48 protein-coding genes (2 of these 48 cut by a window edge) are annotated in these 57,671 nt (G+C 43.5%); 22 read left to right on the top strand and 26 right to left on the bottom strand.

Features of this window, described 5'->3' with window-relative positions:
• The 5 genes from GO495_RS13930 to GO495_RS13950 all read right to left on the bottom strand — a co-directional run.
• Nucleotides 1–122, bottom strand: partial view of a dihydrofolate reductase family protein gene (locus GO495_RS13930; RefSeq protein ID WP_157300311.1) — the 5' portion only. The gene continues 475 nt to the left of window position 1, outside the view; 122 of the gene's 597 nt are visible here — the first part of the coding sequence; the start codon lies at nt 120–122; the stop codon falls past the left edge of the window.
• A 115-nt stretch (nt 123–237) separates the two neighbouring features.
• The gene (locus tag GO495_RS13935; RefSeq protein ID WP_205691261.1) at nt 238–546 is read right to left on the bottom strand and encodes an alpha/beta fold hydrolase; all 309 of its coding nucleotides are present in this window, start codon (nt 544–546) and stop codon (nt 238–240) included.
• A 391-nt stretch (nt 547–937) separates the two neighbouring features.
• Nucleotides 938–1,369, bottom strand: a complete 432-nt coding sequence (locus GO495_RS13940; protein ID WP_157300312.1) for a hypothetical protein — start codon at nt 1,367–1,369, stop codon at nt 938–940.
• Nucleotides 1,370–1,396: 27 nt separating this feature from the next.
• A complete protein-coding gene (locus GO495_RS13945) occupies nt 1,397–1,846 on the bottom strand; it encodes a helix-turn-helix transcriptional regulator (protein WP_157300313.1) in 450 nt (149 codons plus the stop codon).
• Nucleotides 1,839–2,393, bottom strand: coding sequence for a hypothetical protein (locus tag GO495_RS13950; protein ID WP_157300314.1), 555 nt, complete (start codon nt 2,391–2,393; stop codon nt 1,839–1,841). The genes GO495_RS13945 and GO495_RS13950 overlap by 8 nt, the downstream gene beginning before the upstream one ends.
• Nucleotides 2,394–2,767: 374 nt before the next feature.
• On the opposite strand from GO495_RS13950, the gene GO495_RS13955 reads away from it, so the two are divergent.
• The 3 genes from GO495_RS13955 (at nt 2,768) to GO495_RS13965 (ending at nt 4,387) form a co-directional block, all read left to right on the top strand.
• The gene (locus tag GO495_RS13955) at nt 2,768–2,929 is read left to right on the top strand and encodes a hypothetical protein (protein ID WP_157300315.1); all 162 of its coding nucleotides are present in this window, start codon (nt 2,768–2,770) and stop codon (nt 2,927–2,929) included.
• Nucleotides 2,930–3,369: 440 nt separating this feature from the next.
• A complete protein-coding gene (locus GO495_RS13960) occupies nt 3,370–4,011 on the top strand; it encodes a DUF6266 family protein (RefSeq protein ID WP_157300316.1) in 642 nt (213 codons plus the stop codon).
• A gap of 82 nt (nt 4,012–4,093) precedes the next feature.
• Nucleotides 4,094–4,387, top strand: coding sequence for a hypothetical protein (locus tag GO495_RS13965; protein ID WP_157300317.1), 294 nt, complete (start codon nt 4,094–4,096; stop codon nt 4,385–4,387).
• 119 nt (nt 4,388–4,506) lie between these two features.
• On the opposite strand, the gene GO495_RS13970 is transcribed toward GO495_RS13965, so the two are convergent.
• The 5 genes from GO495_RS13970 to GO495_RS13990 all read right to left on the bottom strand — a co-directional run bounded on the left by GO495_RS13970 (nt 4,507) and on the right by GO495_RS13990 (nt 13,856).
• The gene (locus GO495_RS13970) at nt 4,507–5,571 is read right to left on the bottom strand and encodes an alpha/beta hydrolase (protein ID WP_157300318.1); all 1,065 of its coding nucleotides are present in this window, start codon (nt 5,569–5,571) and stop codon (nt 4,507–4,509) included.
• 178 nt (nt 5,572–5,749) lie between these two features.
• Nucleotides 5,750–6,943 carry an MFS transporter gene (locus tag GO495_RS13975; RefSeq protein WP_157300319.1) on the bottom strand — a complete coding sequence of 398 codons (1,194 nt, stop codon included), beginning with the start codon at nt 6,941–6,943 and terminating at the stop codon, nt 5,750–5,752.
• Nucleotides 6,944–6,952: 9 nt separating this feature from the next.
• Nucleotides 6,953–9,121, bottom strand: a complete 2,169-nt coding sequence (locus GO495_RS13980; RefSeq protein ID WP_157300320.1) for a TonB-dependent receptor — start codon at nt 9,119–9,121, stop codon at nt 6,953–6,955.
• Nucleotides 9,122–9,333: 212 nt separating this feature from the next.
• Complete coding sequence (locus tag GO495_RS13985; protein WP_157300321.1) at nt 9,334–9,633, bottom strand: hypothetical protein; 300 nt, start codon at nt 9,631–9,633, stop codon at nt 9,334–9,336.
• 11 nt (nt 9,634–9,644) lie between these two features.
• Nucleotides 9,645–13,856: a DUF6443 domain-containing protein gene (locus tag GO495_RS13990; protein WP_157300322.1), complete on the bottom strand. Its 4,212-nt coding sequence runs from the start codon at nt 13,854–13,856 to the stop codon at nt 9,645–9,647.
• Between the two features lie 486 nt (nt 13,857–14,342).
• Between GO495_RS13990 and GO495_RS13995 the strand changes: the two genes are divergently transcribed.
• Both GO495_RS13995 and GO495_RS14000 read left to right on the top strand, forming a co-directional pair.
• The gene (locus GO495_RS13995; RefSeq protein WP_157300323.1) at nt 14,343–15,845 is read left to right on the top strand and encodes a S8 family peptidase; all 1,503 of its coding nucleotides are present in this window, start codon (nt 14,343–14,345) and stop codon (nt 15,843–15,845) included.
• Nucleotides 15,846–15,938: 93 nt separating this feature from the next.
• The gene (locus GO495_RS14000) at nt 15,939–16,529 is read left to right on the top strand and encodes an HPP family protein (RefSeq protein WP_157300324.1); all 591 of its coding nucleotides are present in this window, start codon (nt 15,939–15,941) and stop codon (nt 16,527–16,529) included.
• On the opposite strand, the gene GO495_RS14005 is transcribed toward GO495_RS14000, so the two are convergent.
• Both GO495_RS14005 and GO495_RS14010 read right to left on the bottom strand, forming a co-directional pair.
• The gene (locus GO495_RS14005) at nt 16,494–17,021 is read right to left on the bottom strand and encodes a DUF308 domain-containing protein (RefSeq protein WP_170302679.1); all 528 of its coding nucleotides are present in this window, start codon (nt 17,019–17,021) and stop codon (nt 16,494–16,496) included. The genes GO495_RS14000 and GO495_RS14005 overlap by 36 nt on opposite strands.
• Nucleotides 17,022–17,218: 197 nt before the next feature.
• Entirely contained in the window at nt 17,219–17,500 is a 282-nt protein-coding gene (locus GO495_RS14010; protein ID WP_157300325.1) for a hypothetical protein, read from the bottom strand.
• Nucleotides 17,501–17,780: 280 nt separating this feature from the next.
• Here GO495_RS14010 and GO495_RS14015 point away from each other — a divergent pair, with 280 nt between their 5' ends.
• Entirely contained in the window at nt 17,781–18,854 is a 1,074-nt protein-coding gene (locus GO495_RS14015) for an SGNH/GDSL hydrolase family protein (RefSeq protein ID WP_157300326.1), read from the top strand.
• 9 nt (nt 18,855–18,863) lie between these two features.
• Nucleotides 18,864–19,190, top strand: a complete 327-nt coding sequence (locus tag GO495_RS14020; RefSeq protein WP_170302680.1) for a hypothetical protein — start codon at nt 18,864–18,866, stop codon at nt 19,188–19,190.
• Here the strand turns inward: GO495_RS14020 and msrA are convergent, their stop codons facing one another.
• Nucleotides 19,191–19,829 carry a peptide-methionine (S)-S-oxide reductase MsrA gene (msrA, locus tag GO495_RS14025; protein ID WP_157300328.1) on the bottom strand — a complete coding sequence of 213 codons (639 nt, stop codon included), beginning with the start codon at nt 19,827–19,829 and terminating at the stop codon, nt 19,191–19,193.
• 4 nt (nt 19,830–19,833) lie between these two features.
• Nucleotides 19,834–20,358 (bottom strand): peptide-methionine (R)-S-oxide reductase MsrB, encoded by a 525-nt coding sequence (gene msrB, locus GO495_RS14030; RefSeq protein WP_240915220.1) that lies wholly within the window; start codon nt 20,356–20,358, stop codon nt 19,834–19,836.
• A 290-nt stretch (nt 20,359–20,648) separates the two neighbouring features.
• Here msrB and GO495_RS14035 point away from each other — a divergent pair, with 290 nt between their 5' ends.
• A complete protein-coding gene (locus tag GO495_RS14035) occupies nt 20,649–21,854 on the top strand; it encodes a hypothetical protein (protein WP_157300329.1) in 1,206 nt (401 codons plus the stop codon).
• A 393-nt stretch (nt 21,855–22,247) separates the two neighbouring features.
• Here the strand turns inward: GO495_RS14035 and GO495_RS14040 are convergent, their stop codons facing one another.
• Entirely contained in the window at nt 22,248–24,695 is a 2,448-nt protein-coding gene (locus GO495_RS14040; protein WP_157300330.1) for an MG2 domain-containing protein, read from the bottom strand.
• A gap of 183 nt (nt 24,696–24,878) precedes the next feature.
• On the opposite strand from GO495_RS14040, the gene GO495_RS14045 reads away from it, so the two are divergent.
• Nucleotides 24,879–26,111: a BaiN/RdsA family NAD(P)/FAD-dependent oxidoreductase gene (locus GO495_RS14045; RefSeq protein WP_157300542.1), complete on the top strand. Its 1,233-nt coding sequence runs from the start codon at nt 24,879–24,881 to the stop codon at nt 26,109–26,111.
• 67 nt (nt 26,112–26,178) lie between these two features.
• On the opposite strand, the gene GO495_RS14050 is transcribed toward GO495_RS14045, so the two are convergent.
• Both GO495_RS14050 and folK read right to left on the bottom strand, forming a co-directional pair.
• The gene (locus GO495_RS14050; protein WP_157300331.1) at nt 26,179–26,802 is read right to left on the bottom strand and encodes a deoxynucleoside kinase; all 624 of its coding nucleotides are present in this window, start codon (nt 26,800–26,802) and stop codon (nt 26,179–26,181) included.
• 3 nt (nt 26,803–26,805) lie between these two features.
• On the bottom strand, nt 26,806–27,303 hold the full coding sequence (gene folK, locus GO495_RS14055) for a 2-amino-4-hydroxy-6-hydroxymethyldihydropteridine diphosphokinase (RefSeq protein ID WP_157300332.1): 498 nt from the start codon (nt 27,301–27,303) through the stop codon (nt 26,806–26,808).
• Nucleotides 27,304–27,404: 101 nt separating this feature from the next.
• On the opposite strand from folK, the gene sppA reads away from it, so the two are divergent.
• From sppA to GO495_RS14080, 5 genes are all read left to right on the top strand, one after another.
• Complete coding sequence (gene sppA / locus GO495_RS14060) at nt 27,405–29,162, top strand: signal peptide peptidase SppA (protein ID WP_157300333.1); 1,758 nt, start codon at nt 27,405–27,407, stop codon at nt 29,160–29,162.
• A 112-nt stretch (nt 29,163–29,274) separates the two neighbouring features.
• Nucleotides 29,275–30,369: an ABC transporter permease gene (locus GO495_RS14065; RefSeq protein ID WP_157300334.1), complete on the top strand. Its 1,095-nt coding sequence runs from the start codon at nt 29,275–29,277 to the stop codon at nt 30,367–30,369.
• Between the two features lie 25 nt (nt 30,370–30,394).
• Entirely contained in the window at nt 30,395–30,952 is a 558-nt protein-coding gene (locus tag GO495_RS14070; RefSeq protein WP_157300335.1) for an SRPBCC family protein, read from the top strand.
• Nucleotides 30,953–31,035: 83 nt separating this feature from the next.
• A complete protein-coding gene (locus tag GO495_RS14075) occupies nt 31,036–31,578 on the top strand; it encodes an SRPBCC family protein (protein WP_157300336.1) in 543 nt (180 codons plus the stop codon).
• Nucleotides 31,579–31,768: 190 nt separating this feature from the next.
• Nucleotides 31,769–32,266 carry a DUF2911 domain-containing protein gene (locus GO495_RS14080; protein ID WP_157300337.1) on the top strand — a complete coding sequence of 166 codons (498 nt, stop codon included), beginning with the start codon at nt 31,769–31,771 and terminating at the stop codon, nt 32,264–32,266.
• A 65-nt stretch (nt 32,267–32,331) separates the two neighbouring features.
• Here the strand turns inward: GO495_RS14080 and bioA are convergent, their stop codons facing one another.
• From bioA to GO495_RS14120, 8 genes are all read right to left on the bottom strand, one after another.
• Nucleotides 32,332–33,600 (bottom strand): adenosylmethionine--8-amino-7-oxononanoate transaminase, encoded by a 1,269-nt coding sequence (gene bioA / locus GO495_RS14085; protein WP_157300338.1) that lies wholly within the window; start codon nt 33,598–33,600, stop codon nt 32,332–32,334.
• Between the two features lie 30 nt (nt 33,601–33,630).
• Nucleotides 33,631–34,953, bottom strand: a complete 1,323-nt coding sequence (locus tag GO495_RS14090) for an ABC1 kinase family protein (RefSeq protein ID WP_157300339.1) — start codon at nt 34,951–34,953, stop codon at nt 33,631–33,633.
• Between the two features lie 18 nt (nt 34,954–34,971).
• On the bottom strand, nt 34,972–35,598 hold the full coding sequence (locus GO495_RS14095) for a TetR family transcriptional regulator C-terminal domain-containing protein (protein WP_157300340.1): 627 nt from the start codon (nt 35,596–35,598) through the stop codon (nt 34,972–34,974).
• A 95-nt stretch (nt 35,599–35,693) separates the two neighbouring features.
• The gene (locus tag GO495_RS14100) at nt 35,694–38,450 is read right to left on the bottom strand and encodes a hypothetical protein (protein WP_157300341.1); all 2,757 of its coding nucleotides are present in this window, start codon (nt 38,448–38,450) and stop codon (nt 35,694–35,696) included.
• The gene (locus GO495_RS14105; RefSeq protein ID WP_157300342.1) at nt 38,447–40,255 is read right to left on the bottom strand and encodes a hypothetical protein; all 1,809 of its coding nucleotides are present in this window, start codon (nt 40,253–40,255) and stop codon (nt 38,447–38,449) included. Before GO495_RS14105 ends, GO495_RS14100 begins: the two co-directional genes overlap by 4 nt.
• On the bottom strand, nt 40,256–40,972 hold the full coding sequence (locus tag GO495_RS14110) for a hypothetical protein (RefSeq protein WP_157300343.1): 717 nt from the start codon (nt 40,970–40,972) through the stop codon (nt 40,256–40,258). It lies immediately after the preceding gene.
• Entirely contained in the window at nt 40,969–42,117 is a 1,149-nt protein-coding gene (locus tag GO495_RS14115; RefSeq protein ID WP_157300344.1) for an AAA family ATPase, read from the bottom strand. The genes GO495_RS14110 and GO495_RS14115 overlap by 4 nt, the downstream gene beginning before the upstream one ends.
• Before the next feature lie 7 nt (nt 42,118–42,124).
• The gene (locus GO495_RS14120) at nt 42,125–42,751 is read right to left on the bottom strand and encodes a hypothetical protein (protein WP_157300345.1); all 627 of its coding nucleotides are present in this window, start codon (nt 42,749–42,751) and stop codon (nt 42,125–42,127) included.
• 206 nt (nt 42,752–42,957) lie between these two features.
• Here GO495_RS14120 and GO495_RS14125 point away from each other — a divergent pair, with 206 nt between their 5' ends.
• The 8 genes from GO495_RS14125 (at nt 42,958) to GO495_RS14160 (ending at nt 55,961) form a co-directional block, all read left to right on the top strand.
• Nucleotides 42,958–43,725 (top strand): 3-keto-disaccharide hydrolase, encoded by a 768-nt coding sequence (locus GO495_RS14125; RefSeq protein WP_157300346.1) that lies wholly within the window; start codon nt 42,958–42,960, stop codon nt 43,723–43,725.
• Between the two features lie 156 nt (nt 43,726–43,881).
• Nucleotides 43,882–44,874 (top strand): sensor histidine kinase, encoded by a 993-nt coding sequence (locus tag GO495_RS14130; RefSeq protein WP_157300347.1) that lies wholly within the window; start codon nt 43,882–43,884, stop codon nt 44,872–44,874.
• The gene (locus GO495_RS14135) at nt 44,871–45,653 is read left to right on the top strand and encodes a LytR/AlgR family response regulator transcription factor (protein WP_240915221.1); all 783 of its coding nucleotides are present in this window, start codon (nt 44,871–44,873) and stop codon (nt 45,651–45,653) included. The genes GO495_RS14130 and GO495_RS14135 overlap by 4 nt, the downstream gene beginning before the upstream one ends.
• A gap of 133 nt (nt 45,654–45,786) precedes the next feature.
• Nucleotides 45,787–46,548: a hypothetical protein gene (locus GO495_RS14140; RefSeq protein WP_157300348.1), complete on the top strand. Its 762-nt coding sequence runs from the start codon at nt 45,787–45,789 to the stop codon at nt 46,546–46,548.
• 238 nt (nt 46,549–46,786) lie between these two features.
• Nucleotides 46,787–47,584 carry a hypothetical protein gene (locus GO495_RS14145; RefSeq protein ID WP_157300349.1) on the top strand — a complete coding sequence of 266 codons (798 nt, stop codon included), beginning with the start codon at nt 46,787–46,789 and terminating at the stop codon, nt 47,582–47,584.
• 326 nt (nt 47,585–47,910) lie between these two features.
• Complete coding sequence (locus tag GO495_RS14150; RefSeq protein ID WP_157300350.1) at nt 47,911–51,903, top strand: hypothetical protein; 3,993 nt, start codon at nt 47,911–47,913, stop codon at nt 51,901–51,903.
• Nucleotides 51,904–51,915: 12 nt separating this feature from the next.
• The gene (locus GO495_RS14155; protein ID WP_157300351.1) at nt 51,916–53,022 is read left to right on the top strand and encodes a hypothetical protein; all 1,107 of its coding nucleotides are present in this window, start codon (nt 51,916–51,918) and stop codon (nt 53,020–53,022) included.
• Nucleotides 53,019–55,961, top strand: coding sequence for a pentapeptide repeat-containing protein (locus GO495_RS14160; protein WP_157300352.1), 2,943 nt, complete (start codon nt 53,019–53,021; stop codon nt 55,959–55,961). The genes GO495_RS14155 and GO495_RS14160 overlap by 4 nt, the downstream gene beginning before the upstream one ends.
• A 41-nt stretch (nt 55,962–56,002) precedes the next feature.
• Here GO495_RS14160 and GO495_RS14165 read toward each other — a convergent pair whose 3' ends face one another.
• Nucleotides 56,003–57,671 carry the 3' portion of a carboxylesterase family protein gene (locus GO495_RS14165; RefSeq protein ID WP_157300544.1) on the bottom strand. 773 nt of this gene lie beyond the right edge of the window, so 1,669 of the gene's 2,442 nt are visible here — the last part of the coding sequence; its start codon lies off the right edge, out of view; it ends in the stop codon at nt 56,003–56,005.

A 57,671-nucleotide genomic window follows, 5' to 3' on the forward strand; every position in this document is an offset into this window, starting at 1 on the left:
TCACCATAAGGTGCAGTCCAGCCGCCATATTTGAAGCCGCCTGATGTGTCTTCCTGGGGGCCGCCCGGAGCTTGCATTACACCATCTAATGTAATCATTGATAAAACAATTATTCTTCTCATACTATTATAGTTTATTGTAAAAAAATCAAAGAGGTTTTGTTATGATTCGAGGCTCGCATTCAAGATGCCTGGCAACATCTCTTCTAATTAACACAAGAATATGATTATGGTTATTTTAAAAAACTATCGAGATAGCCCAATGTCCATGTCCCCGCAATTCAATGGCAATTACTTTTCTTGTTTTTGACAATTCAGGTATTAATTGCCGCCAGTTCATCTCAATGGTCATAAAAGCACCATGCAGTAAAACGATAGGCTTACCCTCACCATATACTTCGTAATAAACTTTAATGCCATTAACAGGCACGTAGCCACTGTCGGCAGGTTTACTCTGTTGCCCTTTAGACTGAAATACTGTAAAAAAAAGCATAGTAATTATTAATACCGGTTTGAGGACATTAGATCCTTCAAATACTCTTTTCATAAAACGTTATTTAAATTATGTTGAACTTATCGACAATGCAAAGATGACAACCATTTCAGGATTTGACACTGTGTAAAAGCGACATCTTTGGGGGGGGATCCCGACATTGCTATCTTAAGTACCTCATATTTTGCATACTTTTGATACAGCCACTCTTTAAAAACCTACATGATAGAATTGACGTTTTTACGCCATTTTATACTTATATTTTAGATAGTATAAACCATGGTCGCAGATACATTGGTAGCTGTGAGGATGAGATTGCAAAAGCATAATTCAGGTAAGGTACCTCGTCTAAAGCTTATAGTGGAAAAGTTTCCTTTCACCCGGCTGGATCTTGTCCGTATGAACAATAATGTTTAAATAATGAACTTGGAAAATACGAGTATCCTCATTTCGCAAGTACGATAACAACATCCTCTTTAACAATTTCCTCAAACGAAGTTAAAGGCAGGATAACGGCGGAGTGTACCGGCAAACCTTCTGTTTTAGCATGAAGAATACCACGGGTTGTATTCATCGTGAAGGTTGCCAGAAAACAAGCAAAGATTTTGGGTAGCGTTACAGTATTAGAAGAGTTATCATATATTACGTTCCAACTTTCGTCTTCAATTTCAAAAACGCACGCTGCTTTTATTATTAAAAATAATTTGTCATCTTGTAATAGTTCGATTCTGATAGATGCCTTAATCAATGGAACGGCTTCCGCAAAGTTATATCCTAAAGTTGATTTGGTAGAGGATTCAATGCCCTCTTTGTAAACATTGTCGATTATTGCGAATTGTTCTGTTAAAATGTTTACAAGCTTATATTCTAAATTCATACTTAACAAATGAAGTGAAAATAATTCCTAAGCTGAGAATGTCGTAAAACCATTTTTTTGAGGTAGTTCGACAGGTGATTCATTTTGCTTTACTTTAGGAGAAAAAACAGGCATATATAACATTACTTGTGGCTTAATTTTTACAGAAGGTAATTGTATTTTCGTGCCATTCTCTTCTGTTAGTATATTTGAGATTTTTATAATCGTTATGCCTAGTGCTTTTTCCAATTTACTTATAGTCTCAAAGGTCAGGTTTTCCTGACCCTTGACAATTTTAGACACTTGTTGCCTCGATACGCCCATCATACCGGCTAATTCCGTCTGCGAAAGGCTTCTTATTCTGAGTTGAGTCAACACAGTAAGAGCAACAGCTCTGGAATTACTTTTCCAATCTCTTTCACTAATTCGTTTTTGCGCTTTCTCTTTCCATTGAGAAGTTTCTTTACTAATTAGCTTATTTAAATTCGAATTATTCATATTGCAAATCGTTTAGATCTTCAGGAAATTCTATACCATTTTCCTTTAACCAGGTTTTTACCTGTTTAAGTTTTTTTAACTCCAATTGAGTATGTGCCCTATCCTGCATTGTTTGTGTCAATTTGATCGCTCCACCTGTAATAATAAAAACATTTGTTGCTATTCTAATTGCATAAATTCGAATTTTAGGCCTGCTTATCAATCTTGTTTTTACTTTTCCTTTAGATTCTTGAAGTTCAAAAATATAATCTCCATTACGGAGTGGCACGAACAAATTATTTAATTCTCCATTTTCAAATCTGTGATAAAGTTGCTCCTCCATCAAATCAGCTTCTGAAAGTAATTCAGCTGCGGCTTCTTCAATACTTATGTCTCTCAGAAAGGCATCATTTAGGTCTTCCTTATTTAATTCTAAGAAGTTATATAAATATTCCACATCATTCCATTCTTCAAAAAGCCTGTCAAATTCATCACATTCATTTCCATCGTACCGAACAGCCAGGAGTCTATTGCTAGAGTCATTTTCAAAAATAGTGATCAATTCCATGGCGCAACTTATAGGTTAACAAATCTAGGGAAATTATTTCAGAATTAACAAATGCTTTTTTAACTGTCAGGCTAAAATCAAGGTGAATTTTTGTTAATAAATTGATTTTCATTAAGTTAAGGAGCTGCAAGGCTGCGTAGCTCCGGTGTCAGTGATTAGCGGTGAAGGTTAGGGAGCTGATTCAAGGAAGGCGCTTGGGACACCGGTGTTTGCAGCTTTGGAACGAAAGAAACCAGTTTTTGACGATTTTAAAAAAGTAACAATGAAATATCGCAGAGCGGTTAGAATAAAAATGTGTAATCATGTAAATGCGCTATATGGTTACAAACAAGTAGAAATTACGATACCTTCTTTAATTTTAAAAACCATTCAATATGAAAGAATCAAAACCGTATGATGCTGTTGCAGAAGTCAGGAAACACAGGAAAATGGTTGGTATTATTCATTGGAATAATCCTGAGTTATTTAGAGCGAAGTTAAAAGCTGCACGGGAGAAATACCATGAGAGATTATTAGCGTCAAATATTGAATCATAATTCCCCCTGGGGAGGAGGTAGCAGGGTTAGTGGGTACAATACTTTCACTGATTTAATTTCTGTAGAGAGTGTTCGGGAAGAGTTCGGGAAGAGTTAAGGTTTAGATCAGGGTTAGCTCGGGTTTAATGCGCGTTTAAGTCGGGGTTAAGTCGGCTCCATACGATCAAACCCCGGCTTAAACGCGCATTAAACCCGAGCTATCTATAGAGACTTATACAACTCACTACGAACGGTCACTACTCAAACTGAAAAATTCTGTTAAATCTGGGATCAGCAGAGATTGTTTTCATGTATTGGTCTTAATTTCGCAATACGAATTGAAGGAAGGAAAGGACGCTTACCACTTGTTGAAAAACACATCCAATTTGTCGTAATCAGCTACAGTTAACCCTGATTTAACCTGCGTAGCATTATCTAACGACATCATAAAAATAAAATTTATGGGAATACAATTAAAAGGACCGTTCGGTGGCTTTTCAGGCAAAACCGGTGGCCTGATTGGGGCAATTTCAAAAGGTAGAAGTATAATTACCAGTTTGCATACACCCTCAAGCAAAGCACCTACAAAAAAGCAAATTGACCAACGCTTTAAGTTTGGTATGGTTACCACTCTGTTAGCATACATTAGTGACCTGATAGACATAGGCTTCCAGGAGCATAAAGTATCAGAATCTGCTATGAATGCAGCGGTAGCCTATAATCTCAAATATGCAGTGACAGGTGTATCACCTGATTTTAGTATCAATTTGCCTCAGTTATCTTTTAGCCGGGGTAAGTTAATCGGTCCTAAAAGTGTTACTGCTGAAGCGTTAGCAGGCGCTAAAGTTAAATTTTCATGGACGGCAAGTGAAGATGTCCGGAAGTTAACTAATCCTGCAGATTCGCTAATGATCATGGTGTATAATTCAGAAAAAACTGAATTTATAACAAGTATTAACGCAGCATCCCGATCTGCATTGACCTATACGATTCAACTACCGGTAGATTTTACCGGGGATGAAGTGCACACGTATCTGGCTTTTGCGGGCATAGAGGGAAAAGTGAGCGATAGTATTTATGCGGGAGTTGTTAGCATAATATAAACTTATAATGCCCGCTATGTTAAACAGGGTTAACTATATAGCGGGCATTCATTTTCAAATCAGATTTTTAAAATTCATTATAATGGCACGTTTAAAGAATGGCCTATTGGGTGGCATCACAGGCGCAATAGGCGATATTGAAGGGTACATGCTCAATGGCAAATATATTGTCCGTAGCCGTCGCCGTAAGAGTATAAAGCCGCCCACAGAAAAGCAGCTGGCATGCCGGAAAAAAGGGGAATCTGATTCCCGATTTGGCTATTTAAGAATAACAAGTGAGTTACAGTTGACAAATCATCCATTGAGAGGAAGTCTGTTTGAAGCGCTGATTGTTTCAGAATTTGTAAAGAAAAACCAATGCAGGCAAACCTATTAATCTTTACTACCGGAGAGATAAAAGAGGACATGAGATCGATGTTATTATCGATAATGCCGGAGAATTAATACCTGTGAGATAAAATCCGGCAAAACCATTAATAGTGATTTTTCAAAAATTTATTCACAGTAATCTATCCTTGGATTGTTCGAACTGTTACAAGGAAATGTATACTTGTCCTGGGGATATTTCGGTGATGGATTATCTGTTACCTCTAGGGGAGCCATCAACTGTCCGTTGTAACCCGGCATAGTTATCTGTTCTGTGGAACCATTTCCCAGGGCTACTTTTTTTCCCGCAGCACTACCATTAAAGCTATAGTCAATAAGGGCATCCAGCAAACGGTAAACTCCATAATAATCCAGTGCGTCATAGGCACTGCGGCTATTGGGCAGCACATGGTCAGTTACATATTTATATCCTGCAACAGTGGATGATTTGATATAGATATAATCTTTCTCACTTGTCGCAATGTTAATATGGTTGAAGATATCTATTGCCATACGGTGGTCATTGTCGGTGTCTTCATCATATACCTGGGAGATCATTTTTGTATTGGACGGGAAGTTCTGTAACTGTTCCGCTGTAGTCTGACTGCTACCCCATGGGTAGCTGTACCAGGGTGCCATGGTGAACAGGAAGCGCCCGTCCTGGCCCCAACCTTTCTCTGTAAAAGCCCTGTAAGACAAATCTATGGTTGCTCCTCCCCCAAAAGAGTGCCCCATAAAGCCTACTTTCCGGGTATCAATAATATTTGGATAGTCTGCCGCAGCCTTCATAAAACCATTCCATAAAGTAAGATAACGATGGTCAATGCTTATGTCAATGGTACGATAAGGGACAAATACAACGACATAGCCCTTTTTCGCGATAAACTCAAACAGCCCCCGGTTATATTCTTTGTCTTCGCCACCATAAGGATGCGAGTAAAATATAGTCGGCATTGCAGAGGTTATGCCCTGGGGATAGAAGATCGTCACATTGGTGCCAGCATATTCCGGGTTAGGGAAGTCGATCTCCGCAACCTTGTATGAACCATCTGCACCATACCCGGATGAGGGCCGGGAAATAGGCCCCTGCAAATCATCATCAATAGGAGTTGATGAATCACTCTTGTTTTCACCTTTTGAGCATGCTGCCAGTAATACCAATAAAATGCCGATCTTAAATAGGGTAGTTCTCATTCCTGCTATTTTGATAATTAAATGTTGTCTTGTTGTGAATAATGTTTAGGCTGTTCTGAAATGTTATAACTAAAGTAGGTACGGAAATTCAGGATATTTTAAAAAAGAAGGTAAACCCGTAAAACAGGAAGGTGAAGTATCTTAAACGTTCAGTCAGATAACAGCTCAGTGAAGCGAACTAAGGGTTATTGGGCCTTGCATTATCAGATGGTTTTGGAATAACCAGTATAAAGTATAAGAGAACAACCAACGCTATAATTGCGGTAATCCAGAATGCAAGGCCAGCCCCAAACTGGAACCACAACCAACCTGTAATAGAACTTGCCAGCAGGGTGCAAATACTCTGAAACCCGGTATAAGTACCTATCGCAGTGGCGGTATCTGCTTTATCAGTGATGTTGCTGATCCATGCTTTCGAAATCCCTTCTGTTGCAGCAGCGTATAACCCATACAAAAGAAAAAGGATTCCGTAGTAATAGATACTGCCTGTATATGCCATCCCTGCATAAACCAGGGCAAACAGGAACAACCCTGCAATGAATACCCTTTTCAATCCCATTTTGTCGGCTAGTATGCCTAACGGGAAGGCGGCCAACGCATATACCATGTTGTAAAAAATATATACCCCGATAGTAGCTGTATCATTCAGGCTGGCTTGCTTTACTTTTAGCAGCAGAAAAAAATCAGAACTGTTGCATAAAGTAAAAACCAACAACCCGGCTACCACCTTCCGGTAAATAGCAGGACTATATTTCCAATAATGTAGAAAAGAGAAAAAGGGAACCGGTACTTTGTTCTCTTTCTGTTCCCGGTTTTTATCTTTGAGCAGGAAGGACAGTCCTATAGCCAATAATCCCGGAATAAATGCGATAAGGAACATTGCCCGGTATTGCCCCGGATAGAAGTACAGGTAAACCAATGCCATGGAAGGCCCGATAACCGCACCCAATGTATCCATTGAACGGTGGAACCCGAACACACGGCCTTTGGTAGCGGGTGTGGCTTCATCAGACAGCAGGGCATCCCTGGCCCCGGTACGGATGCCTTTACCTAACCGGTCAACTGTTCGCGCGAGGAATATCCAGAACGGGTAAATGAAAGCAGTCATCATGGGTTTGGACAAAGCACTTAGCGTATACCCTAATTTTACAAATGGGGTACGCCTGCCCGTATGATCGGATAGTTTACCAAAATAGCCCTTGCTCAGTCCTGCCGTGGCTTCCGCAATGCCTTCCAATATCCCGATCAGCAATACGGAAAAGCCGATACTCCTTAAATAAATGGGCATGATAGGATACAGCATTTCACTGGCAATATCAGTGAGCAGGCTGATAAAAGACAAGACCCATATTGTGCGTGTTATATATTTCATAGACACGTTTTATAAAGTGACCCTGAACCCTCCGTTAAAGATAAACCCATCTATCGGGGTATAAATCTCCCGGAAATGGGGTTGTTGAACAGAACCAGTATACATAGGCTCCCACCGGGATTGCCGGGTATCCAGCAGGTTCTCAAAATTCACGAACACGCTGAAATGACCAAACCTTCTTTCGCCTGACATGCCCATCACCCAGTAATCACGTACCTGCTCACCATTTGTCAATTGCTGGCGACCTGTATAAAAACACTCATAAGCCAATCGCCATTTTTCTTCCACTTCATACATCAGGTTGAAATTAAGCCGGTGTTTGGCCGTAAGCGGGTTTACTGCACTGGCTGGTTTGAAATCCCGTTCTGCGTCCGTAAAGGTATATCCCAGGTACACTGACCATTCATCATAACCTAATCTGATATTGGTTTCAAAGCCTTTGGAGGTCAGGTAGCCGTTTGCATTGTAAAAAGCATAATTGCCATTGGTAAGCGGTATGGTATCCAGCAGCAGCGGATTTTTAAGGCGTGTGTAGAAAAATAGCTGGTTAACGCTGATGCTAATATCATTTCCTAACCGCCCTTTGTAGTTCACATCAAAATTAATTCCTGCGGAACGTTCCGGTTTTGTTGCTGACAGAACAAGCGGCTGTATATTCCGGAAACTTTTTTCCTCTGCATCTTCTGAAAAGATATTGGGCGCTTTATAACCCAGGCCCCCACCGATGCGGCTGGTGAAATGGGAATTGAATTTATACATCGCTGAAATGCGGGGCAGTACAAATACATCGTGCTGGTTCGTATAATCTGTTCGCAATCCTGTTTCCAGAACAAATTTCTCTACCGGCTTCCAGTTGTTTTGCAGGAAGATACCGCTTGTTACCAAATGATAGTCTAGTGGGTATGGCGTTGTATTGGTTTGTTTGAACTTGTCTGTTACCAAACTAATACCGGCCACCCACTCCGTTTTTTCTTTCGGCAGCAGGTAAGTGGCTTCAGAAAAGCTGGAGTTTTGTCGTCCGGCAAATACATAATCCGGCAGCTCAATCTTCCTGTTAAAATAACCAATGCTGTTTTTCAGGGTAAGTACAGATTTATCAGCAAACCTTTTTTCCAATTTTAGTTGGGTAGCATAGCGGTCAGTTTTATTACGCTCAAAATAACTATGTGCGTTATCGGCCTTGCCTTTGATAACCTGCATATCCCCGCCCAACCGGTTCTCAAAACTGCTGTTGAGCCCTAAACTGAGTGTAGTCGAAGGATTGATATAATAAAACAATTTAGGATTAATTGTATAACGGGTAAAATGGGGGATATCGGAAAAAGCATCATGGTTGTTGTTCCAGGCTGCCTGGGAATTGCGGGTAGTAAATAAGGTAAACCCGACTTTATCAAATTTTTGCCCGTAATAAGCATTCAGGTCCAATGCGCCCGTCTGGTTGGCATTCACCAGAAAAGACAATTCCCGTTTCTCTGCAGGCTCTTTGGTCACAAGATTTACGAGACCGGCAATAGCGCCGCCACCATATAAAGTAGAGGACGAACCTTTAATCACTTCCACTCTTTTCAGATCAAGTGGTGGTATTTGCAGAATGCTTAATCCGCCTGAAAAGCCTGAATATGATGGGAAGCCGTCTTTCAATAATAAAGTATAACGGCCATCTAATCCCTGAATGCGGATGCTGGCACTACCGGATACGGCAGAGGTTTGCTGTGTCTGGATGCCGGTACTTTCTGTGAGTAACATACGGATATTACCCGGTTGCATCACCGCTTTTTCGTGCAGTTCCCCGGCTGTAATAGTTTCAATGCGGGTAGGAATATCGTTGATACTGCGACTACTGCGGGTGGCTGTAACCTGCACTTCTGCCAGGTCATTTTCTGCTGGTTCCAATAACACCTCCATTGCTTTGCCTAACGGAAAATCGAAGGTTTGTTCTTTGGTTTCATGCCCGATATAACTGAAAACAAGGGTTTGCCTGCCTGCCGGAACATGTGTAAGGATTGTAATACCAAGACTATCGGAAACAAATGAAAGTGCTGTGCTTTTCACCTGCACAGTAACCCCCGGCAAGACTTGTTTTGTTTCACTGTCTTTGGTGATAATAGTATTTTGTTGTTGAGCCTGTAGAGAAAAGGTATATAATGTACATATCGTGATAAACGTATAACGTTTCATAATTAATTTGATGAATATAGACAATTAAGGGCAGGGTACAAATATAGCGCTCTGCTGTACAATATGAGATGATCAAATGGTAGATTACATCAAATTAAAAAGAGGTAAACAGGAAAAATTCGCGTATTCCTGCTGGAAATAAGAGATAGTTTTTTTGCGGTAATACTGTCTGTTTTGCAAAAGAGAAACAGCAGTATATGCGGTAATTATTCTTACTTCGATAGATCATTTTTAGATTCTATTTGACTGGTCTTTACCACGTTAACTGTGATAAAGCCTTTTCTTATTGATAAGCAAAAAAACCAAACATTTTTCACCGTTCTAATTACGGTTAGTTCAATATCCTTTAGTTCGCCAAGTAACTCATTTTTACCGCTATTCCCCAAATGCTTAATGTCATTTGTATCTAATTTCTCTCCCCATAATTTTACAGCATCTGATAAACGCTCAGCGTAAATCTGACTAATGTAAGTTCCTCCTCTGAATTCCATAAAGAATGTATATATTTCCATAAGAATTTTGATTAATTACCTTTATGTTTTTGATTGTGATTTTCTCCTGTCTCATCCATATTATTTTTCTCGTGTTTAACGTTTTTTTCCATTTTCTTCAATTCTTTTTTCTCTTCCTTTGTTTTATTAGGTTTGCTTCTCATCTCATCCCGTTCTTTTTTAGCCGCTTCGTATTTCTGCTGGGCAACCTCCCTGGCTTTTTGATTAGCATGTTGAGCGTTCTTTCCTCCGCCATGTTGTTCTGCTTCGCTCTTATTGTCTTTACTCTTAGCTAATAATAAACCGGGTATAGGAAAAGGAAGATCAGTTATACTACCCTGTACTTTTGCAGGAGGCGCACCTTTTACAACCGTAGTATTGTCTTTAGTTACCGGAGTACTCATTCCATTTCCAGGCTGAAACCCGTTAATAGCACTTTCCTGAACTACTGATACTGTGGCAACGGCGGTCTTACCTATTTTATAAGCCGTATATAGATCCAGTCCAATTTCTACAGCTTCAACAACGATTACTACACATAGAGGGCATTTCCCATCAGGATCATTATAACGTACCGGGTTATTATAAGAGAACTGATAAGGAGTTAGCATTTCCTGATTACCAGACTCAATCAAAGGATCAATTTGTATAAATCTTCCTATTTGCTGGTCATAAGTTCGTGCATTAAAGTCATATAATTCCAATCCACTACCGTCACCAAACTCTTTTGACTGTAACTCGTTGCCATTATATCCTTTTTTATTCTCAGGATAATTCAAGCCCTTCAGTGCATGGTTACTAATCCCTGCCATGGCCAACCCAAATGGATAATAGTGGGTTTCTTCCAAAACCGGCCCGCCGTTATGTACTACTACCAGGTTATCAAAGAACACATCGCTTCCACTCTCGTTAGAGCAATAAATATACAAAAATCCGGTCTTTTTGATTACCATGCGAGGTACGGACAAGGGTTGCAACACATTCGGGCTACCCTGTATCTGCCGGATACCGCTATTCTCGTTCACCAGGGCAAAGAGGTCATCGAAGAGGGCGAAGTTAAGGTATGCTTTGGGTTTAGTGGAAAGATTCTGGGATGTATCGATCTGTTTTAAGCTATTGAATACACCAGGAGTAAGACCGGTGCTGATAGCTGATCCAATACCAAAGGCTCCATGAATCCCATCACTAATCCCCGAACCACTAAAGGCATTTAAAATCGCTGATACCATATCAGGCTGGGTAGCAATCGAAGTATTCGCTGCTGTACTGTTATATACACCTGTAGCATTGATCTGGATAGTATCACCCGCCATTACACGTAATACTAATGATGGCCCTATTTTTTGCCCACCACTCGAAGCATTCGTCTTTGCTACATAAGCATTCGGATTGGTCGTATTATCTGTGGGATAAGCCGGTGTTATACCAGATATAGCAGTACGGGTAAGATCGATATTACTAAACAGGGCATTCTCAACTCCACTGGCTGCCGTTTCCATGGTCGCTGTGTAATAAGCCGTATCACTCTTTGTTCCCAGTACCATGCGGACATTGCCTAAATGATCTTTTTCGAAGAAGTCATAGGCATAACTGATTGGTCTGCCGGTTTTGTAAACCGCCCGGATACGGCCTTCTTCATGCCCCAGGAACATTAAGGTATCCTGCTCAAATACAGCAGCTCCTAAATAATCGGTAACAGTGGTTTTAGAAGGACTAACTGTATTATCCACAACCGTTTTACGGAGTTTAGTACCAGCAGCATCATACTGATAGGTGATACTGCCTTTACCAGGGATGGTGATACTTTCCGGAAGATTCAGGTGATTGTAGGTGATCGCTGTAATGCGCTTGTTCAGGTCTTTGGTCAGGTTACCGTTTGAATCATAGGCATAATCGATCGTGTTTACACTGTCTTTAAAATCACCCAGATGATTGTCTACAGTGTTGGCATCAGCGACCTTTTCCAGCTTATTGCTGGTTCCCGTATTCATGTAGGTATAGGTAAGGCTATCAATCGTTGTACTGGTCACCCCTAACTTACCTTTTTGCTTCATGCTCAGGATGTTGCCATTCGCATCATACTGGAGATTACTTACGCTGAAATCAATACCTGCACTGGTGTTCCAGGCACTACCATTCTGCTGGGTGAAGCCACCGGCAAGTAAACGGTTTGCATTATCATAGGTATAATCATACTTCCGTTTAGCGCCATCGCCCACACTACGCCAGATAGTACCGGAGATATTGCCGTTATATTGTGTGTTAGTATAAGAGGCCCCGGAAACAACGGAGGTGGTCTGATCATAACTCAGCTCATAGCCAAAGTAATTGTTACCTGTACCTTTTACATAGTCACGGTTTACACCTGTTAGCCAGCCACGGATATTATAGTCCTGATGCAGGGAATCCAGGTTATTGCCAAGTGTTTTGTTGACGAGCTGTCCTAATGCATTGTAAGTATTCTGAACAATCGTGTTGTTAACCCCGTCATCATTGAGCTGCCGGGTGATTTTAACAACACGATTACCCGCATCGTACTGAGTCATTGTCAGGATCTTCGTTTCAGGAGTAGCCGCACTCTGCGGATTCCGCTGTCGCATGTAGCTACTAAGTAACTTACCCTGAAAATCATACAGGTTAGTGACCACATCTTCACCACCGCAATTATTATCTGCAATCACCTGTATCACATGATTATCGTCATCATAATAAGAAGTAGAAGTAAGCCATTTCTCGGTACCTAGTACCCTGATTTTAGTACCAGTGGTTAAGCCACGCACATGATTACTTTTGGTCACCGTAACCGCATTGAGATTAGCACCAGCCTGTGGCTTGGTAAAATCACCGGTTAATGCAGGTTGCGCGCCATTGAAGGTATAGTCATCGTAAAAAGTATATGTTAAAGGATAAAGGTCTGTAGCTACCAATCCCGGTAAAGGGTTCGCCACACTCACAATCACCACGCCCTGGTTAGCACCGGGAATTACATCTGCCGTGAATGCGCCGTTCGTTCCCGAATCAAAACCATTATCAAAAGCAATACTGTTGGTAGCGAGATATTGAGTACGGCCATCATTTGCCGCCACTGTCAGGTCTGCAACTTCCGGGACGATAAAGCTCAGGTCCTGAGAACTGGCAGTGGCAGCATTCATTCTGGCCTGCAGGCTGTCACGGATCAACGTGCTGTTATAGAAAGCTGTCATTACAGGCCGGTTCTGACCATCGTAGAAGCTTACCTGCCACTTGCCTTGTGCCTGCAAATTACCATCACGCGAAAAGGCCAGGCGATCCCGTACATCATACACTATTTCTGTAGGGTACAAAGTCCCCGGCATTCTTTTAACGATCATTCTGCCACGCTCATCATAAGAGTATTGAAAGCAGAGTTCATTTACTTGTGTAGCCGATAGCACCCAGTTATTATTAAGCAATGCAACAGCCTTCGGCGTAATAACACAACGCAGGTTATTTAAATCATCATACACATAATAAGTACATAACCAGCCGCCGTGTCTCTCATCCGGGATATCAGATAACTGTACTTTTTTGAGCAGTGTTTTACCTTCGCGGTCTTTATACTCTACGACCTGCTTATCCCGTTCATCTTTGGTGATTGACTTAAATAAATCACCGGCGGCATAAGTACTACTGCTGACAGGTATAGCCCCCTGCGTTGCTGCAATAGTCCATTTCCTGACTGAATCAGCAGCAGTATTGATAAGTGCTAATCCTTCAATAGTATGCCCGCCACCAGGCTGCCAGTTGCTACCAGTACTGCCTTTTTCAAGCATACGGTTCAATGGAGAGAATTCGATAAAGGATTGTTCAAAGGGACTGTTATCTTTTGCAATATTAGCAACAGTGCTCCCCGTATTATAGAATGCTGCCTGATTAGCATAGGCCGCTGTTCTTAAACTACCGGTTGCCCCATTATTAATATCCGCGTAAGGAAGAAACTTTTTAATCTCCCTGCCAAAACCATCATACTCAATCGGGATAATAATATCCTTCTGATCAACGGTGATCTGCGTTTGTATAGTTTGCACAGGACGCCCCAGGCCGTCAAAATAGGAAACTGTCTGCTGACGGCCGGTAGGCGTCAACGCATCCACCTGTGCCTGCGTAGTAATCCCACTTGTTTTTACCTCATTTTTAATAATATAATTTCGATCCGTACTAACCTGCCCGAATGCCCATATGGGAACAAGTGATACAGGTAATATATAAAGTAATAACTTTTTCATGTAGAGATTCATTTGGGGATTATAGAACAGGACCGGCACAATGTCGCCGTATGCCTGATCATTATAGCGGATATCATGTGCCTCCAATATGATTATAAGAGATCTGTTTTGTAGGTTACTTTTTAATATTACAGTAATTCATTGAGGTTGATATTTGATCATTCAAAGAAGATATTTATCATGTTGCGAACTTAGATTGGAAATGCGCAGTCTATCTGCGCAAGAAGAAAAATAGCTAAAGGATAGAAAAGAATAATATCATTTTTTCTACAATATTTTATCGTTTTGCATATACCTGCAATGCAAAAATTCGTATTTCCACATTTTTAAAGGCATAGTCCACGGAAGAGAGATTATTCTAAATAATTTAAGTACATTCATTTAGCCCTAATGTAGCATTAGTTTCCACCAGGACTTAGTAGAACAATCAACAATCTAATTTTAGTTAAGCCTCAGTTTTTGTTAATCAATTAAAATTTAATCGCGATGAGTACAAATCGACTATTGCATTGTGCATTACCACTTATGATGTTGTTCATTGTAACCGCATGCCAGAAAGACCAGAAACTTATTAATGTGCGGAATGCCTCCCTGAGCCGTACGCAGCAAGACAGGCAGTTCCTTATTATTGCCAAAGAAGGCGTTAAATTAGACGCCATCTCTGAAAGCCTTACACAATTAGGGGTTAAGAAATTTAAACTGAAAGAAGCTATCCAGGAATTAGGCCTGATCCGTGTGCAGACACCGGACCCTTCTTTCCCTGATAAAGCAAGAAAAATTGCAGATGTAGAGTCTGTTGTAGTAGACGTAGTGATGAACTTCCGCCTGCCTACCAAAACATTCCGCTCAGATCTTACTTATAAAGGTGGCAGTACACAATCTGCCAATGCTAAAGCCAGCGCCGCAGCAGTAAGTAATCCTTACAGCTTCCTGCAATGGGGCCTGCAATCAGTAAAGGCTCCGGAAGCCTGGCAGAAAGGCTACAAAGGTAATGGCGCCAAAGTAGCTGTACTGGATGGCGGCTTCCTGCTGAACGAGCCGGATATCGCTCCTAACATCATTTTAAGCCACAGCTTTGTAGAAGGCGAAGAGGTGCAGTATCACGGAGCAGCAGGTTTCAGTCATGGTTCTCATGTGGCTGGGACCATTGCCGCACTCGATGATGCCTATGGCGTAGTAGGAGTTGCTCCTGCAGCAAAACTGATCCTCGTAAAAGTATTGGGAGATGGAGGAAATGGTTCTTTCGGCAGCATCATCGACGGTATATTCTACGCAGTTAACCATGATGCAAACGTAATTAATATGAGTCTTGGCGGAGAACTGCCACGTAAAACTTACACCGATGATAATGGTACCCCGGACGATCCTTCCGACGATTATGTAGTAGAGTATAACAAAGACGTGAAAGACCTGATAAAAGCTATCAACAGGGCAACATTATGGGCTACGCTCAACGGTACTACTGTAGTAGCTGCTGCTGGTAATGATGCCTATAACTATGATCAGGAAAAGAGATTTATCACTTATCCTGCTGCTGCATTAGGTGTATTGTCTATTTCCTCTAATGGCCCGCTGGGCTGGGGTATCAACCAGGATACTACTTTATATGTGCCTTCTATCTTTACCAACTACGGTAAGGCGTTTATTTCCTATGGCGCTCCGGGTGGTAACTACGCTATTCCTATCAATACGACCGTAGTAAATGTTGGTGGTATTGTTAACTATGAATACGTATTTGATTTCGTATTCAATATCGGGTACTGGGATGAGGCTTCCGATACTTACTATTACGGATGGGCAGCGGGTACCAGTATGGCGGCCCCTCATGCCACTGCTGTCATCGCATTGCTGTATGGTAAATACCCCAAGATAAATCCTTTACTGGTAGACCTTATATTAAGACAATCTTCCAGTGATTATGGCGCTCATGGTAAAGACGCTTATTTCGGAAACGGAGAAGTAAATGCCGGAAAAGCAGTTGGATTTTAATTAAACTATTTCTTAGAAGGGGTTGTCTGTTATAAACAGGCAACCTTTTTTTTATTTCAGACTTCCTATCTTTGCGGACCTAAATACAGCAGGATGGGATTGAAGCGGAGTATGCGCATCTCCAGATATATTATTTACAGAGAAACCCTGGTCGACAATAAAGAGCATCTGTGGTCATTCATAGGGTCGTTCACAGGCATCGGGCTGATAGCCTTTATCCAGAGTCATCTGTTGACGCACAATGATAACCTTTTCCTGATAGGTTCTTTTGGGGCTTCCTGTGTATTGGTATACGGAGCTATTGAAAGCCCGCTGGCACAACCACGCAACCTGCTGGGCGGCCATGTCGTGTCTGCGCTGATTGGCGTTACCGTTTTCAAAATATTCCCTGATATTATCTGGATAACAGCTCCGCTGGCTGTTTCTCTTTCTATCGTAATGATGCAGATCACCAAAACCTTACACCCTCCTGGTGGCGCCACCGCACTGATAGCTGTGATAGGTTCCGCAAAGGTGAAAAGTCTTGGTTATCTCTATGTTTTATCTCCCGTTCTATCCGGTGCAGTTATTCTATTACTGGTAGCACTTGTCTTTAATAATATCACCTCACATAGAAAATATCCTGCAAAAAGGCCCGCCAGGGTAAAATTAGTTAGAAGAAGGTTTAAGGCGAAACGCGGATAACAGGTAATAGAATGCGCCAAATGCTGCATATCCGGCCAGACTGGTAATTCCCATCTTAGGATCATGTGCAAGAATGATAAAGGAACTTCCACCGATAATTGACTGTCCTCCACTGATGATCATAGGCCATTGTCCACCCAGTTCTTTACGGCGTCTCAGCGCTAATATCAACTGAATCAGACCGGTTAGTATCGCCCATATGCCAAATACGATCAGCGCTTCGGGAACACCGTGCTGTAATGCCAATGCTACTGCGATAGTAGTAATTGTACTGATAACAGCGTTGATATACTGAGGCGTTTTTGATGAAGGCCCTTTGTTGGCGCGGATATCCAGAAAAGTGCCGAATACGTCCCAGGCAGGATAGATGATGAGGAGAATGCTGGCCATTGTGAAGTTGGATGCAGCAAAAATGGCTATTAAGATGACCCATATCACAGAAAATGCAGCACGGGTGAAATAGAGTTTGCGTAAAGCAGCAGAAAGAGTCATGGTCTTTAAGTTTTTTGTTAAAACAAAAGTCTGTACAAATAACTACAGAGATTTTAACCCAGGTTAATATTGCAATAAATAATAACCCTGCTTTTTACTACCATTATAAAGACCTGTATGAGATACGTAAAAAGTGTAGATAAGTTCAGGATAATAAGGACAGAGATATAGAGATCCGAACGATCTCTATTATCAGACTATATCTTCTGAAAATCATTAGAAGCTATCAGATACCATTCTCCATCCAGTTCCAGTACATCACCCGGGGCCACAGAGCGGGTACCATTGGCAACAACTGCTTCAGGACGTACTTCGGGGAGTTCTGTCCAGGGAAGATCTGAGTTCTGGCATAGTTCGAAGGCTGCTCTAAGGTCAGCAACTTCCACATCAGCAATGTGCTGAAGGTTCTCCACCTTTATTGTTTCGCTGGTCATGGGAGAGGCCAGTGTATAATCGGGGTTGAAATAGACTCTTACCATGATATTCAGGCAGCAAAAATAAGACCATTGTATTCAATGTCGTTTTAGTTAAGCTCCGTTAGGAGCGACGTGTTTGTAGAAGACAGATAAGATAACAAAACAGAGACTCCGTAGGAGTCCCCTAAGATCAGCCATCAAGGGGACTACGGAGTCTGTTAAAGAGGATATAAATATTGCTACAAACACGGGGCTCCTAACGGAGCCTATCGTGTTTTGTTATATATACAGCGCTTATCTAAACGATATTGTATTGTATTAGTAAATTTTGTAAGTTCGATAGATGCAAAGGATTTTAGTTTTACTGTTTTTCTGCCTGCCATTGGCAGCTGCTGCACAGCAAGCCGTTATTAAAAGTAATGATAGCCATATTCACTATGTGGGAAGGGTGGCGGTAAAAGAGGATGCTGCTGAATTAACATGGACAGGCACCGCTGTGAAGATAAATTTTAACGGCACTGGTGTGAAAGCTATTTTAAAAGATGAAAAGGGAGAGAATACCTTTAACGTGATCGTGGATAATAAAGTAGTAACGGTTATTCATCCCGATAGCAGCAGACAGTCATATACCCTGGTGAGTGGCCTGCCAGCCGGTAAACATAGCCTGGAACTGTTCAAAAGAACAGAGTGGGCGATGGGCAAAACCTGGTTTTACGGGTTCTCCCTGGAGGGAAATACCAGTATACTGGCGGCTCCTGCCATCAAAAAAAGAAAGATCGAGTTTTATGGTAATTCTATTACCTGCGGATATGCGGTAGAGGATACTACAGGTAAGGACAGGGGAACAGCCCCTTACGAAAACGGATATATCAGTTATGCCGCTATTACGGCCAGACACTTTGACGCAGAATATTATGCCATCGTTAAAAGCGGAATAGGTGTACTGGTTAGCTGGTTCCCGTTAATCATGCCGGAAATGTATGATAGACTGGACCCTGACGATGCGAACAGTAAATGGGATTTTTCCAGGTATACCCCGGACCTGGTCGTGATCAACCTTTTCCAGAACGATGCCTGGCTGGTCATGAAGCCCGAACATGAACAGTTTAAAGCCCGTTTCGGAGAGAAAGCTCCTGGTGCAGCGCAGATCATCGTCGCTTACCGTAACCTCGTTAGATCCATCCGGACGAAATATCCAAAGGCAGCTATTATCTGTGCCTTAGGGAGCATGGACGCTGCAAAGAAAGACGCTCCCTGGTACGGCTATATCCAACAGGCAGTAGCCGGATTAAAGGATAAACGCATCTACACACATTCCTTTGGTTTTAAAGGAACTGGCGGGCATCCCAGCGCAGCAGAACAGGTGGCCATGTCAAAAGATCTGATCCGTTTCATCGATCAGAAAATAAAATGGTAGTTTCGCAAGGTGAAAAATGTCTTTTTATTTTTATTGCTGATAACGATGTTTTCCTGTACTGGCGCTACGCCACAGGAAAAGGCGGAGCATAGTGTGGAAATGTATATGCCTTCGTATTTAGACTTTCCTAAAAGCTACGAAGGCATTGAGTTTGAAAAACTGGAGAAAGACAGCCTTACAGGGAATGCCTGGCATATCAGTCATATGTACCGCTCTAAAAATAAGAAAGGGGAGATCGCAGTAGCCCAGCGTGTATTCTTCCTGGATACTTTATTCCAGGTAAAGAAAGTAATGACGCTAAAAGAATACAGCGATCTTATTGCCCCCAAAGAATGATCATTTAAAATTGCCCTTGAACGCCTGTTTGAATTCCAGAAACTCAGGAATAGATACATTACGTACGTAAGAGTTATCCGGATGCAGGGAGATATATTCCTGGTGATATTTCTCTGCCGGATAAAACTTTGTAAAAGGCGTTACTTCCGTTACGATCGGATCATGGTATTTCTTTGCATCCGTTAACCTTTTTATCTCTGCTTCAATCACCTGTTTTTCCCTTTCATTACGGTAGAACGCAATGGAACGGTATTCCGTACCTACATCGTTTCCCTGATGGTTTAGCTGGGTAGGGTCCTGACTGGCAAAAAAGGCTGCCACCAGGGTAGGGTAGGATATCTTGGTAGAATCATAATATACCTGTACAGTTTCAGCATGCCCGGTCCCTCCGCTGGCTACCGTTTCATAATCAGGATCGGTATAATTGCCGCCGGCATAACCCGACACTGCGTCCCGTACCCCGACCAGGCTCTGGAACACCAGTTCCGAATGCCAGAAACAACCCTCTGCAAATGTTGCAACTGCTTCATTTTTAGCATGTTTTACGTTATGATCACCCACCGGTATCTTAAAATTCTGGCTCTGAGAAGGCCCACAGGCACTACACATCGCCACTATCAGCATTAAGTAGATCTTCATATCATTAATTTTTAGCGTTTACAGGAGCTTTGCCTCCTTCCGGAACAAAAATCAACGCACCTGAATTCAGGCAATAGCGTTTTCCGGTAGGGGCCGGTCCGTCATCAAATACATGGCCCAGGTGAGAGCCCGTTTTACTGTCTACCACTTCCCATCTCTCCATCCCGTCGGAGTCATCCAGTACCAGTCGCACTGCATCCGGGTCTATAGGCGCATAAAAGCTGGGCCATCCGGTACCGGAGTTGAATTTGGTGACAGAACTGAATACCGGTTGCAGGGAAGCAGCGGAGTAGTAAGTGCCTTTTTGGTAAAAATGGTCGTATTTCCCTGAAAAGGCCCGTTCAGTGCCCTTTTCCCTTAAAATATAGTACTGGTTCCCCGATAAACGGGCTTTCCACTCTTTCTCCGTGTACCGTACCGGGTAAACCGTTTTGCTGTTCGCCTTTGGCGGATCTGGGTATTTCTCTTTAATCTGAGCATAGCAGCCACTGGAAATCAGTATAGCCATGATCATCAATCCAATTTTCATAATAAATGTTTTAGATGTGATTATTTGCGTAGATCAGGGAGGCTTTAATTCTACGTTAAAGGTCATAACTATGACAGAGAAAGGTATCACGGAAGTATAACAATTGATTTAAAAGGTGTAAGTTTGCAGACTTCCCATTAGATTACTAACATTACTCCCATTAAATAACTTATTGTAAAACAAGCAATTGTATCTGCTATGCGGTCGCGTGCACGGAATTCCACGGATTTCTCTGCCAGCCTCAGCAAACAGGCAGAATGAACTATGTAAGAATTTAATCAGATAAATATATGGATAAGCTTAAACTGAAATTACAGGAATACTATCAGCACTGCCAGCAGCAGGAAACGCGCACTAAAACGGGCAGGAAAGCTGCCGGACGGGTAGCTGCGCCGGAGATGGAGAATGATATTCTGCTACAGTTTGGCTTGCCTACCTCCAAACGGTTTGTGCAGATTTTACATGATTTTGTGAGTCACAGCCAGGTAAATGATCATCTGCTGGATTATGTAAGTAAGAAATTAAAGGAGGCAGCCCGTAAGTACCTGCTGGCCCCGGTGGTGTCTGATATAGATCAGCTGGGACAGGCAAGGGAACAAAAGCGGAGCCCGTACGACCTGTTACCGGAGTTAGGCTACCCGGTGAATGAGTATGCGATTTTCCTGGTAGGGGAGTTGTTATACCGCCGTAATATGCCCGCTGCAGATATACTGGATGAGATGAAAAAGGTACAGCATGCTGATAGCTGGAATGATGTGCTGTTACTGAGTAAGATCATCCATTATACGACACATGAGCTGTATGCTATTGTGAAACAGCAGGACCTGCGTTTTGTAGACGAGTTCGTGCAGTACACCCGCAGACAGGATACTTCCAAAGCGCCTAATAAAAAGGCCACGCCTGCCACTGAAGGATATACGCCAAACTTCCGCTCTGTCACCAAAATAGAGGTAGAGGATATCGTATTTGATGAACAGGATACACCCAGCCTGGTCGGTAAACTGAAAACCGGTTCCCGCTTTAGTAATATAACCGTGATACTGGAGTTTACAGCCTTAACACAGGTGTTGATGAGTGCAGGTGAACTGGGAGCAGAAGTAAACAGTTTTATTAAAAAGAAACTGGCAGATACAGGAAGAGAAAGACCCACGGTAATAGATATACGTGCAGAGTTCGGACAACAACTGATCCTGGACAACTGTTACCTGGAAATTTACAAACCACAGCACAGACACGGACAGAAATGGGTAGAGGATAAAGACAATTTGTTCTTTGTGGAAAAGATCCTTTCTAAAAAGGAATTTGAGAAGAGAAGCAAGGAGGTGGAAGTGAAGCAGAAGATACAGGAATGCCTGGAACTGATAGGTAGCTCTTACGGCTCTTACCAGCGGCTGCGCCGCCTGGGCATTACAGATGAAGAAGCCAAGCTGCGTGCAGGTTTACAGGATGAATTGCTATTTAAGTTATCTACGTATCTACATAAGCTGAAAGATTAAAAAAACAAATGAAAAGTAAAAAGGGTTCCGGTAATACCGGAGCCCTTTTTTAGTTGGTTCTTGATTGTTTAGCAGTAGATGAGTGTACTTGTCCCCTTGAAATATTTTTATTCAATCGGTAAGGAGTGATAAACCCTGACCCCCAAGCTCTCACAGCTTACGTACGAAGTGAGAGGCCTGGAAGTTAAGGACAACGTGCTTTGCTTTTATCAGTACAAACTTAGTTTTTAAAACGCTTTTTATTGTTAATTCGATGTTAAAGAATTCATTTTTATTAGGTTAGAAAATCCAGCCTGCGTATGGCTGGTCCCGTTATAATTATTATAACAGAAAAAGGCCATAGTTCGGAAGAACCATGGCCTTTTTCTGTATACTATATTTGTCGGTATGTTATTAGTAAAGCTGCTCTATATGTCCCAGCGTGCCATCTTCGCCCATTCCTTCAACTACCACACGGAAGCGTCTTGTGAAGTCATTGTTGAAGAAGGAGATTTTAGCAGTATGTGTTAAAGTATCAGCCACCAGGTTTGGATTCCAGTAAAGAGTGAGCCTCTTATCCTGTAAGATGTGAATGTCTTTACGCACGGTATAATCAGGTGCATAGAATTCTTTCACGATGTTGTATCCTCCTTTCCTGTATTTATCAAAGCCACGGGTATCGATATCAGCCCTGCTATCGCCACCACGTCTTAAGTAAACCGCAATTGCACCGCTGCTTCCTCCGAAACCACCTACGAATGTAGGACGGAGCACCTTGATGTAAGCCACATCACTGATGCTGATGTTATTCAGCATATTGATATCTGTAGGCATTTCATTCAGGAACAGTACGGGAGCACCACCACGCCATGTAAGAGCAGGTTTGGTAACATCGGTTGTGTTGATAACAAGACCGGATACTTTTGACTGCAGGTACTGGAAGATAGTGAATGCACTTGGTTCATCCTTGGTAAGGTCAAAACCCTGACCATCACCCGCAGAGAACATACCTGTTGTGTAACGGTCTCCTGTGCTTTGTGCCCTTCTCAGGCGTTTTTCACGAACGTTCACCTCTTGCAGGAAGATTGGTTTCTGCTGGATAGATTTGTTTACTGCATTGCTTTCAGACACGGTAGCCAGGAAGGTGCGCAGTACGGTATTGTCGATTACGGCCGGCTCTCTGAAAGGATAAGGCATTGTAACCGGGGTGTTCTTATCAAAGAAATGCGGTTCGAACTTCACGTCCACGTCTTTCCATGTTTTGTTCGGATCGTTTGCACGGTAGAATACGTTGATAGTATCCACAAATTGCAGACGGTCTACAGCAAACTCACCTTTATCATTGGTAGTTACAGAAGAGAAACCGGTAGAAGTATCGATTGGCTGTTTCAGTACGAAGTCTATTCTGCCGTTTGCCAGTGGTACAGTGCCTTTATTGGTAGTAGCAATACCTTTCAGCAACAGACCCTGTTCGTAAGGGTATTTTATATCCGGTAAGTAGTTATGCAGGATCTTCTCCCAGCTAAACCTTCTCCAGCCGTTTGTCATCATGATCAGGTCCAGGTTACTAAGTGTAGCCGGGTCCATGTCTTTGAAATATTGTGAGGGATTCGCAATGTAACCTTTAATGTCGGAAGTCAGTAACAGATTGGATAGGATATTATTCTCGTCTTCATCTTTTACTACCTGGTCAGCGTCGGTGATAGAAACGGACAGGCTAGTCAGCAAAGTATCAGGTACTTTCAGCTCCAGTACATTCTTTTGTCTTGGTTGCGTGTTGATCGTAGTGTTCTGGATGGCAATAGGCAGCGCATCAGCTTTTCTTACGAATGCCAGCCTTTCAGCCAGCGGTAATCCTTCACTGTTGAAGATAGTGAACTGCAGGATACCGGAAGGAAGGTCTTTCGTTGGTACGAAACCGCTTATCTGTCCTTCAGCAGCATTCAGTTTAGCCTTGTATACCACGTGCTGCTGCATCTGTGCAACAATCATCATGTTATTATATACAGGGTTGTCTTTGGTAGCTGGTAAGGTCTGGTAGAATACGCGGGTACCTTTGTTGAAGATTTTCAGTCCTACGCCAGCGGTTTTCACTGTTGGCAGCAGTACTGTTTTTTGTCCCTTATTAGTTTGCACCAGTGCTTTGTAGGTTTCCCCCGCAACAGGTGTCAGTTCAAACATGCCCATCCCATCATGCGTTGTTTTAACCAGGGCAACTGTTTCACCTTTCAGATTCTGCACGATACCATTCACTTCGGAAGGATAACCGTTCTGATCGATAGACTTGAAAGCCACACGGCCCGCAACTCCAGCTATCAGGTTACCGCCTTCAGGGAAGAATTGTACAGAGAAATCGCTGGTGGTTTTTGGAGCACCCGGCTGCACACTGTTCTTGGAAGGGTCAAAAATCTCGATGTTCTTGTAATACAGGAACTCTGCATCAAAGTTGAGCATCCAGGCGGTGTAAGCACGTACCTGGTATTGCCCTGCTTTAATAAGTTCAGGAATTTCGAATGCGCCGGAAGCTGTACCGCCACCGATCGATAATAACTTTTTCATTGCTACGTTGCCGGATCTGTCAACCAACTCTACATACAGGTTTGTAGCAGAGAGGGATGGCTGGCCTTGTAACAAAACGTACGCTTTGAACCACAAGGTTTCTCCGGCAGCATAATAATCCTTGTCCAGTTGCAAGTAAACTTTTTCCTGGGGGAAGCGTTTGCTGTACTGCTCCAGGGTTTGAGTTATCTTATCCTGCCACTCGTCTGCGGGATAAAATGCAAGGGCAGCTGTTATACCCATCAGACAGACTGGGAGCAGCCACTTTAAACCGTTTCTTTTTTTAGATAATCCAGATTGCATGTGGAACAATTATTTGCGACAATATAGTATCAAAAAATATAATATGCAAAATAGTATGAAAAAATAATATATGCAAATAATGTTATTAATTATTAACAAATTAGGGTGTGAAATCTTTGAATTATTATTGCAAAATAAGTGCGAGTTACGCATAGGCGTGAAGGCACGGTTGAAACTAACATGATGATAAACAAGAGATTAGTTGTAATTGGCGGTGGAGCGGCCGGTTTTTTTTGCGCAATTAATGCCGCAAAGTTATTTCCCGCATTGGAAATCAAATTAATAGAGAAAAGCAACAAATTACTCTCAAAAGTAAAAATATCAGGTGGAGGTCGTTGTAATGTCACCCATAATGCCCCCGACCTCATATATATGTCTAAACATTATCCGAGGGGACAGCATTTTGTTAAAAAGGCATTTAGCCGCTTTTTTGTGCCCGATACCATAGAGTGGTTCCGGGAAAGAGGGGTAACCCTGAAAGCGGAACCAGATGGCCGCATGTTCCCCGATACGGACAGTTCCCAGACGATCATCGACTGCCTGCTGAAAGAAGCAGATAAATACCGCGTAAAGATAGAGATGAGCACCGCTGTTACCGCTTTAACACAGGCGGGCAACGGCTGGAAGGTGAGCTTACAGGATGGCAGCGTATTAGAGGCCGACTTTGTATGTGTGGCTGCCGGTGGGTATGCCCAGGCGGATAAGTTCTCCTGGTTACAGGCTACGGGCCACAAGATCGTAGCGCCGCTGCCTTCCCTGTTCACATTCAATATGCCGGGCAACCCTATTACAGAACTGATGGGGGTGAGTGTGCCGGAAGCACATATAAAGATCGCCGGTACCAAACTACAGGAGAAAGGACCGCTGTTGATCACTCACTGGGGGATGAGCGGTCCGGGCGTATTACGCCTGTCTGCCTGGGGGGCGCGTGACCTGGCACAGATGCAGTACAACTTTACGGCGATCGTGAACTGGCTGCCGGCATTTAATGAGAACAGCCTGCTGGAAGAAATGAAGGAGTTGCGCTTTTCCATGGGCGGACAAAAAATGCATACCAAAAATCCGTTTGGATTACCACAGCGGTTATGGCACTTTTTGTTGTTACAGGCCGGTTTACCGGAGGAAGTTCGCTGGGCAGATGCACCGGCGAAGGATGTGAACAAACTGGTGAAACAGCTGGTAGTAATGGAATGTACAGTAAAAGGGAAAACAACGTATAAAGAAGAGTTTGTGACCTGCGGGGGCATACAGTTATCGGAGATAGATCCTGCCACCATGGAAAGTAAACTGGCTCCCAATCTTTATTTTGCGGGGGAGGTGATGGACGTGGATGGTATTACCGGTGGTTTTAATTTTCAACATGCGTGGACCAGCGGATGGATTGCGGCTAATAGTATCAGCTCTAAACAGGGGTAAAAGGATAAAGGGCATTTTGCTATGGTTGTATATAACAGAACGCCCTTTATCTTTATTTTCTTATAATTTATAGATAGTGAATGCCCGGTTCATATTCCTTCTCCAGCGCATTTAATAAAGAATCAAAGTCGGCGGGGTTCTTCAGGAAATCTGTTTTGGTAGTATCTATCATTAACGTACGTATGGGATGTTGCCTGATATATTGCATATACATATCATGAACACTCACAAGGTACTCATCAGCGATCTGCTGTTCGTAAGAACGGTTGCGGGTTTTGATGTTCTGTTGCAGCTTTGTGACAGGCGCGTTGAGGAAGATCAGTAAATCCGGTTGAGGTAACTGAGGATTGATGATCTCGAATAATTTCTGGTATAAATTATATTCTTCTTCTTTCAGATTTATTTTAGCGAATAAAAGGCTTTTGATGAAAAGGTAATCTGAAATTACGAGATTGCTGAACAGGTCCTGTGCCTGCAGCATATCTTTCAGTTGTTTGTAACGTTCGGCCATGAAGAACAGTTCCAGCGGAAAAGCATATTGTTGCGGCTTTTCATAAAACAGGGGCAGGAACGGGTTCTCTGCAAATTCTTCCAGTATGATCCTTGCATTATAATGTTCTGCCAGTTTATTGGCCAGTGTGGTTTTACCCGCACCTATATTCCCTTCAATTGTGATGTATTTATAGTTCATTCTTTAGTGTACTTCTTCCGGAATATATTTTATGGCAGGTAACGGGTCTGTACACTGCTGTAACAAGGTGCTGATGTCTTTATGTAATACGGGATGCTGCCAGTCGGGTATAATCTCCTGTAAGGGTACTAATACGAATTGCCGGAATTGTAATTGCGGATGTGGGATTTTGAGTTCCGGCAGGTTGATGATCTCATCATTATAAAAGATGACATCGATATCAATCACTCTTGCGCCCCATTTCTGCTGACGGATGCGTCCTATTTTGCGTTCTATCTCCAGTACGGTATGCAGCAGTGTTAATGCGTCCATTTCCGTCGAAACTACTACACCCTGGTTCAGGTAATCCGGTTGTTCCACAACTCCCCATGCAGCGGTTTCGTATAAAGCAGAGATTTTTTCTACTTTCCCCACCAGCATGCCTATTTGTTCTACCGCCTGTTTCAGATGACCGGTACGGTCTCCCAGGTTACCACCTATAAGTAATATTGCTTTATTCATGTATCTTCAACGGCCCAAAAGTAGACATATTCTTTATTTTTGGGAAAAGTGAGTTTTCAATTAACCACTATCTGGTTGACTATTAAATCCATATGTAACAAATGCGTAGCTTTTTTAAAACATTCTTCGCCATATTACTGGCTTTTGTTGTACTGATATTTATAGGCATTATTATTTTGTCTGTCATGATAGGCAAAGCACTTGCCCCTGAGCAACTGACCGTGGACCCCAATTCTGTACTGGTAATAGAAACCAGTCAGCCCTATAATGAAATGAAAAGCGTAGACCCGGTAAAGGCCATATTACACAAAGGACCAGCATCCACTCCCGGTCTTTTCGACGTGGTGCGTTTACTGGAAAATGCCGCTACGGACGATAATATCAAAGGAATTTACCTGAAAGCAGATAATAACGTGAACGGGTTCGCTACCAATGAAGAGATCCGTAATGCGCTCCTGAAATTCAAGCATTCCGGTAAATTCATTTATTCCTATGGTGAAGCGATGAGCCAGCAGGGCTATTACATGGCATCCCTGGGAGATAAGGTATATGTGCATCCTAAAGGCGGCATCGACTTTGGCGGTTTTTACAGTCAGCTGATGTTCCTGAAAGGTACCCTGGAGAAACTGGAGATACAACCGCAGATATTTTATGATGGACGTTTCAAAAGCGCTACAGAGCCTTTGCGTGAAACGCAGATGACGGTCGCTAACCGCATCCAGACCACCGCTTACCTGGGAGAGCTGTACAGCAACTTCCTGCAACGTATTGGTGAGTCCCGTAAGATCGATACCGCTACTTTACATGGTTATGCTAATCAGGGCCTCATCCAGAGCGCGGACGATGCCGCTAAATACAAACTGGTAGATGGCCTGCGTTATGACGACCAGGTAATGGACGAGATTAAGAGGAAACTGGGTCTGAGCGGTAACGACAAAGTGAACTTTGTTTCCCTGAAAGATTATGACAATGCCAGACCGATCGTTTATAAGGACGGCGATAGCAAAATAGCACTGATTTATGCGGAGGGAGATATTAAAGGAGGAGATGATGATAATGAGACGACTATCAGCAGTGGTAATTTTATAAAACTGATCCGTAAAGCCCGTCAGGATAATTCTATTAAGGCGATCGTGTTCCGGGTGAATTCTCCCGGTGGCAGTGCCCTGGCATCAGAAACGATCTGGCGTGAACTGGAGCTGGCAAAGAAATCCAAACCTGTGGTAGTATCTATGGGCGATTATGCAGCTTCCGGGGGGTATTATATCTCCTGTATGGCGGATTCTATTTTTGCACAGCCGAATACTTTAACCGGTTCTATTGGTGTATTCGGGATGGTGTTTAACATGGAGAACTTCTTTAAGAATAAACTGGGGGTAACATTTGATGGGGTAAAGACGGCTCAGTATGCTGATCTTGGTACCGGTTCCCGTCCAATGAATGAAGTGGAAAAACGCTTTATGCAGAGTTCTGTGGATAGCATCTACAGTACTTTTAAAAGTCGTGTGGTGGTTGGCCGTAAACTGAGTGGCGCAGTAGTAGACAGTATTGCCCAGGGTCGTGTATGGAGTGGTGTACAGGCGAAACAACTGGGACTGGTAGACCGTATCGGTGGTATTGAAGACGCTATTGCCTGTGCGGCAAAGCTGGCCAAAGTATCTTCTTACCGTTTGCGTGAATATCCTGAATCCAGGAGTGCAATGGAGAAGCTGATGAAGAGCCTGGGTGGTGAAGCCGACGCAAGCGCGCTTAAGAGTGAACTGGGCGTGAATTATAACCTGTACCTGCAGGTGAAACGTATACAGAACATGAACGGGGAAATACAGGCAAGAATGCCGTACGACCTGGATGTGAAGTAAGCATATATGACTTAAAATCTACTTAAACCTGCCGGTGACGGCAGGTTTTTTTATGGAATGAGCAAAACAATAGCTAGTTTTACGCGATTTTTTAAGCAACAGATCTAGTAGTATGGCGGTGAAATATAACCAATGGAAGGCCTTGCTGGCCATGGCCAAAGCGAGTTTGAAAGCGATATTAAGAAGTCCTTCGGCAGTTATTTTCAGCCTGGGTTTTCCGCTGGTATTTATCCTGGTATTCGGCTTTATCGGTGATAACGGGGTATCTGTTAAAATAGGGGTGGATAAGGCCACGGATACGACCAGTTACGTATTCCAGGCGCTTCGTAAAGAGAAAACCCTGAAACTGATCATGGATAAGTCAGCTGCAGAGATGCAGGACGACCTGAAAAAAGGGCATCTCACTGCTATTATTAATATTACAAAAGATGGTGCGGCTCCTGCCTGTGATGTAAAAGTAAGTACCTCAACAGCTTCTGCTGATAAGATCCAGTTATTCAATTCCATTCTCAGAGGGGTGATTTACCAGGCAGATGACAAGTTCTACCCGCGTAAGTCTGTGGCCAGGATAGAACCTATGATCGTTTTACCCGGCCGCCGGTATAAAACCATTGACTTTATCCTGCCAGGTCTGCTGAGTTTTTCTTTGCTGAGCGCTGCTGTGTTCAGCACTGCTTTCCTGTTCTTTAACCTGCGCCAGACGCTGGTATTAAAACGTTTCTTCGCTACGCCTATCAGGCGTATTTATATAGTGCTGGGTGAAGCACTGGCACGCCTGGTATTCCAGGTGGCAGGTGCGGTGATCATCCTGGCTATCGGCTACTTTGCTTTTGGCTTTACACTGGTACATGGCTGGAGTACTTTCTTTGAAATGCTGTTACTTACGGCCTTCGGGGTAGTGGTATTCATGGGCTTCGGCTTCGTGGTGAGCGGTATTGCTACCAGTGAGAGTACTATTCCGCCTATTGCCAACGTTATCACTTTACCGCAGTTCCTGCTGGCAGGTACTTTTGTGCCGGTAGATGCTTTCCCTTCCTGGTTACAGCCTGTGTGCAGGATTATGCCACTGACTTACCTGAATGATGCTTTCCGTAAAATTGCCTTTGAAGGGCTGCATTTATGGAACATTGGACTGGAGTTAGGTGTTATTACTTTATGGGGAATAATAGTCTACGCAGTAGCTGTAAGGGTTTTCCGCTGGGAATAAGCAGATTTTTTCCTAACTTTTAGGTATGCAAGCCTTATATATGATCCTGGGAGCATTGGCGGTGCTCATTCCTGGTCTCGTTGTAATCAGCCTGTTTTTACCGACCACTGTTAAAGTGGTACGGGCCAGGGTAGTGCCGACTACCATTCCCGCTGTTTTTCAACAGGTAAATACATTGCGGAACTGGGAAGGATGGTCTCCCTGGCATCAGCTGGACCCCGCGTTACAGCTGACTTACAGCGAGACGGAAAGCGGTGTGGGCGCTGGTTTTCAGTGGGAAAGCAAGCACCGGAAGGTACGCAAAGGACATCTTACTATTACGGAATGCCGCCTGCACGAATATATAGCGCTGGATATGCAGTTCATGAAACAACGGATAGTGACCAGGTGCTTTTTCCGTTTTGAACCTGCCAAAAGGGGGGCGGGAACACTGGTTACCTGGGGATTAATGGCAGAGTTGGGGCTACATCCGGGAAGAAAATTGATGGGGCTGATGATGGATAAATGGATAGGGAAAGATTTTGAGAGAGGGCTTGAGAATTTGAAGAGAAGATGTATCCGGGAATCTGTAAATAATTCATAGCAGCATTGTATTGATTACATAACCGGAATTCTGATAATAAATTCATGAAATAGGACGAGATTTGCAGCCTGTTATTTAATTTTATGCGCGTTATCAAGTTATTTTTACTGAGTGTTTTCTTTATAGGGTTACTTATCTTCCTGTTATCCCTCCTGTTGCCTTCCCGTGCTATTGTAGAACGCTCCGGCGTCATTGATGCTCCTATAGGTACTGTTTATGCCCAGATCAATGATCTTAAAACCTGGCAGCACTGGAACCCCTGGGCGGCTCCTGGTACAGCACAGGAAATCAGGTATTCTGAACCGGCTTTTGGAACGGGTGCTTATTATACCTGGGCAGGTGTACAAACGGATAAACGTATAACCGGCAAAGTAACGATTACCAATAGTGATTCTCTGAAAGGAGTATATTATAATATGGATTTTGAAGGGATGAAATCCGTGAAAGCTACCTTTAATCTCAGACCGGCAACTACCGGTACTGGTACCGCCATCCTCTGGAGATTGGAAACAGACCTGGGCTACCTTCCCTGGTGGAAGCTCAGGGGTTTCCTGGCAGACCGCCTCACCGGCCCGCAATTAGAAGACGGGTTAACTAAACTAAAGAGTATTTGCGAAGGAAAGTAAAGTCCGTTGACTACAAACATGGGGCTCCTACCGAAGCCTTGTATGCTGTTTATCAGGATTAAAATGCTACAAATATCAGGCTCCGGTAAGAGCTCCGTGTTTGTAGATAAATAATTCATAATTTCTATGAGTGGTAATTATTGTTGCCACTGAAAGGCTTAATTTTCTGCAAAATTTAAACATATTGTTTATGAAACACGTTCTCCTATTTTTTGCACTGTTGGCCGGTACCAGCAGTTTCGTATCTGCTCAGGACAAAGCGCCTGTAAGCCCACGTGTAACTGCTGAAGGAAAAAATGTTAAAATTGCCTACGGACAACCATCCAAGAAAGGAAGAGTTATTTTCGGTGAACTGGTTCCTTTTGGGAAAGTTTGGCGCTTAGGTGCTAACGAAGCCACTGAAATCACTTTCGCTAAAGATGGCAGCTTCGGTGGTAAACCGGTTAAAGCGGGTACTTATACACTGTTCACCATTCCTGAAGCAGCTTCCTGGACTTTCATACTGAACTCCGAACTGAAACAATGGGGAGCCTATAAGTATGATGAGATCAAAGGTAAAAACGTACTGGAAGTAAAAGCAAAAGCAACTAAAATTGCTGCTCCTGTAGAAAAGCTGACCATCACATTACCTGGTGATAAACTGGTAGTTGAGTGGGACCAGACACACGTTGAAGTTCCTGTAAAGTAAACTGAAATTCATTTAAAAAGGGGCCGTTAGTATTACTAACGGCCCCTTTTTTATAAACAGTAATATTATAATCCTTCTGCACATTCCACAATGCTTTTGTACACCATATCCAGCTGCTCATTGGTAATACAATAAGGAGCCATGATATACAAGGTATTCCCTAAAGGCCGCAGCATAATCCTTTTCTCTTTGAAGAATTTATGCAGATAATCGCCCAGCTGATTGATATAACTGTCTTCTGTATCAGTCACAATTTCAAAGGCGATAATCGTTCCCTGAATCCTTACATTCTTTATTTTGGGCGTACTCTTTAACCGCTCTGCAAACTGACGATGTTGCTCTTCTACTCTCACCCGGTTCTCCTTACAGGAAGGTTGCAGGAAAATATCCAGGCTGGCCAGTGCAATGACACAGGCCATAGGATTCGCTGTAAATGAATGGCCGTGAAAAAGCGTTTTCAGCTTACTGTCTGAAAGGAATGCGTTATAGATCTCTGCCGTGCAGGTAGTGATGCCCAGCGCAATGCTGCCACCGGTCAACCCTTTGGATAAACAGATAATATCCGGCGGCGTGGACACATTCTCCATCGCAAAATTACGTCCCGTCCTGCCGAAGCCTGTCATGATCTCATCCGCTATCAGCATGATCTGATGCTGATGGCAATGTTGCAGTAATTCATCAAATACGTCTGCCTCATACATCAGCATTCCTCCGGCTCCCTGTACCAGGGGCTCAAAGATAAAGGCTGCGATCTCTGAAGGATGTAAGGCATCTACCTGTGCTTTAAGAGCAGCGATATTGTCTTTGGTGGGCGTGTCTATGAAATGTACATCAAAGAGGAAGTCGTCGAATACACGGGTAAATACACTGCGGCTGCTTACGCTCATCGCCCCAAAAGTATCCCCATGATAAGAATTGCTGAACGCCAGTATCTTAGTCCTTTTTTCTCCTTTATTATGCCAGTACTGGATACACATTTTCAACGCCACTTCTACTGCTGTAGAACCGTTATCCGAATAAAATACGCGTTGCTGATGGCCTGGTAATATGGGCAGTAATCTTTCTGCGAGATTGACAGCGGGAGGGTGGGTGTAACCCGCAAAAATGCAGTGTTGCAGTTCTGTGGCCTGTGCTGCCAGTTGTTTGGCAATGTAAGGGTGGGCATGCCCGTGAATATTTACCCACCAGCTGGAAGTAGCATCCAGGTAACTGTTCCCTTCTTCATCATACAATAAAGTCCCTTCTCCTCTTACAATACCTACCGGTGCCGGCGCTGTCTGCATCTGCGTATACGGATGCCATATCACCTGTTGGTCCCTTTCTGATAATGTCATGTATTATTGATTTCAACACGGCAAAGGTAACTATTGCTGATGAAATGCGGGGGTGTTTGCAGGATACCCTGTTTTAATATTTGCTTTTAAATCACTGAGGATAGAATATAACCCGAAATAAGTACGGTTTACGTACAAAGAATGACGGGAGCCGCGGGCTACTTTTGAGTCTCTTACTTCTTTTAAATTAGATACATAGTCCATGTAGGCATAGATATCATTAAAATAAGATTCATCTCCAAAGTCAAAGCTGTCGAGCGTAAAAGGCAATGTTAACATATCTATCATCTTCTGAAAAAGCTCAGAGAAGAACGTGATCTCTTTTTCTGTATCTGAAGAATGGATCATTTCGAGATTGGTATAGATCTGCCGGCGTCTTACCTCATCCTTTATCACTTCTTTATCTACTAAAAGGAAATAGTTGATGTAAAAATCTTCAGGAATTTCTTTGACACAACCAAAGTCGAAGATGCCAACAGTACCGTTGTCGCGCATCAGGAAATTACCGGGATGCGGATCGGCATGTACTGTTTTGAGTGTATGTACCTGGAACTGGTAGAAGTCCCACAGGGCCTGACCAATTTTATTGCGTACTTCCTGACTGGGGTTCCTTAACAGGAATTCCTTCAGGTGAAAGCCGTCCAGCCAGTCCATGGTAATGATCCTTTCGCTGGAGAGTTCCGGGTAATAGGAAGGGAATACCAGGTTAGGAATATGTGTGCAGAGGGCAGATAATTCTACAGAGCGGCGCAGTTCCAGTTTATAGTCTGTTTCTTCCAGCAGTTTGCTCTCAATCTCGTCAAAGTATTTGTCCATATCCACTTCGTTCATACCTACAATGCGGATAGCAAAGGGTTTTACGATGCGGAGATCGGATTTTACACTATTGGCAACGCCGGGATATTGTATTTTGATGGCCAGCGGCTTATCCCATTTCCAGGCACGGTGCACCTGGCCTATGGAAGCAGCGTTGGCAGCTTTCATCTCAAATTTATCATAGAGCTGGAAAGGGGATTGTCCCAGTGTTTTAACGAAAGTGTTGACTACCAGTGGCCCGGAAAGGGGAGGAGCACTGTATTGCGACATGGCAAATTTATCAGTATAGGCTTTAGGCAGCATGCCCTTGTCCATACTCAGCATCTGGGCTACTTTTAAAGCGCTTCCTTTGAGGTCGCTTAAAGTATCATAGATATCTTCTGCATTGTCTGCATGTAATTGATCCTTGCTCAGAGAGGGGTCTAAAAGTTTTTTCGTGTAATGTTTGATGTAATTCGTTCCTACTTTCAGTCCTGTTGTTACAAAGCGGCTCGCCCTTTCTACCTTTCCGGTAGGAATGTTAGTCTGTTCTTTCATCGTCCCCAATAATTTTGTTTACTTCCTCGTAAACATGAATTTTCCAAAGTCTACTAAACTATCAAATGTATTTGTGCTGATTAACTGAAAGCTCAGGTTTACTGCTTTTTCAATAGCGGCATCTGTCATTTCAAACTGGGTGCTATCGTCTTTTGTCCAGTAGCGGAGTACAAATAATGCCTGCATCCAGAAACCGTGTACGTACTGGTCTGAGATGAATTTGCGTTCTTTGATCTCGTTGCTGGTATATCCTTCTTTTATGATCTCTCTGATGTAATCGTAAAAAGCGATACGGAAGGTTTCCAGTTTATCTAAATGAATACCGGGAATCCTGTAGTTTTCTTTCTGTTGCAGGATATAACTCCTGTTTTCTTTCAGTTTCTGTACCCACATGAAGTAGAAGGTGAGTAGTTTTTCCTGTGCGGAATAGTTCCTGTAGATCTCATCCTGCTGTAGCTTTTCGATGGTATCCTGGAAATAGGATAACCACAGGTCTTTTTCAACAGCATCAAAAGAAGAGTAGCTGTCGTAAAAAGCAGTTTCAGCTATGCCCAGCTGCTGACAGAAAGAGAAGATGGAAACGGGTCTTTTGCCGTTTTCCAGCCAGAAAGTTTTATAAGCGTCGCGAATAAGTTGCTTGTCCATTGTTTCCGGGATTTTTTAGAAGTGAATTGGCTATGAGCTATATCAAATTTACGTCAGAATCGCCGGATAATGATCAGGTAAGCGTTAAGGAAAGCCTAAATAGCGTGTATTGTCATAACACCTTTATTATCAAGGATAACGCATTGGTTCTTTTCGCCGGTAGATAAGATTTCCTTGATGGGACCGGTAGATCTGATATTATTGATTAGTATGGGCGCGTTTTTTATATTATACACTTGTGCGTCATATTCTGAAGCGATTACGAACAGATCGCCGGGAATGTATGCTTTTGCGACACAGAGGATGTGTTCTGCGAAGAAATCGCCGATAATTTTCATGTCTCTTTCTATACTGATGAGGATACTTCCCTTTTTTGTGCGGGCGATTATTTTTTTACCTGGTGTGTCTGTTAACGAAAAAATATCTGCATCCAGTGGTAGTTCTTCGCAATGCCCAAGATAATCCACACTATAAACACATTTATTCATGTGGAAGTAGAAGATATCCTTGCAGATCATTTGCTGCATGAAATGAAGGTACTGCGGAACAAGAACTTCACCGTTGCTTAATGTACATTCCGATGAACCCATACCCAGATCCTCAGTATAATGGTTGATGTTTAACCGGTTTTTATCAGATGCTGTAATGGTTACGAGCCTGGTGACTGCTTCATTAATTGAAAATGCAAAACAGAGGACATTTTGCTCCAGCTGCTTATTCACGCAGATATGCAATTCCTCATTGAAATGACGGTTAGCCGGCAGATCTTTATTCTCAACAGAAAATATTGTATCCAATGTTCTTAGTGATAGAACAATGTCATTATTGGAATTAAGATCAGGAGAAAAGAAAGGATATACTATACTTGCGTTTCCTTCGTCTTCGTCATCTTCGTGTGAGGAATAAAAAGTCCAGCTGTAATGTTCCTGGTAGCCATTTACATTTACACGAACAAGGTAAAGTGCGCTTTTATCCTGGCCGAAAATCAGCATTTGATTATAGTAGGTGGCAGACCCCATCCATTCTACATTTTCATGCAGTTGTATCTTTATCTGATTTCCTTTTTTATCTGTGACAGAGACCGTCTCCTTTCTGTTTTTATAGAGATTATAATCAGTGACCAGTTGTTCATCTTCAGGTAAAAAATGCTTTAATAAATGCATTTTCTCAGTGTTGCCAGTCATGGCATCCTGACTAATAATCTTATACGCCAGCTCCCTGGCAGTTTCTTTCGCCGCAGGGTTGGTGGTGGCTTTATTTACCTCTGTCAGCACGCTCAGGAAGTTGCCTTGCATGCTTACAGGTGTATGGTGCTCATATATTTCCAACAGGTATTCGGGTAGCTGATCTTCTTCTGTACGCATGATCATCTGGAAGTACATGGTCAGGCATTCTTCCTGGTTATAGCCGGCCGACCAGCCATCGAGTAGTGTGGTGCATGCCTCTTCGCGCAGATGTAGTTTTTTATCCAGGATGGTCGCCGCTTTCTGGTAATCCTTTTGAGAGAGGGCAACGTCTGTGCTTTTCCTGAAATACTGTGCTGCTTTTTCAGGTTGAGCAAGGAGCAGGAAGAGATCGCCTGTTTTTTCATATTGTTCCAGTTCTTTGTAGATCTCAATCGCTTCCAGCAGCAATCCTCCTTTCTCTAAACATTGGGCTGCTTCCAGTGGTTTATGTAAATGTTCTCTGTACAGTATAGCTGCTTCTCTGTAGTATTGACCTTGTTCCAGCACTCTTGCTGCTGCCTGGAAATCCCCCAGCAGGTTGGCGTAGATATAGGCGGCCTTTTTGAAGTCCCTTTTTTCTTCTGCCTGCAGGGCGGTTTTATGATATTTGGCGGCGAGAGATGCTGCATAATTGTCTACGTTCCATCCATCTGCACGTTCACCACCTCCAAGTCTGTTTACGTTAAAGCTGGTATCGCGACTGCCTAAGCTGCCACTGGGTGTGGCGCTGCCCCTGCTGGCATATTTTGATGCAAGGGGGATGGCATAGCGCAGCGCTTCATCCATATCTTCATCAAATAGTTTCAGGAGCCGTTCCAGTTCCCTGTTGCGGCTCTTTTCCAGGTTATCCCGGGTAGGCGCGCTACCGCTGCCACCACCATCATGTTCTCTTTCTCCTTCCATCCAATCCATAAAGCTTTGTATCCGGTTATTGGACACAGTTATTATCGGATTGCCGGGGAATAGAGAGAATATTTTCAGGATAAGCCAGACAGGGAGCATGCACATTTTCGCTACTACATCCAGGAATGCCATGAATCCTGTGGGAGGTTTAATCACTCCGGGGATTTCTGACAGAGGCTGTATATCGATGCCTTCCTGTAACTGATCCAGTAGTTTATTTTCTTCAGGATTATCTACACTGATCTCATGCAGTTTTGCCATAGGAGGGAGGCCGGGATGAGCATGGTCCCAACTGGTGGTAAGCTGTTCTGCAAATGAGAGCAGGCTGACCGGCTCCAGCTGATCTTCTTTATTGAATCCTACAAAGCCGATACCCGGGTGAAATACCTGCCACTCCCAGATGAGCAGATCGTTTAGCTCATCATTGCTTAATACCGGATGCAGGCTGGCATGTACAGGAATGAATAATTTATTACCAATGGCGGCATAAGGATGTGATAATACAGACGCATCAGGTACTATACTCTTAAACACCACGAACAGGCCGGCAGGCGTGATAGAGCCGCTGTGAGCCGGAATGATAAGGCATGTAAGTCCGTTCAGGGGTATATTCCAGTTGTCAATTTCACGGAACCATTGTGAAGGAGTATTGCCCCGGATGAAAGTCCCGGCAATATCCTGACTGGATTGCGGATCGTATGTTAGCTGCAGGACTATATTCATTTCAATGCCTCTATAAATGATTGGATGTATTTTGTGTAAAATTCACGTACCGACATTCCTTTTTGTAGTTTGCCAGTGAAGTATTTGGAACCACAGGAAAAGCCATCAGAAGACCAGCAGGCGATCTGCCGGTTTAGTATCAGTACAATTGTTACTTCCGGAATGGTTTTGTTTGCGGAGCGCAGGTGTAAGAACCCGCGTGAATCCAAAAATGCTTCGCTGCCATTGTCCCATGTAAATTTTAAGAGTTTATAATTGACATCGGGAATAGTGACTTGTGTTGGATTTTCAGATACTTCACGAATGGTAGTGTCGAAATTGAGATCCGGTTTCCTTAAAGTAATTATAGTTTCCCCATTGTTTATCGTGATGGCGCGGTAGTCCACAAACAGGCGGCCATGATTCGCGTATATCTTCCGGATATGATTGAGAACGTCATAACCTGGATTGATCATGCGTTTTATCCCTTTGAGATCAAATTCGTAGTCAGTTATCAATGGTCTTTGTACCAGCATGTTGGCATCTTCTCCCTCCCGCATATATACTTTTCCGTTGACAGGATTAATAGTGCAGATAGTATCGCCGGTGTCTATGATGAAATGTTTTTGATAAAATATGATCGTATGTGGTCCCTGAAGCCCGACTTCATGCTTGCAGTCGATAGTTGTTACTGTTCGCGACTTCGTATCTACCTGTAGCATCCTGAGTATCTGAGGCATACTGGGAATATGATGCAGGATGTAGATCTCAGATGTATCATCCTGCCCGAAGTAATATTTACCAGGGGAGATGAAGGACATTAATTCTATAGCGCCTTTTGTCTTATCCGGCCAGTAAAGCAGGCGTTGATCCTGTGTGATACCAATTACGCCAAATGCGCTGAACATATGTTCCTTATCAGGAACGATCTTATTGCTGGGGAAGTAAAGTGGTGCAGAAGCCTGGTGGAAAAAAGCCGGTAAGTCTTTCCTGTCACAGACTTCTTCTTTTTTCGCGTTTATTACCTTCTTAGCTTTTGATAATAACTCCGGTAAATCCAGTGAAATATTGTACAGCAGGTGGCGGTTACCGGCTTTATATTTAAACAGTTGTAATTGCCCTGACCTGCTTACGGTTATTAAGAACCCATAGGCTGTTCTCAGATGAGCGAAAGCTGCCTGGAAAGCGGGTGTATAGAACAACTGCTCATCTGTGATGAGGAAGTATTCCTGTTCACGGCCAAGGGGATGTTCTTTTACAAAGGCGGTTAAGGCGCCTGCGCTGTGCAGTGCCGGTGATAATTCTGCCAGTGCACCGATGATATCTGATTTGGTGTGCAGTTCCATTTCGCTGTAGGCATTGCCTTGTAATGCGAAGGTGCTGGCGTGTGCTTTCTCTTTGTTATTCATACGGCAGGCCAGTGCGGTAGCGATGGCGAAGATGCGGGGTGTGCCCCACATCTTGATGCTGGTATCTACGAGGATGAAACGTTGCCTGGTATGATTGGCGGGTAGCTCTTCCCTGCGGAGATAGAGCGCTTCGTTGTTGGCGAGTCTCGCCATTAAGGAAAGATCGTCATGAGCGAGTTCGCTGAGGAGGAGTCTGTCGAAGTTACCTCTGTTGGTAATATCGGATACGCCGCCGAATGAGCGGTCGCTGTTGCTGCGTGCCTGCATAGGTATTTTCAGCGCAGCGATGAGGCGTTGCGTTAGTCTGGCCAGGCCTTCGGTCCGCGAGTCTCCGGCCAGTTGTTCCAGCAGGTCTGCCGGTTGGTGTTCCGGTAGTACCAGTGGTAATAGTTTAGTATCGGACAGTCGATCGCTCATTTAAATCATACTATTAGTAAGCCTTACCGCACTTCTGGTGGCCGGTACAAAGCAATCAAACTTTATTTTTTCCCAGTGACCGTTTTCATGGAACAGCAGTATACCATCATGCAAAGGGTTCAGCGTTGTTGTGACCAGCGATGTTATGGCAGGTGGATCAAAGTCGTAACCGGCCGGTAACAGGATGTTATCCCCGAGTATATATGTTTTGCCTGGTAAGGGCATGATCGGTGTACCTATAATCAGTGCTTCCCTGTTTTCTGAAACAGCGAAGTAGAGATGTTGCAGTCTTACAAGCGGCGCTGTGCTGACATATGTATCCCATATTTCCAGGGAAGTAAGCAAAGCATCGTTTCCCGGTATGATTACGTTACCATTCCTTCTGACCAGTTTTACCCGTTGGGGTGCTTCCAGTACGCCAGGTAAGGCAGATACAGGTAATGTTACTTTTATAAAAGATAACAGCGGTATCCATTCCAATGCAGGCAGCATAGCTACCGGTGTTTGGGCAGCGGGTGCAAAGAGGCGTTCCTGTTCATCCATGAAATAAGTATGCATCACAGGTAGTACACTGATCTTTTTATCCGGTTTACCGGCAGGTATCCCTCTCACCCATATCTCTTCTCCGGAGCGCGCAGCAAGCAGTCCGGGGAAAGTACGAACACTACCTAATGCCGCTGCGTGAGCGGTAGATAGTACTATTACGATTTCCGTCATGCTGTTTGTATTATTTTCTGCCAGAGATCTTCAATTGGCTGTAACACGTAATTGCGCTGTGTTTCACTGCTGATCCATTCACTGCGTCCATTCAGGTAACGCAGTCTGTCTTTTATCAGCGCACGTTCTGCACCGGAAGCGGTATCCCATTGCGCGGTCATTTGCAGTACTTCTTCATAGATGATATCTGCATCCGGCGTGCTGTTGATATTTGCACGGGGATGTTGCTGAGGATGGGATTCATCTGTAGCGACAGCCACATTAACGATACCCGCAATCACTTCCTGCTGTTCCTCTGTATCCCAGATATATCGCAGCACCCAGAGGTCAGAACGCAAAGCGGTACGACGGTTGCAGAGCAACGCACTGGCCGCTATGAGGCGTTGCAGTTTCACAGCGCGCCTGTCTGATATCTGTACGCCGGCATTACGTAATAGCTGCACCAGTTCTATGTAAGCAGGTCTTACAACGCTGAGGTCAATACTGGTAGTGAGTGTCTGTAAATAGCGTACTTCCTCTTCTGTTATACCGGTATAATCGGTTTCAGTAGTTTGTTCCATATCCCAGCCGGCATGCAGTACTTTTTCAAGTTGTGCAGGATCGACATTCCCGCAATGCACCCTGATGAGGAAGCGGTCGAAAAGGGCCTGTAAGGCTTCTTCTTCCGGCAGGTGATTGCTGGCGCCTATAAAGATCAGCGCAGGGAGTTTTTTTGTCTCTTTGCCACGGCGGAAGATCTTTTCATTAAGCGCCATCAGCAGGCTGTTAAGGATAGCGCTGTTAGCGTTCAGCAATTCATCCAGGAATACCAGTGATGCTTCGGGGAGCATGCCTTCGGTGTTGGTCACCAGGTCGCCATCGCGCAGTTTACGGATGTCGAAAGGGCCGAAGAGTTCATTGGGTTCTGTAAAGCGGGTCAGGAGGTATTCAAAGGTTTTGCCTTTGATATGACGGGCTAACTCACGAACCATGGCGCTCTTGGCGGTACCAGGAGGGCCTAGCAGGAACAGGTTTTCCCTGCCGGCGAGGCAGATGCCCATGAGATCGATGATGTCGTCTTTACCAACGAAAGTTTTTTTCAGTTGTTGCAGTACATTATTCAGTTTGTCTATTGCGCTGGTGTTGGACAGAATAACAGGTTCCATAATTTATTTAATCGTTAAAAGAGGGTTCAAATTGAGGCCACAGATCGGCAGCATAGGCGCCTAATGCTTCCAGTACGAGCGGATAACAATCGGGTTGCTGGCATTTGTGGAGATTTCTGGCGGTAATGATCCGGTCTATATAAGCCTGTTTCAGGGAAGCATGACTGAATATAACGGAGAGGTCTGTATTTTCGGACATGGGGATACCAGCCGAAGAGAAAGGCCATAGCTGTGCGGTTTCCTTCATCAGTTTTACCAGCGGATCATTGGGAGACAATCCTTTTGCCAGGTCAAACAGATCGGGGAGATAGCGCAGCGTCAGGTCTGCCGAATACATTGCAGCAGGTGTCAGCTCTCCGGAGTAGGGGAGCAGGTGTTCCTGCATGGTTGTTTCGTCCAGGTTTCTGAGCAGGATGAACTGCACGGCCGTGTAGAGATAGCGGGCAGCCCAGAGGGCTGCGTTTTCATCAAAAGAGGGCGCTGCAGCTGGCATCTCCTGTATATCATCTTCATAGTATTGTTGCAGATGAATAGTTGCCAGGCGCAGGTCTTCTGCTTCAAATGCCAGCAACTCCGGTACTACTTTTACTTTACCATCGTTGATCAGTCCTGCTATAAAATTCGTTAGCTCCATGTAAGATTCTTTACAGCAGAATATATATTGTCAGTTGATTGCCCCATGCTTATCAACATCAGTATAAAGTCCCCCGGATTTCATATTAACTCTAAGGTAGTGAGTATGCGTCTTATATGCAAGTCTGTTGTCATATAATAAATATGATGGCCGGATTGTTAATTGTTAGATCTATTTTTAACTTAGGGAATTAAATTAAAGTGATCATGTATAAGAAAACACTTACAACGGCAGCGGCCGTTGTTTTTTCAGCCGCGTTATTTGCTCAGACAAAACCAGAAGAGACAGAGGTATGGGAGCCGGTCCCTACCGTAGTTACACCGGGTAAAGTCAATACAGATGCACCTTCAGATGCGATCATACTGTTTAACGGGAAAAGCCTGGACCAGTGGGTATCTGTAAAAGATCCTGCTCAACCGGCAACCTGGAAGGTATCGGGTAATGCATTTACCGTTGATAAAACCGGTGGGAACATACAAACGAAAAGGTCTTTTACCAATTACCAGCTGCATATTGAGTGGCAGGTACCTAAAAATATAACAGGTACTGGTCAGGGCAGAGGTAATAGCGGTTTGTTCCTGGCGTCTACCGGTCCGGGTGATGATGGGTACGAACTCCAGATCCTGGATAACTACAATAATAAGACATATGTGAATGGTCAGGCAGGAAGTATTTACAAGCAAACAGCACCGCTGGTGAATGCTAACAAGAAACCAGGAGAATGGCAGACTTACGATGTTATCTGGACGGCCCCTCATTTCAATGCAGATGGTTCTTTGCTGTCTCCTGCCAGGGTAACCGTGTTCTTTAATGGCATATTGGTACAGAACAATACGGAGCTGCATGGTCCTACCAAATACATTGGCAAGGCTAGTTATGAGAAAGCACATGGCGCCTGCCCAATTAAATTACAGGCACATGGAGATAAGAGCGAGCCGCTTAGTTTCCGGAATATCTGGATCAGGGAATTATAATCAGCTTTTTATCTGATAAAGGGGAAGCCTCCGCTTAGCGGGGGCTTTCCTGTTTTAAATATTTGACCACCGATTTTTACCGCTTCATCCGTATTTTTTCTACATTTAAGCATAGAAGTCTGGTACTTTGTACTTATGAATGCTACGATGGGGAGAATGTTTTACATATATAGCTCACTGTTTATCTCGTTTGCGCTCAACTTACCCAAATTGCTGGCACTCAGGAATGAAGGGGTAGTGGCGCACTACTGGCGTTTTGATCCTTATGAGATTATCTTCCAGACCGTCATCAATTTCATCTTCTGTCTTTGTATTTTTTATATCAACAGAAAATATTTCCGTACACCGGCAAACCAATGGCGTTTAAAGGAAGAGGGAGTGGCATTACTTTTCAATTTCGTTTTACTGGCTGTGTTCACGATTATAATTGTGAAAGCGCAGAAAAAGTTGTTTAGTCCGGGTTTATTACCAGGGAAAGGAGTAGGGATGAAGTTCCTGATCAGTATGTTGCTGATAGCCATAGAGCTGAAGATAGTGGATATCCTGCGGCATGCCCGGTCTAAGGAGATGGAGAATGCACAGCTGAGGAATGCGCATCTCAAAGCAGAGCTGGGATTATTAAAAGGGCAGTTACAACCGCACTTCTTTTTCAATGCATTGAGCAGTTTATCGGGTGTGGTAAGGGAAGATCCTTCCCAGGCGCAATATTATATCAATCAGTTATCAAAAGTATATCGTTATTCCCTGCAAAAGAATGATCATAACCTGGTGAACCTGAAGGATGAACTAAATGCCGTACAATCCTATGTAGCGTTGTTAAAGATGCGTCATGAAAAGGGGTTTGAGCTGAAGGTAGATATAGAAGAAGCGGATATGCAGTACCTGTTGCCGCACATGTCCCTGCAACCATTGATAGAGAATGCCTCCAAACATAATATAGTAACTGTTTCCCGCCCTTTACAGATCCATATATTTATAGCGGACCACCAGTTGATAGTAGAGAATAATATACAACTGGTATCTTTCCCGGAAGCGGGGACGGGGATAGGATTGCCTAACCTGAATGAACGTTATAAGATCTTAATGCAGCAGGAGATCAGTATTATGAAGAAGGATGGGAAATTTATTGTCAAACTGCCGTTAAAATGAGTATGTCTTTACGCGTCGCAATTATAGAAGATGAACCGGCCACTGCCCGCAACCTGCAGCATATGTTACAGGAAACAGCGCCTGAAGCCGAAGTGCTGGCCATCTTACCAGGAGTAACAGATGCTGTGAGCTGGTTACAGCAGCATGCGCAGCAATGTGATCTGTTATTTATGGATATCCGTTTAAGTGACGGGTTATCATTTGAAATATTCAGCCAGGTACATATTACGTTACCGGTGATTTTCATTACCGCTTTTGATGATTATGCCTTGCAGGCATTTAAGGCCAATGGTATTGATTATATCCTGAAACCCTTTGATGACGGAGAGCTGAAACAGGCATTGGTGAAATTTAACCGGCTGCGTTCACAGTCGGGTAGTACGGATAGTTATGCGCAGTTATTAAAAATTGCAGAGAGTCTGAAAGGGAATACCACTTCTTATAAGCAATCTTTTCTGGTACATACCAGGGATAAGCTGATCCCTTTAACTGTCGCGCAGATTTCCTGGTTTTATACGGCCAATGAGATCGTATATGCCGGTACGGCAGATAATAAGCAGTATATAATAGATGCCACTATGGAGCAGTTGCAGCAGCAACTGGACCCGGCCTGTTTTTTCAGGGCTAACCGGCAGTTTATTGTGCAAAAGAAGGCCATTCTGGAAGTGGATTTTTACTTTAACGGACGTTTATCCTTGAAAATCAATCCTCCGGCTAAGGAACAGATCCTGATCAGTAAGGCAAGGGTGCCTGAATTCCGTCAGTGGATGAATAGTTAAAGACGTATGTAAATAAATTAAATAAGTTCACCCCCCATATTTGCCGTTTCACCGGAAAACGAAAAACTTCGCCCTGATAAAACATCTAACTAGCAGTTAAATTATTTATCACCAATTTTTAAAAAGTCATTCTATGAAAAGAGAACGCATCACTTTCAGTAAAGCTGCATTATTATCAGTTTGTTTATCTGTGGGTATTATATTCACTATTTCTTCCTGTAAGAAGGATGATTCTACAACCACTGACACGATATCTGATGATGATGTATCAGAAGTGGTAAGTCAGTCAGTATCTACACAGAGTGGTGGTCTTGTTACACAGTCTACAGCTGCTGCCAGCATGACTTCTGATTTTAATTCTGCCAGAACGGGCGCTAAGCTTACTGACCAATGTGGTATTATGCACGACACTACTATTGCCGGTGCAAGTATTGCCGGTGCTGCTATTACCTACAGCTATAACTGTAGCTGGAACTGGCTGCTGAGCTGTAATAATCTTGTTCCGCAAACATACGTATGGAATTATGCAGGTAAGGCTTCTTATGATGCACCAAGAATGTCTTCGAACGACAGTTCAAAGGCGAATATCACTATTACAGGTTTAGGAGGTGACAGTACTTATTATGTATTCAACCAGACTTACGTACGTAATGGTAGTCAGACTTCCAAGATCAATGAGAAACGTTCTTTTACCAGTGTGATTACGATCACTTCTGCTGATATCAGAATTTCTAAAAGTACTTTAAAGGTTATCTCCGGTACAGGTACTGTTTCTATAAGTGGTACAGTAACCGGTGGTAAATCTTTCACCCGTACAGGAACGATCACTTTCCTGGGTAATGACAAGGCTACACTTGTTTTAGCAAATGGCAAATCTTACACAATAGAGTGGTAGTAGCGTTGTGGTAGGTAGTGGAACTCCCGGCAGGAAATACTTCTTACCGGGAGTTTTCATTTTCAATAGGTTATGTGCTTTCTTGTTCAAACTGTGCAATAGAATGTGTATTTCTCCGTTTATATTATGATTTTTAGATATATTATATTAGCTTTGCGGGGACAGAGTGATCATGTTCATGTGAATTATTTAAAATCAGCATTAATTTATAATCACTAATCACTTAAATCTACATTCTATGAAGAGAGTAAAGAACCCCTTATCACGCAGTAAGTCTGCTATCTTGTTAATGTTCGTAGCGGCCGGTATTTCTGTTGCCATCCCTGCATGTAAAAAAGACGAAACCAGTGCTGCTCCTGCTGTATCTCAGGAAGATGCATCTGTTATGGTAAACCAGTCACTGTTTTCTTCTGAAGGAAATGGTTTGATGTTCCAGACAGACAACGCAGTATCTGTAGCGGGCAATTATAGTGGAGCAAGACAGAGTGAGGGTGCAAAATTTACCAGCGCAGATTGCGGTGTTAAAAAAGAAAATAGCTTTGTTGCGAAGAGTGACTCTACCACCACCCCTTCTTATAGCTATAACATCCTTTGGAACTGGACTTTATCCTGTTCTTCTGCAAGCGAGCCTGTATCTTTTGCCTGGGCTGCTACTGCTAATATCTCCTATAAAACTACAAAATTATCTGTAGTAGATAGTTCTGTAGCTGCATTCACCGTTTCTGGTTTACAGGTTGACAGCGCTTTCCTGTTAATTAACCAGACTTACAACCATGTAGGTAGTATGACCATCATTTCAGGTGATTCTACTTCTACCTTCCACAACGTAATAACTTATAAATCTTCCGATGTAAAGGTTAGCAAAGCTACCCGTGCAATCGTATCAGGTACTGCAGAAGTAACTATCAGCGGTACTAACAAAAAGGGTCAGGCATTCAGCTACTCCGGTACTATTACTTACCAGGGTGACTACAAAGCAATATTCGCTATTAAAGGCGGATCAAGCTTCAACCTTACCTGGACTAACAGACAGTAATCAGTTATTTAATAAAAAAAGCCCGTCATGGAATTACCGTGACGGGCTTTTTTATTAGTTGATAATCCTTTGAATAGGGTATCCAAATGTCTTAAACAGGTCTTCTGATAATTCCCCATCAGTTATTCAGTTTCTTAACTCAGAAAAAGCAGTTGGATGTTGAACTGCATTAATTCAGTCTTTAACGCATAGTGTTTTATATTATATGGTCCATGTATACACTTTGTCGATGCCCCTTATTAGGTTTTTAGTCCCCGATCCTCGTCCTTTATAAATGTCCGCAAATCGATTTCATTATTAATCCTCGAACCCAATATTTAACTATTATGGATAGTGTTACTCTTCATTTTGATTTCAGTCATCTTCAACATTTAAATAAGGATGGCCTGAACATTAAATTCGTCAATTCGAATAAAAAGGCCATTGTAAAAGAGCATACCTCTCAAACGCTGGCACATTACCGGAGTACAAATAAACTGTTGCAGGTATTATCAGATGATGCATTGGGCAAATTCACGCATTATGTGGAGCATGCTGAGTTTTCATCAGAAGAGATAGGTTTTAACGTGATCACCTATCCTTCTACCCGGCCAGGTGCCGTGGCCGGTGAAATAGCCGCCATGTATAACTACATTCCGAGGAAAAAGCTTAAAAAGGCAGTAAGTGTTATGAATGCTAACGGCAGAAATGCTTTTCTGCCCGCAAAATTAAAATATTATACCGCTGGTACCTTAAAACTAGCAGCACCACTTGCTCTGCAGGAACTAACGGATTATCATTCAGATACTAACCTTACGGTAAATATCCTGGACACAGCCCTTTCGGTTGTAATGCAACATCCTGAGATAGCAAGCGTGCTGGCGGATGTACATTACCGTATAGCAGAAGATATTATCCTGGCGGACCCTCTTTTTACGGACCTGTGGCAATACCTGTTGATGCACCCTGCCGAAGGAGATGCGCCCTGGTATGATAATACAATAGTAAAAGACCCGGCTGGCAACATTATGCCGCCTGCCAGCGACCTCATAGATTGCGAAGGAGAGGTCATTGTATGGCCCGTTATAGAGATAGATGGAAAAGAGGTGAGCGCCATACCACAATACAATCTTTCTGATGGTTTGAAAGAGGTGATGACGCCCCTTTTGCACAGTATATTACAAAAACTGAAAGATACATCCTGGCTGAAAGGCTCCCAATGGGATGCCATCAATGGCAGTACAGGCGAAGTCAGTGTAAGTGACCAATCAGACCCTGTACTGAAGGCTGAACATTTATTGGGAGACAGCGGTAAAACCAAATGGACCATTAATAATAAGACTTCTGAATATGGCCTTCACCTGTATTGGGAAACCTTACACTTTGATGATGCCTCAAAAAGGCTCAGCTTTGAAGTGAAGAACTGGCCTAATCGTGGATTAGGCGTTTATTGCCAGTTCAAAACACCGGATGGCGCTATTATTAATAATCCCACCAACTGGGAAAGTGCTACCGGTGGTTTGAATGGACTGGTAAAGGATTGGTTTGAATACAGCACCAGCAAAAAATACCTGACTTATATTGGTGCGGGTAGTGTCTTTTTTGGTTTTCCTGTCTGGGCACCTAAGGTCAGGCTTTCTTTCCCTGTGCCAGACAATGCCAGTACCGTAAATGTATTTTTTGGTGGGTTAGGAGTAGGCAACTGGGATATGGATGTAGATAAACTAGGCCTTGTTTATACTTCTGTTGTTTGTTACGGTATACCAGCTTTGTTTTCAGCATTATCCGTTGGTGTTTCCTCCACCCAATGGTATGCGGACTTTTTTAAGAAAAGGGAAAATGTAGTGATATTGGTATCAGCTTCACTGGCCTGTTATACGCTGATTATTGGCGCGGCAACACAAAACGGAATGGATATAGAACCCTTTCTTATTAAAGCCGCAGAGTTTGTAGGAGGTATTCTGTTCTCCCAGGGCATGAAAGCATTTGCTGCCCCCGCAGTTGCACAGGTATCTAAAGATAAGGTCATTCAGAGTACACCGGTTACGGGGCTGGCGCACCAGCTGGTTAGTATGGCGAGTGCAATTACCAGTATGGTAGCCACCACTGCACAAGTGCTACAGTCGCCAGCCACTTATAATATCGAGGCTAAACGTTCTATGCAACTGACCGTACTGGTAAAACCAGATCCTACGCATGGCACATCTTCCCAAGCTCCCATCTGGCCCAAGGCAAGCGATAATTACCAGATCCTGGTTCAATACGAAGGGAATACCTCTTCAAAAAAGAAAGTGGGCAAAATGCCCCTGAAAAGCGATGAACCGATTGAAGTACTTTTTTCAGAGAAAACACAGGATGAATTGCCCGTAGCACCCGGACAAAAAATGCAGATCATTACCACCGTTTATTCAAAAGAAGAATGGATTGTGGGGCAATGGACAAGCGGCTGGATGGATGCAGTACCTACAAAAAACGGGGCGCGCAGAGAAGAAGGGTCTATTATTGAGCGACTGGTCCCTTTATTACCCTCCACAAAATATCAGCATCTTGAAAAGCTGGATTATAATGGTAAGGAAAAGAAATACCAGTGGATTAAAAAAGCAGATGCACCCAAAGCTACACGGGCCATACTGAATCATCAGGACGTATCCGAACTGGTCAATCTTACCATCAATAATATTGCTTATAAGATCGGTTATTGCTACCGTGCGGCCCAGCAACAGCTACCACTTGATTATGGAACGGGCAAACAATCCACATCGATGTACCTGTTGAAAGCCGTGTCAACATTGGCCAACCCGGGTGCAGGTATGAAAGTCTCCACGCTTGGACAGAGCATACAATCTTACATCGCCTTTGACCAGTTTGGACCAGCAGGTCTTTTTGGTGTGGATCAGGCGGAACGTTTTATGCCAGACCTGAATACAAAACCTGCTGTTGCGGCTGCGTTGCGAAGCCTGTTTTCCGCCAATGGATTCACGCTTCCGGATAATGCACTTGTTACCGTGGTGAAAAAAGATGCGTCGTGGACAATAGGCATACCAGGCAGTAAGCCGTTATATGACCTTCGCCGGCAGGTGGATGTGATTAAGGTATTCAGATGGCCTACACCCGAGTTTAGCCCTAATAATTTCTATCTCGATACAAGGACTTATGATACACAGAAAATGTATCACCTGCGCCTGGTTGATCTGAATGATGAGAAAAATTCATCGTTCGATTTCGAATCCCGCAAAAGCTGGGGTGCATTCCCGATGGAGCATATCAGCGCTGTTGCGATTCATCCGAACAACTTTGCACTGGCTATCAGCTACCGGAATAATAAAATCGCGATTGTTGAATTGCCGGCAACAGGGATGGACGAAACAAAAGCACCCATAGCCATTCCTTTGTCTGGAAAAGGAGTGCGGGAAGGTTTGCTGCAGGGTCCTGTCGCTATGACTATTGCTGCCGACGGAAGGATCCTGGTGCTGGAAGATATTAATGCGCGGATCCAGGCTTTTGATACCAGGGGTAACAGTGTTCCCTGCTTTAAAGCAGAACTTTCCTTTGAGGTTTCATTGTCATTAAAAACAATACTGTCATCAAAAACAAGCTCCGTTTTATTGATGCAGGCGCTGCAAAAACAGGTGCCGGTATACTATCCTGACAGCGACCAGCGCTACCTGCTGGTGTCTTTAGTCAGCTTAACCAGCTCATTCAGAGAAGAGCTGAATACAGGCAGACTGGGTAATGCACTAAGGGAAAAATTCAAAGCAAGGCTATTATCCCTGAGCAACGATGCGGTATGCCATTGTACGGAAAAAGATAAACTATGGCTCATCGTTGATCCAACAGAAGGTATCAGTTATGATGTGCGTTTTAATGGCGAAAAAACAAACGAGATTGATGTGTACAGAAGTATGAACCTGACCATTGGTGAAAAATCGCCGGGCAAAGCATGGACCGTGGCAGATCAGACCAACAGTCTTTATTATGATGTGCTACTGAATGAGGCTGAAACCGCTATTATATTCACCCGTCTGTCTTCTGTGATGAAGCTGAAGGATGCTCCCGGCAGTCAAAGGACCTACCTGGATATCAGCAGCGAAACAAAGGGCTTTATTTATGTGCTTTCTTACAAAGATACCGGGGCGAAACCAGAGGATTACAAACTGGATATTTATAACCCGGATGGCACTCCGCTGACTCCCAATAAACTTTCAGATAACGGGCAGGTGAATGCAGCAAGATTTGTGGTAGACCAGTGGCGGACATTATTCACCCTGAATTATGAACAGATGGAAGGTGCGGCAGGCAGGCCAGAGCCAACCGTTAGCCAATGGATCCCTACAACTTAAAAACACTATCCAATGCATAATAATACACAAACGGAATATGCAATTGTATCTTCCGAACTGGCTGCGCTACGTGTGATGCTCCTTTTTCAAAATACATTCCAGCTCACAACTCCGATAGCCAGTAAGGACATTACAACTTTTTTCACAATGGTGGAATGGCTTTCGGATAACTACCCGAATGTCAAAAATTCACAATGCCTGATCTGGTATGACAGTTTCTTTGATGGTCTTGTTAGTGTAGACAAGATAGACATCATGTACCAGGTGTTCAAATACCGGAGATATGTACATGACACGGGGATAGACAATTGTTTTTACTATCGCGGTGAAACAAAATGGTACAACTGGTGGTATACCTATCATCATGGATGGAAGTATTGGGATCAGGACGACCAGGATACCAAAACGGATCCGGGGGTAGGATTGCCCGGACACCCTGCTAAGTGGAAAACCAAAGCAGAAACATTACTCAAGGCATGGGGAGATAGTAACCCATCAGCGACATACATTAATAAAGGCGTCAGTAATTTGCTAAAAGGTGTAATCGAAGTGCATGCGTTTGAGGATAGGATAATGAAAGAATGGACCGGTATTTCAACGGTTACCGGAAGCATCACATCTTTATGGAGCAAGCAAAAAGCAGACTTAGGGGCACTGAAGGCATTGACCACTATGGATAATAAATGTTACTTGTTTCTTTTACACCTGTTAACCGGTTTGGCTACAGGCGATACGAAGATGACTGCTTTTGTCAATAAACTTGTTGTAGTGAATACTTCTACGGAAGCATACCCGGAAGAAAAATTCATTAACCAGCTCACTTATTTTGTTCTTATGTACCTGGGCGATGCCCGCGAAACTGATGGGAAGTATGGCTGGAATAACGGGCAACTACAGACGTTTGTAAGGGACCTGATCAGTGTTATCAATAAAACTACCAGTGCGTCTCCAGGCTCTACGGCAATAGCAGCCAGCCTGAATCGGCAATTAGGGTTGCTTTCTACAATATCCTACTATCCTTTGGTTGATCCGGAAAGTAGTCAGCCTTTATCAGAACGTAAAAGCGATACACGTGCTGCATTAAACAAGGCTTTAAAAGCAACTCCAATTGAAGCATGATGCAGACGAACAACTATCAGCCGAAAGGAGACCCTCCCTATGATTTAACGGGACAGGATTTAAGTGGACAAAGTCTTGAGGGCCTGGACCTACGGAAGGCAATCATGAAAAATACAATACTGAAGGGCACCGTATTCAAAGGAGTCATCAGTATGCAGGGGGCGGACCTTACAGGTGCGCAAATGGGAAATGGTACTGATTTTTCAGGGCTGGACCTTACCAGTGTTGTGTTTGATAATAAACCCAAATTTGGTGATAATGTAAAACAACCGGTTAAACTGATCAAGGTCACCGTCAATTTTAAGCAGTTAGGGTTGTTGTGGAAATGTATTGATCTTACCAATGCTGTTATTAAAGAGATACCAGCCGATCCTGGTGATCTTATTGCCAGGAATTCCAATCTTACCGGAATAGATCTGTCTAAAGTGCGTCTTGACAATGTCCATTTCTACAGATGTATATTAACCGGTGCAAAGTTCATCGAAAGCATCCTGCACGACGCTATTTTTGGTGACCAGTGCGACCTTACACTGGCCAACTTTTCCAAAGCTGTCATGCCTGGCGCTGTGTTTAACAAAGCGATACTGACCAGGACCAACCTGGACGGAGCAGTGTTAACCAATGCCTCATTTCTGAATGCAAGAATGGATGGTACCATTTTCGATAATACCAACCTTACCAATTGTATATTCAGTGAGCCTGCCAGTTTTTCCAGGGAACGAAATAACCTCACCTCTTTCAGAAACGCAACACTCAATTTTTCCACACTGAATAAGGAATGGTCCTATCTTGACCTTCGGGAGACGGTTCTGCAAGGATTGAATGCTACTGTTAATCTTGATTACCTGGAGGCAGTACACAGTAACCTTTCCGGACGGGACTTTACGGGTTACCACCTGGATGATGCCGACTTTAGCGGTGCCACACTGAACGACACTGTTTTTAAGAATGCCGTGATGAACAGGGCGCGGTTAAAAGCAGTGAAAGGAGAGAAAACAATCTTTGCAGGAGCTGTACTGAATGCAGCGAGCTTCAGCAATAGTCAGGAGCTGAATATTGCAACGGTATTGAAGGGAGCCGACTTTACAAATGCCCGGCTGAACAATGCGCTGTTTATCAATGCAGACCTCGGCCCATATATATCGGCCAGCAAAGTTAGTACACCGTCAAAGTTCAACGGGGCAGAAATGATGAATGGGGATTTCAGCAATGTTAATCTTACAGAGGCATTGCTATCGGGTGGAATTGCCATGCATAATACAAACTTTACCGGGGCCTTATTTAAGAAAGCAAATCTTAGCGGGGCCCGGATGGGAGCTTTTTCAACATTGTTTGAAATGTTGGAAGGAACAGAGACGTATAAAAGATTACTACAACATCTGACATTACTGGACCCTTATGGCATTGCTGAAATATTCAAGCAATATGGTTATTCTTTATCACCCAAAGGCGCCCTTATAAAGGTAGAAATAGCAGGTATGGCATGGAGCATTAATACAGAAGGCAGTAGTTCTGTTTCCTATCAGGTGCTTAAATGGACTTCTTCGGATAGCAAAACCGTATTGATTGTTTCAAGGCCTGTAAGTGCGGCCACACTTTCAGATGCGATCATGATCGATGCTAATCTTGACCAGGCGGACCTGAGAAATGTTACTGCCACGAAGCTTGAATTATATGGACCCAATGTCAAAATTATCGGCGCTAAATTACAAGGCATCAAACTGTCTAACAGTAATCTGACTGGTATTGACCTGACTCAGGCGGTGTTGTATAAAGCGGTACTAAATGGGGCCAGTCTTATTAATGTCAAATTAACGGGCGCTAACCTGACAGAAGCCATACTGAATGACTGCAATTTGCAAGGGGCCGTTTTTACGGGTACTCAGCTGGATGGTGTTACGCTATCTGGTTCAGCGGTATCTGTTAATATAGCGCAGACAAAAACTGCCGGCGTTTTCCTGCTGGCGTCATCTGCTTCCATGTCCCAGCACAAGGCGTTGCTGGACGAGTTGGAGAAGGTGACCGAACCGCTGATAGCAGATGCTATAACCAGGTATTGCAGTCTTTTGAATGATTCCTGTAATATGCCCCGGTTAAGAAAAGAGATCCCGGCTTTCAGAGATACATTTTCAGAAGAAGCTATATTAACCGTTGTTAAAAGGGATAAACAATGGAGTATTACTGACAAAACTATCATTTATACAATAGAATACAGTCCACTTAAAAATCAGATACTGCTATTTCCTGCTACTGACAAAAAGAGCCCAATAGTGGCTGTAACGGATACGCTTGATGCGTGCATTAAAACGCTGAACGATAAAAGTATGTCTTCGCTGTTATCACTTTATACGGATCTTGCCGGCATTTTTTCTACGGATGCGGTTATTGAAGTGATTGATAAGAGCAAAACCTGGCGTATAGTAGAAACTGATTCCCAAAAAAGCAGCATCAAAGAATACAGGGTATGGTATGGGTACAGTGCGAGAGGCATGAGTGGTTTATATATGCAGCCACTGTTCCCGAAGCTGAAAGATATATTGGACAAAGCAGGTGTCCGTCTCAGAACCCAGGCCTGGATCAGCAAAGGTACTGTTATTGATAGCTGGAATATTGATAATGACTTGCTGAATCCTGACAACCAGGATACTGGTTATGTTAAGATCGAAGTGATAAAACAATCCAGCGGCAATGTATCTTTCTATGGCACGAATCTGCGTGTAGTACAGATCAATGATAAACGACAGCCGGAATTTTTTATACGTAGTTATCAGTCAACCGTACTTGCCAAAAGTGGTACCACCACCCAGGATTGCGGAGCTGATGGCAGTAACAGCGTTTTTGGGCCTGATACGATCTGCCCTAATAGAATGAAGTTTTCTACCAACCGGTTGGAGAGAAGACCATGGGAGGAGATGTTAAGGGCTTCCAGGTTTCCTTAATTATTAAAACGGGCGTCAAAAGTAATTGACGCCCGTTTTGATTAGTTCTTAATGCTCTCTGCATCATCCAGTTTCCATTCATTATTATAGAAACCTGCTGTTTTCACTGCATTCATATCTCCTTTTAAGAGATCTGTACTAAAGATCATGTAGTCCGGGAATCCGCTGCCACCGGCGAAGTACTGATTCGCGTCAGCCGCTCTCATACCTGGCAGGCCGGAACCGCCTATCACTGCTACAGAAGCTACTTTACTATCCGCCCTTGGCCAGATGAAATAAGCGGCAAACCGGTTGCCGGTATATTCCTGTGTACCTACGGTCACTTTGCCGCGGGTTACCTGCACCGGGCTGTTTTGCAACAGTTGTTTCCAGGCTTTATTAGTGCTGGCATTACCATAAATAATTACGCTGCGGTCCGGATATTTAGTAGCATCGAAATCTTTATCCGCAATAATATCTACTGCACCATTTCCTCTGTAGTACCATGTTTCAGCATCATAACGGGCTTTGTTCAAAGACCATTCATTCTCTGCCGGCTGACCACCGGTGCTGTATACAAATACCATTCTGTGGTTGAATGCCTCTTTAAAAGTACCGTTACGGGCAATGCCTTTTTCAGTGGAGAGCGGCGCTGCGCCCTGAGTCCATGCTGCTCCGTTATGTAAATAGATGCTGGTATCTTCTGCTTTGCGGGTGTAGCTGAGAGCAGGCCTGCCATCCAGTACGATGCTGGTAGTAGTGCCTACAGGCAGGTCTTTTACATCAAAAGCCAGTGTCTGCACGTTGGTAGTGGTACCAGTGATGGTATTGTTGTGACGGAAGAGTTGCAGGCGACTGTATTCCAGCGCATGTTGCTGCTGTAAAATATGCGCCCAGTGATATGCAGAAGAGATAGCAGGGTTGGCGGTGGTAAAGTCTACCATGCTGATGCTGCTGTCTGCCGGGATGGTATGCCATTTAAAGAACTGGAATAAGGGGCCCCAGTCAACGCATTGGTCGCCATACCAGTGTTCCCCGCCCGGGTATTCATAATAACTGTAATCCGCATGGAAACCGGCCAGGACCTGTTTCATCTGGCGGGCATAATCTACGGATACTACTTTATCACTGTCGCCGTGCAGGATATATACACCGGCCGCTTTATAGTTGGTAGCGAGTTTGAAAGTATTACTTGGGTTGCTGGCGCGTAACAGCACTTTTTCCGTGTTATTATGGGGAGAGTCCGGAATAAGCCCGTCAGCAGAACCGTAACCCATTAGCGTGGGGTAGCCGGAACAAGGAGCGATCGCCGCCCATTTGCCCGGAAAAGTGGCTCCCAGGTACCATGTTCCGTGGCCTCCCATAGAATGACCGGTAAGGTAGATCCTTTCGGGGTTAGGCTGGAACTTTTTAGTAGCGATGTCCAGCACTTCCAGGGCATCCAGACGGCCCCAGTCTTCCCAGTTAAAACCACGGGGACGGCGGTTGGTAGGTGCTACCAGTACGCCCCAGTCTTTGTAACGGTAAGCGCTGGCCTGGTTGATAGCCTGTACTTCCGCACCATGTACGGAGAGGAAGAGCGCAGGCGCTTTGCCATCGGGGTTGGATTGTGGCGATACACTGTAATACTGTACGCTGCCATCTATTTCGCTTATGAAAGTATTGCTGTAATGAAGGGTATCACTAACAGGTTTTAACGTAATCGTTTTATGATCGATGGTCGTTTTCGCA

The sequence above is a fragment of the Chitinophaga oryziterrae genome (assembly GCF_009758125.1).
GTDB lineage: Bacteria > Bacteroidota > Bacteroidia > Chitinophagales > Chitinophagaceae > Chitinophaga > Chitinophaga oryziterrae.

Coding starts and splice junctions, on each gene's coding strand:
- GO495_RS13935 (WP_205691261.1), bottom strand. CDS start 546: ATGAAAAGAGTATTTGAAGGATCTAATGTCCTCAAACCGGTATTAATA.
- GO495_RS13940 (WP_157300312.1), bottom strand. CDS start 1,369: ATGAATTTAGAATATAAGCTTGTAAACATTTTAACAGAACAATTCGCA.
- GO495_RS13945 (WP_157300313.1), bottom strand. CDS start 1,846: ATGAATAATTCGAATTTAAATAAGCTAATTAGTAAAGAAACTTCTCAA.
- GO495_RS13950 (WP_157300314.1), bottom strand. CDS start 2,393: ATGGAATTGATCACTATTTTTGAAAATGACTCTAGCAATAGACTCCTG.
- GO495_RS13955 (WP_157300315.1), top strand. CDS start 2,768: ATGAAAGAATCAAAACCGTATGATGCTGTTGCAGAAGTCAGGAAACAC.
- GO495_RS13960 (WP_157300316.1), top strand. CDS start 3,370: ATGGGAATACAATTAAAAGGACCGTTCGGTGGCTTTTCAGGCAAAACC.
- GO495_RS13965 (WP_157300317.1), top strand. CDS start 4,094: ATGGCACGTTTAAAGAATGGCCTATTGGGTGGCATCACAGGCGCAATA.
- GO495_RS13970 (WP_157300318.1), bottom strand. CDS start 5,571: ATGAGAACTACCCTATTTAAGATCGGCATTTTATTGGTATTACTGGCA.
- GO495_RS13975 (WP_157300319.1), bottom strand. CDS start 6,943: ATGAAATATATAACACGCACAATATGGGTCTTGTCTTTTATCAGCCTG.
- GO495_RS13980 (WP_157300320.1), bottom strand. CDS start 9,121: ATGAAACGTTATACGTTTATCACGATATGTACATTATATACCTTTTCT.
- GO495_RS13985 (WP_157300321.1), bottom strand. CDS start 9,633: ATGGAAATATATACATTCTTTATGGAATTCAGAGGAGGAACTTACATT.
- GO495_RS13990 (WP_157300322.1), bottom strand. CDS start 13,856: ATGAAAAAGTTATTACTTTATATATTACCTGTATCACTTGTTCCCATA.
- GO495_RS13995 (WP_157300323.1), top strand. CDS start 14,343: ATGAGTACAAATCGACTATTGCATTGTGCATTACCACTTATGATGTTG.
- GO495_RS14000 (WP_157300324.1), top strand. CDS start 15,939: ATGGGATTGAAGCGGAGTATGCGCATCTCCAGATATATTATTTACAGA.
- GO495_RS14005 (WP_170302679.1), bottom strand. CDS start 17,021: ATGACTCTTTCTGCTGCTTTACGCAAACTCTATTTCACCCGTGCTGCA.
- GO495_RS14010 (WP_157300325.1), bottom strand. CDS start 17,500: ATGGTAAGAGTCTATTTCAACCCCGATTATACACTGGCCTCTCCCATG.
- GO495_RS14015 (WP_157300326.1), top strand. CDS start 17,781: ATGCAAAGGATTTTAGTTTTACTGTTTTTCTGCCTGCCATTGGCAGCT.
- msrA (WP_157300328.1), bottom strand. CDS start 19,829: ATGAAGATCTACTTAATGCTGATAGTGGCGATGTGTAGTGCCTGTGGG.
- msrB (WP_240915220.1), bottom strand. CDS start 20,358: ATGAAAATTGGATTGATGATCATGGCTATACTGATTTCCAGTGGCTGC.
- GO495_RS14035 (WP_157300329.1), top strand. CDS start 20,649: ATGGATAAGCTTAAACTGAAATTACAGGAATACTATCAGCACTGCCAG.
- GO495_RS14040 (WP_157300330.1), bottom strand. CDS start 24,695: ATGCAATCTGGATTATCTAAAAAAAGAAACGGTTTAAAGTGGCTGCTC.
- GO495_RS14045 (WP_157300542.1), top strand. CDS start 24,879: ATGATAAACAAGAGATTAGTTGTAATTGGCGGTGGAGCGGCCGGTTTT.
- GO495_RS14050 (WP_157300331.1), bottom strand. CDS start 26,802: ATGAACTATAAATACATCACAATTGAAGGGAATATAGGTGCGGGTAAA.
- folK (WP_157300332.1), bottom strand. CDS start 27,303: ATGAATAAAGCAATATTACTTATAGGTGGTAACCTGGGAGACCGTACC.
- sppA (WP_157300333.1), top strand. CDS start 27,405: ATGCGTAGCTTTTTTAAAACATTCTTCGCCATATTACTGGCTTTTGTT.
- GO495_RS14065 (WP_157300334.1), top strand. CDS start 29,275: ATGGCGGTGAAATATAACCAATGGAAGGCCTTGCTGGCCATGGCCAAA.
- GO495_RS14070 (WP_157300335.1), top strand. CDS start 30,395: ATGCAAGCCTTATATATGATCCTGGGAGCATTGGCGGTGCTCATTCCT.
- GO495_RS14075 (WP_157300336.1), top strand. CDS start 31,036: ATGCGCGTTATCAAGTTATTTTTACTGAGTGTTTTCTTTATAGGGTTA.
- GO495_RS14080 (WP_157300337.1), top strand. CDS start 31,769: ATGAAACACGTTCTCCTATTTTTTGCACTGTTGGCCGGTACCAGCAGT.
- bioA (WP_157300338.1), bottom strand. CDS start 33,600: ATGACATTATCAGAAAGGGACCAACAGGTGATATGGCATCCGTATACG.
- GO495_RS14090 (WP_157300339.1), bottom strand. CDS start 34,953: ATGAAAGAACAGACTAACATTCCTACCGGAAAGGTAGAAAGGGCGAGC.
- GO495_RS14095 (WP_157300340.1), bottom strand. CDS start 35,598: ATGGACAAGCAACTTATTCGCGACGCTTATAAAACTTTCTGGCTGGAA.
- GO495_RS14100 (WP_157300341.1), bottom strand. CDS start 38,450: ATGAATATAGTCCTGCAGCTAACATACGATCCGCAATCCAGTCAGGAT.
- GO495_RS14105 (WP_157300342.1), bottom strand. CDS start 40,255: ATGAGCGATCGACTGTCCGATACTAAACTATTACCACTGGTACTACCG.
- GO495_RS14110 (WP_157300343.1), bottom strand. CDS start 40,972: ATGACGGAAATCGTAATAGTACTATCTACCGCTCACGCAGCGGCATTA.
- GO495_RS14115 (WP_157300344.1), bottom strand. CDS start 42,117: ATGGAACCTGTTATTCTGTCCAACACCAGCGCAATAGACAAACTGAAT.
- GO495_RS14120 (WP_157300345.1), bottom strand. CDS start 42,751: ATGGAGCTAACGAATTTTATAGCAGGACTGATCAACGATGGTAAAGTA.
- GO495_RS14125 (WP_157300346.1), top strand. CDS start 42,958: ATGTATAAGAAAACACTTACAACGGCAGCGGCCGTTGTTTTTTCAGCC.
- GO495_RS14130 (WP_157300347.1), top strand. CDS start 43,882: ATGTTTTACATATATAGCTCACTGTTTATCTCGTTTGCGCTCAACTTA.
- GO495_RS14135 (WP_240915221.1), top strand. CDS start 44,871: ATGAGTATGTCTTTACGCGTCGCAATTATAGAAGATGAACCGGCCACT.
- GO495_RS14140 (WP_157300348.1), top strand. CDS start 45,787: ATGAAAAGAGAACGCATCACTTTCAGTAAAGCTGCATTATTATCAGTT.
- GO495_RS14145 (WP_157300349.1), top strand. CDS start 46,787: ATGAAGAGAGTAAAGAACCCCTTATCACGCAGTAAGTCTGCTATCTTG.
- GO495_RS14150 (WP_157300350.1), top strand. CDS start 47,911: ATGGATAGTGTTACTCTTCATTTTGATTTCAGTCATCTTCAACATTTA.
- GO495_RS14155 (WP_157300351.1), top strand. CDS start 51,916: ATGCATAATAATACACAAACGGAATATGCAATTGTATCTTCCGAACTG.
- GO495_RS14160 (WP_157300352.1), top strand. CDS start 53,019: ATGATGCAGACGAACAACTATCAGCCGAAAGGAGACCCTCCCTATGAT.